At 68.6% G+C, this 54,280-nt stretch carries 48 protein-coding genes and 1 tRNA gene; 12 read left to right on the top strand and 37 right to left on the bottom strand.

The genetic code is table 11. From position 1 onward, the window contains the following. Window positions 1-111: 111 nt before the first annotated feature. From ACFFN1_RS16605 to mraZ, 16 genes are all read right to left on the bottom strand, one after another. Complete coding sequence (locus ACFFN1_RS16605; protein WP_376842015.1) at window positions 112-411, bottom strand: YggT family protein; 300 nt, start codon at window positions 409-411, stop codon at window positions 112-114. A gap of 111 nt (window positions 412-522) precedes the next feature. Continuing rightward, window positions 523-1,029 (bottom strand): cell division protein SepF, encoded by a 507-nt coding sequence (locus ACFFN1_RS16610; RefSeq protein WP_376842016.1) that lies wholly within the window; start codon window positions 1,027-1,029, stop codon window positions 523-525. A gap of 131 nt (window positions 1,030-1,160) precedes the next feature. Next, window positions 1,161-1,922 (bottom strand): peptidoglycan editing factor PgeF, encoded by a 762-nt coding sequence (gene pgeF, locus ACFFN1_RS16615; protein ID WP_376842017.1) that lies wholly within the window; start codon window positions 1,920-1,922, stop codon window positions 1,161-1,163. Between the two features lie 9 nt (window positions 1,923-1,931). Next, window positions 1,932-3,191, bottom strand: coding sequence for a cell division protein FtsZ (gene ftsZ / locus ACFFN1_RS16620; protein WP_376842018.1), 1,260 nt, complete (start codon window positions 3,189-3,191; stop codon window positions 1,932-1,934). A 174-nt stretch (window positions 3,192-3,365) separates the two neighbouring features. Then, a complete protein-coding gene (locus tag ACFFN1_RS16625) occupies window positions 3,366-4,124 on the bottom strand; it encodes a cell division protein FtsQ/DivIB (RefSeq protein ID WP_376842019.1) in 759 nt (252 codons plus the stop codon). A 10-nt stretch (window positions 4,125-4,134) separates the two neighbouring features. Beyond that, complete coding sequence (murC, locus tag ACFFN1_RS16630) at window positions 4,135-5,547, bottom strand: UDP-N-acetylmuramate--L-alanine ligase (protein WP_376842020.1); 1,413 nt, start codon at window positions 5,545-5,547, stop codon at window positions 4,135-4,137. A 3-nt stretch (window positions 5,548-5,550) separates the two neighbouring features. Continuing rightward, window positions 5,551-6,720 (bottom strand): UDP-N-acetylglucosamine--N-acetylmuramyl-(pentapeptide) pyrophosphoryl-undecaprenol N-acetylglucosamine transferase, encoded by a 1,170-nt coding sequence (locus ACFFN1_RS16635; protein ID WP_376842021.1) that lies wholly within the window; start codon window positions 6,718-6,720, stop codon window positions 5,551-5,553. Then, window positions 6,717-8,018, bottom strand: a complete 1,302-nt coding sequence (gene ftsW, locus ACFFN1_RS16640; protein WP_376842022.1) for a putative lipid II flippase FtsW — start codon at window positions 8,016-8,018, stop codon at window positions 6,717-6,719. Before ftsW ends, ACFFN1_RS16635 begins: the two co-directional genes overlap by 4 nt. 1 nt (window position 8,019) lies before the next feature. Continuing rightward, the gene (murD, locus tag ACFFN1_RS16645; RefSeq protein ID WP_376842023.1) at window positions 8,020-9,717 is read right to left on the bottom strand and encodes a UDP-N-acetylmuramoyl-L-alanine--D-glutamate ligase; all 1,698 of its coding nucleotides are present in this window, start codon (window positions 9,715-9,717) and stop codon (window positions 8,020-8,022) included. Beyond that, window positions 9,707-10,798 (bottom strand): phospho-N-acetylmuramoyl-pentapeptide-transferase, encoded by a 1,092-nt coding sequence (mraY, locus tag ACFFN1_RS16650; protein WP_376842024.1) that lies wholly within the window; start codon window positions 10,796-10,798, stop codon window positions 9,707-9,709. Before mraY ends, murD begins: the two co-directional genes overlap by 11 nt. Further along, entirely contained in the window at window positions 10,795-12,246 is a 1,452-nt protein-coding gene (locus ACFFN1_RS16655; RefSeq protein WP_376842025.1) for a UDP-N-acetylmuramoyl-tripeptide--D-alanyl-D-alanine ligase, read from the bottom strand. The genes mraY and ACFFN1_RS16655 overlap by 4 nt, the downstream gene beginning before the upstream one ends. A gap of 1 nt (window position 12,247) precedes the next feature. Further along, entirely contained in the window at window positions 12,248-13,783 is a 1,536-nt protein-coding gene (locus ACFFN1_RS16660) for a UDP-N-acetylmuramoyl-L-alanyl-D-glutamate--2,6-diaminopimelate ligase (RefSeq protein ID WP_376842026.1), read from the bottom strand. Further along, window positions 13,783-15,861 carry a peptidoglycan D,D-transpeptidase FtsI family protein gene (locus ACFFN1_RS16665; RefSeq protein ID WP_376842027.1) on the bottom strand — a complete coding sequence of 693 codons (2,079 nt, stop codon included), beginning with the start codon at window positions 15,859-15,861 and terminating at the stop codon, window positions 13,783-13,785. Before ACFFN1_RS16665 ends, ACFFN1_RS16660 begins: the two co-directional genes overlap by 1 nt. Before the next feature lie 78 nt (window positions 15,862-15,939). Next, window positions 15,940-16,506, bottom strand: a complete 567-nt coding sequence (gene ftsL, locus ACFFN1_RS16670) for a cell division protein FtsL (RefSeq protein WP_376842028.1) — start codon at window positions 16,504-16,506, stop codon at window positions 15,940-15,942. Then, window positions 16,503-17,540, bottom strand: a complete 1,038-nt coding sequence (rsmH, locus tag ACFFN1_RS16675; protein ID WP_376842029.1) for a 16S rRNA (cytosine(1402)-N(4))-methyltransferase RsmH — start codon at window positions 17,538-17,540, stop codon at window positions 16,503-16,505. Before rsmH ends, ftsL begins: the two co-directional genes overlap by 4 nt. Before the next feature lie 205 nt (window positions 17,541-17,745). Beyond that, complete coding sequence (gene mraZ, locus ACFFN1_RS16680; protein ID WP_376842030.1) at window positions 17,746-18,177, bottom strand: division/cell wall cluster transcriptional repressor MraZ; 432 nt, start codon at window positions 18,175-18,177, stop codon at window positions 17,746-17,748. Window positions 18,178-18,759: 582 nt separating this feature from the next. On the opposite strand from mraZ, the gene ACFFN1_RS16685 reads away from it, so the two are divergent. The 3 genes from ACFFN1_RS16685 to ACFFN1_RS16695 are packed head-to-tail and all read left to right on the top strand — an operon-like array spanning window position 18,760 to window position 23,005. Beyond that, on the top strand, window positions 18,760-19,647 hold the full coding sequence (locus tag ACFFN1_RS16685) for an AAA family ATPase (protein WP_376842062.1): 888 nt from the start codon (window positions 18,760-18,762) through the stop codon (window positions 19,645-19,647). After that, entirely contained in the window at window positions 19,644-20,792 is a 1,149-nt protein-coding gene (locus ACFFN1_RS16690; RefSeq protein WP_376842031.1) for a DUF58 domain-containing protein, read from the top strand. Before ACFFN1_RS16685 ends, ACFFN1_RS16690 begins: the two co-directional genes overlap by 4 nt. After that, window positions 20,789-23,005: a transglutaminase TgpA family protein gene (locus ACFFN1_RS16695; protein ID WP_376842032.1), complete on the top strand. Its 2,217-nt coding sequence runs from the start codon at window positions 20,789-20,791 to the stop codon at window positions 23,003-23,005. The genes ACFFN1_RS16690 and ACFFN1_RS16695 overlap by 4 nt, the downstream gene beginning before the upstream one ends. A 269-nt stretch (window positions 23,006-23,274) precedes the next feature. Here the strand turns inward: ACFFN1_RS16695 and ACFFN1_RS16700 are convergent, their stop codons facing one another. Both ACFFN1_RS16700 and dinB read right to left on the bottom strand, forming a co-directional pair. Then, window positions 23,275-23,685: an SCO2097 family morphological protein gene (locus ACFFN1_RS16700; protein ID WP_376842033.1), complete on the bottom strand. Its 411-nt coding sequence runs from the start codon at window positions 23,683-23,685 to the stop codon at window positions 23,275-23,277. Window positions 23,686-23,820: 135 nt separating this feature from the next. Then, entirely contained in the window at window positions 23,821-25,071 is a 1,251-nt protein-coding gene (gene dinB, locus ACFFN1_RS16705; protein WP_376842034.1) for a DNA polymerase IV, read from the bottom strand. 27 nt (window positions 25,072-25,098) lie between these two features. Between dinB and ACFFN1_RS16710 the strand changes: the two genes are divergently transcribed. Both ACFFN1_RS16710 and ACFFN1_RS16715 read left to right on the top strand, forming a co-directional pair. Next, window positions 25,099-25,722, top strand: a complete 624-nt coding sequence (locus tag ACFFN1_RS16710; protein ID WP_376842036.1) for a hypothetical protein — start codon at window positions 25,099-25,101, stop codon at window positions 25,720-25,722. Next, window positions 25,719-26,846, top strand: a complete 1,128-nt coding sequence (locus ACFFN1_RS16715) for a polyprenyl synthetase family protein (protein WP_376842037.1) — start codon at window positions 25,719-25,721, stop codon at window positions 26,844-26,846. Before ACFFN1_RS16710 ends, ACFFN1_RS16715 begins: the two co-directional genes overlap by 4 nt. An 11-nt stretch (window positions 26,847-26,857) precedes the next feature. Here the strand turns inward: ACFFN1_RS16715 and ACFFN1_RS16720 are convergent, their stop codons facing one another. Beyond that, window positions 26,858-27,199 (bottom strand): Rv2175c family DNA-binding protein, encoded by a 342-nt coding sequence (locus ACFFN1_RS16720; RefSeq protein ID WP_376842063.1) that lies wholly within the window; start codon window positions 27,197-27,199, stop codon window positions 26,858-26,860. Window positions 27,200-27,469: 270 nt separating this feature from the next. On the opposite strand from ACFFN1_RS16720, the gene ACFFN1_RS16725 reads away from it, so the two are divergent. Then, a complete protein-coding gene (locus ACFFN1_RS16725; RefSeq protein ID WP_376842038.1) occupies window positions 27,470-28,567 on the top strand; it encodes a lytic transglycosylase in 1,098 nt (365 codons plus the stop codon). Next, window positions 28,564-30,438 (top strand): Stk1 family PASTA domain-containing Ser/Thr kinase, encoded by a 1,875-nt coding sequence (gene pknB / locus ACFFN1_RS16730; RefSeq protein ID WP_376842039.1) that lies wholly within the window; start codon window positions 28,564-28,566, stop codon window positions 30,436-30,438. The genes ACFFN1_RS16725 and pknB overlap by 4 nt, the downstream gene beginning before the upstream one ends. 137 nt (window positions 30,439-30,575) lie before the next feature. Here the strand turns inward: pknB and ACFFN1_RS16735 are convergent, their stop codons facing one another. The 8 genes from ACFFN1_RS16735 to ACFFN1_RS16770 form a co-directional block, all read right to left on the bottom strand. Continuing rightward, a complete protein-coding gene (locus ACFFN1_RS16735) occupies window positions 30,576-31,601 on the bottom strand; it encodes a threonine aldolase family protein (protein WP_376842040.1) in 1,026 nt (341 codons plus the stop codon). Window positions 31,602-31,684: 83 nt separating this feature from the next. After that, entirely contained in the window at window positions 31,685-33,127 is a 1,443-nt protein-coding gene (locus ACFFN1_RS16740) for a class II 3-deoxy-7-phosphoheptulonate synthase (protein ID WP_376842041.1), read from the bottom strand. 65 nt (window positions 33,128-33,192) lie between these two features. Beyond that, window positions 33,193-33,669, bottom strand: a complete 477-nt coding sequence (locus ACFFN1_RS16745) for a bifunctional nuclease family protein (protein WP_376842042.1) — start codon at window positions 33,667-33,669, stop codon at window positions 33,193-33,195. Between the two features lie 5 nt (window positions 33,670-33,674). Then, window positions 33,675-34,541, bottom strand: a complete 867-nt coding sequence (locus ACFFN1_RS16750) for an FHA domain-containing protein (protein ID WP_376842043.1) — start codon at window positions 34,539-34,541, stop codon at window positions 33,675-33,677. Further along, a complete protein-coding gene (gcvH, locus tag ACFFN1_RS16755; protein ID WP_376842044.1) occupies window positions 34,541-34,945 on the bottom strand; it encodes a glycine cleavage system protein GcvH in 405 nt (134 codons plus the stop codon). The genes ACFFN1_RS16750 and gcvH overlap by 1 nt, the downstream gene beginning before the upstream one ends. 108 nt (window positions 34,946-35,053) lie before the next feature. Next, window positions 35,054-35,965, bottom strand: a complete 912-nt coding sequence (locus ACFFN1_RS16760) for a DUF881 domain-containing protein (protein ID WP_376842045.1) — start codon at window positions 35,963-35,965, stop codon at window positions 35,054-35,056. A gap of 30 nt (window positions 35,966-35,995) precedes the next feature. Beyond that, entirely contained in the window at window positions 35,996-36,328 is a 333-nt protein-coding gene (locus tag ACFFN1_RS16765) for a small basic family protein (protein ID WP_165882709.1), read from the bottom strand. Further along, window positions 36,325-37,230, bottom strand: coding sequence for a DUF881 domain-containing protein (locus tag ACFFN1_RS16770; RefSeq protein WP_376842046.1), 906 nt, complete (start codon window positions 37,228-37,230; stop codon window positions 36,325-36,327). The genes ACFFN1_RS16765 and ACFFN1_RS16770 overlap by 4 nt, the downstream gene beginning before the upstream one ends. Window positions 37,231-37,470: 240 nt before the next feature. On the opposite strand from ACFFN1_RS16770, the gene ACFFN1_RS16775 reads away from it, so the two are divergent. Next, window positions 37,471-37,547: transfer RNA gene (locus tag ACFFN1_RS16775), tRNA-Pro, on the top strand. Window positions 37,548-37,578: 31 nt separating this feature from the next. On the opposite strand, the gene ACFFN1_RS16780 is transcribed toward ACFFN1_RS16775, so the two are convergent. Continuing rightward, the gene (locus ACFFN1_RS16780) at window positions 37,579-38,082 is read right to left on the bottom strand and encodes a DedA family protein (protein ID WP_376842047.1); all 504 of its coding nucleotides are present in this window, start codon (window positions 38,080-38,082) and stop codon (window positions 37,579-37,581) included. Between the two features lie 167 nt (window positions 38,083-38,249). On the opposite strand from ACFFN1_RS16780, the gene ACFFN1_RS16785 reads away from it, so the two are divergent. After that, window positions 38,250-42,194, top strand: coding sequence for a Pls/PosA family non-ribosomal peptide synthetase (locus ACFFN1_RS16785; protein WP_376842064.1), 3,945 nt, complete (start codon window positions 38,250-38,252; stop codon window positions 42,192-42,194). Next, window positions 42,191-43,498, top strand: coding sequence for a M1 family metallopeptidase (locus ACFFN1_RS16790; RefSeq protein WP_376842048.1), 1,308 nt, complete (start codon window positions 42,191-42,193; stop codon window positions 43,496-43,498). Before ACFFN1_RS16785 ends, ACFFN1_RS16790 begins: the two co-directional genes overlap by 4 nt. Before the next feature lie 23 nt (window positions 43,499-43,521). Here ACFFN1_RS16790 and ACFFN1_RS16795 read toward each other — a convergent pair whose 3' ends face one another. The 6 genes from ACFFN1_RS16795 to ACFFN1_RS16820 all read right to left on the bottom strand — a co-directional run bounded on the left by ACFFN1_RS16795 (window position 43,522) and on the right by ACFFN1_RS16820 (window position 50,669). After that, window positions 43,522-44,013, bottom strand: a complete 492-nt coding sequence (locus tag ACFFN1_RS16795) for a GNAT family N-acetyltransferase (RefSeq protein ID WP_376842049.1) — start codon at window positions 44,011-44,013, stop codon at window positions 43,522-43,524. Between the two features lie 85 nt (window positions 44,014-44,098). After that, a complete protein-coding gene (locus tag ACFFN1_RS16800) occupies window positions 44,099-45,382 on the bottom strand; it encodes an MATE family efflux transporter (RefSeq protein ID WP_376842051.1) in 1,284 nt (427 codons plus the stop codon). Between the two features lie 170 nt (window positions 45,383-45,552). Next, window positions 45,553-47,226 (bottom strand): class I adenylate-forming enzyme family protein, encoded by a 1,674-nt coding sequence (locus ACFFN1_RS16805; protein ID WP_376842052.1) that lies wholly within the window; start codon window positions 47,224-47,226, stop codon window positions 45,553-45,555. Between the two features lie 100 nt (window positions 47,227-47,326). Then, entirely contained in the window at window positions 47,327-48,526 is a 1,200-nt protein-coding gene (locus tag ACFFN1_RS16810; protein WP_376842053.1) for an acetyl-CoA C-acyltransferase, read from the bottom strand. Window positions 48,527-48,585: 59 nt separating this feature from the next. Beyond that, window positions 48,586-49,740, bottom strand: a complete 1,155-nt coding sequence (locus ACFFN1_RS16815) for an acyl-CoA dehydrogenase family protein (RefSeq protein WP_376842054.1) — start codon at window positions 49,738-49,740, stop codon at window positions 48,586-48,588. Next, the gene (locus ACFFN1_RS16820; protein ID WP_376842065.1) at window positions 49,737-50,669 is read right to left on the bottom strand and encodes an acyl-CoA dehydrogenase family protein; all 933 of its coding nucleotides are present in this window, start codon (window positions 50,667-50,669) and stop codon (window positions 49,737-49,739) included. Before ACFFN1_RS16820 ends, ACFFN1_RS16815 begins: the two co-directional genes overlap by 4 nt. Here ACFFN1_RS16820 and ACFFN1_RS16825 point away from each other — a divergent pair. Next, window positions 50,580-50,960, top strand: a complete 381-nt coding sequence (locus tag ACFFN1_RS16825) for an LEPR-XLL domain-containing protein (RefSeq protein WP_376842066.1) — start codon at window positions 50,580-50,582, stop codon at window positions 50,958-50,960. The genes ACFFN1_RS16820 and ACFFN1_RS16825 overlap by 90 nt on opposite strands. Here ACFFN1_RS16825 and fabG read toward each other — a convergent pair. The 3 genes from fabG to ACFFN1_RS16840 form a co-directional block, all read right to left on the bottom strand. Beyond that, a complete protein-coding gene (gene fabG, locus ACFFN1_RS16830) occupies window positions 50,929-51,681 on the bottom strand; it encodes a 3-oxoacyl-ACP reductase FabG (RefSeq protein ID WP_376842055.1) in 753 nt (250 codons plus the stop codon). The two genes, ACFFN1_RS16825 and fabG, sit on opposite strands and share 32 nt — an antisense overlap. Window positions 51,682-51,746: 65 nt before the next feature. Then, a complete protein-coding gene (locus tag ACFFN1_RS16835) occupies window positions 51,747-52,952 on the bottom strand; it encodes an acyl-CoA dehydrogenase family protein (RefSeq protein ID WP_376842056.1) in 1,206 nt (401 codons plus the stop codon). A gap of 14 nt (window positions 52,953-52,966) precedes the next feature. After that, window positions 52,967-53,782, bottom strand: coding sequence for an SDR family oxidoreductase (locus ACFFN1_RS16840; protein WP_376842057.1), 816 nt, complete (start codon window positions 53,780-53,782; stop codon window positions 52,967-52,969). A gap of 126 nt (window positions 53,783-53,908) precedes the next feature. Here ACFFN1_RS16840 and ACFFN1_RS16845 point away from each other — a divergent pair, with 126 nt between their 5' ends. Continuing rightward, a complete protein-coding gene (locus tag ACFFN1_RS16845; protein ID WP_376842058.1) occupies window positions 53,909-54,232 on the top strand; it encodes an AMP-binding protein in 324 nt (107 codons plus the stop codon). Window positions 54,233-54,280: the final 48 nt, after the last annotated feature.

Consider the following 54,280-nt stretch of genomic DNA (forward strand, 5'->3'; position numbering starts at 1 on the left):
CATATTGCAGTTCTGTCATATTGGCCGCTTCACCGCATTCGCCGCCATCCGCCCGCTCATGCGCCTCGGCTATTGCCGCCGGTGCGGACACGGGCCCGCACATGGCCGTGCTCAGGCGGTCTGCGCGGCGAGGCTGAAGAACACACCGGCGAGGATCTGCACGGCGATGAAGACGAGGATGAAGCCCAGGTCGAGGGAGATCTGGCCCAGCCGCAGCGGCGGGATGAGCCGGCGGACGAGCTTCACCGGCGGATCGGTCAGCGTGTAGATGATCTCTGCCAGCACCAGGATGACACCGGTGGGACGCCAATCACGGGCGAAGACCTGAATGAGGTCGATGACGACCCGTGCGAGCAGCACGAAGACGTACAGGCTCAGCGCCTGACCGATGATCCAAAACACCAATGACACGAAAAGCTACTCCTATGAGAACGATGAGAACGCAGACGGCGGACCACGCTCTAGCGTAGTCCGCCGCTGCTCTGTATGCCGAACCGGAGACCGCAGATGCGGCCGGCTGAATCAGCTCTGGTTGAAGAAGCTCGCCTGGTGGTCGTCGGCTGCCTCTTCGGTGGAGACCTCGATGGACTCCGGAGTCAGCAGGAAGACGTTGTTGGTGACCTTCTCGATCGAGCCGCGCAGACCGAAGATGAGTCCGGCGGAGAAGTCGACGAGGCGCTTGGAGTTGGCCTCATCCATCGCCGAGAGGTTCATGATGACCGGCACGCCGTCGCGGAAGGCGGTGCCGATGGCCTTCGCATCGTTGTAGCTGCGGGGGTGGATCGTCTGGATGCGCTGCATAGCCGAGGCCGGTGCACTTTCGACAGGGCGGACAGAGGGACGGATCGGGGTGACGGCAGCGGCCGGCGGCTCGAAGGGCTCCGGCTCGGCATCGTATGCGTCGTCAGCGTAGTCGTCGTACTCGCTGTCGTAGGAACGGTGGTGCTCAGACGGCTGCTGCGGCTGGTCGTGCTCGTCGTACTCTTCGACGAATCCCAGGTAGCTGCCGATCTTCTTGAGAGCGGACATGGGGGGCGACTCCTCGTGATTGCGGGCGTCCTTCGCGGTTCGACATGCAAAGGCCTTAGTGTGAACGTACCGCACTCATCGGCCCTCATTCGTCATACGCGGCGGGCGTGTCGAAAGTTCGCCCCAACTTCTCACGGGGTGTCGGCCGGCTCCATCCAGATGACCCCGGCGAAGCGTCCGGTCACGCGGTCCCGACGGTATGAGAAGAGGTCGGGGCTGTCATAGGTGCAGGCGTTCACCCAGCGCTCCAGCCGCACGCCTTCGCGGCGCAGCTGCTCAGCGACGCCGGCGGCGACGTCGAGTGCCGGGGCGCCGGCTGCCGAGACCGAGGCGGTGACCGGTTCGCCTGCGGCGACCTCGGCGCGCATCTCGGCGGGCACCTCGTAGTTGCGCGGTGAGATCGACGGGCCGATGATCGCCGAGATCTGCTCGGCTCCCTGCCGGCGCATCTCGGCCACGGCCGCAGCTATAACGCCGCGGCTCATGCCGATCCGGCCGGCGTGCGCGCTGCCGATGACACCGGCCTCGGGGTCGGCGAGCAGCACGGGCGTGCAGTCGGCGACGAGCACCGCGAGCCCGAGGTGGTGGGAGCGGGTGACCTGGGCGTCGGCTTCGACGGCTGTCAGGGGGACGGAGGAGCTGAGTGCATCGAGGTCGACGGTGTGCACAGCGGTGCCGTGGACCTGGCTGGTGAAGCTCAGGCGGTCGCTCTGCAGCCCGAGCGCTTGGGCGAGCAGGCTGCGATTGGCGGCGACGGCTGCGTCGTCATCGCCGACACCGCGGCCCAGGTTGAGGGAGCTGTACGGCGGCAGCGAATAGCCGCCCCATCGATCCGAGAACGCTGCGTGGGCCACGCAGCGGGATCCCGGAACGACGAAGCGGCTGTGCAGCACGTGGAGTGCTTACTTGAGGAAGTCGGGGATGTCGAGGTCGTCGTCGAAGCTGTCGACCTTCTCATCCGGCAGTTCGCGCGGCACCGCGGGGCTCGACTCCTCGGCCTCGGCCGCTGCCGAGGTGTCCGCGCCGCTGGCGGCGGTGTCCTCGCTGCGCAGGCTGTACGGGCCGGCCTGGGTGCCCTCGGACTCGCCTGCGCTGCTCGCGGTGGCGGCTGCTGCGCCGACGGCCGCACCGGTCTCATGGCGACCGGAGTCGGCGGGGCGGCGCTCCTCGGCCGGCTTGGGCGCCGACAGCGACGGCGCGGCCTCGGCAGCGCCGACGGGGGTGTCGAAGCCGGCGGCGATGACGGTGACGCGGCATTCGTCGCCGAGGTTGTCGTCGATGACGGTGCCGAAGATGATGTTGGCCTCCGGGTGGGCGGCCTCCTGGACGAGGCGGGCGGCCTCGTTGATCTCGAACAGGCCGAGGTCGGATCCGCCCTGGATGCTCAGCAGCACGCCGTGGGCGCCTTCGATGCTGGCTTCCAGCAGCGGCGAGGCAATCGCAGCCTCGGCGGCCTGCACGGCGCGGTCATCGCCGACAGCCGAGCCGATGCCCATGAGGGCGGTGCCGGCATCCTGCATGACGGATTTGACGTCGGCGAAGTCGAGGTTGATCATGCCCGGCGTCGAGATGAGGTCGGTGATGCCCTGCACGCCCGAGCGCAGCACCTCGTCAGCGGACTGGAAGGCCTCCAGCACGGAGACATTGCGGTCGGAGATCGACAGCAGGCGATCGTTCGGGATGACGATGAGGGTGTCGACTTCCTCGCGGAGGTCGGCGATGCCCTTCTCTGCCTGCGCCGAGCGGCGGCGGCCTTCGAAGGTGAACGGGCGGGTGACGACGCCGATGGTGAGCGCGCCGAGGCCGCGGGCGATGCGGGCGACGACCGGTGCTGCACCGGTGCCGGTGCCACCGCCTTCGCCGGCGGTGACGAAGACCATATCGGCGCCTTCGAGCGCTTCGGTGATGGCCTCTTCGGAGTCCTCAGCAGCCTTGCGGCCGATCTCCGGGTCGGCTCCGGCGCCGAGCCCGCGGGTCAGATCGCGGCCGATCTCCAGCTTGAGGTCGGCTTCGGAGAGCAGCAGCGCCTGCGCGTCGGTGTTGATCGCGATGAACTCGACGCCTTTGAGGCCGACGTCGATCATCCGCTGGACAGCGTTGACACCGCCGCCGCCGGTGCCGGCAACCTTGATGTCCGCTCCGGATTGTGGGAATTCAGCCAAGTCGGTTTCCTCTTTCGACGCATCGGGCCCATGCGGGCGTGTGGGCCTATTTTGCCTTCACGTTGACGCTATGGCCCGCTCCCCCGCAACGCAACTCTCGCGCGCGGTGTGTCGAAAGCTTCTGCCGGCCGCACCGGTTTCTGTCCGCGGACATCTGCGGCTGGCACCTGCCGGCTACGAGGTGACCGGCACCTCGGGCACGGAGACGTCGATCGTGCGTGCACCGGTGTCGATGAGTGCGGTGGCGATCTCGAACTTGCGGGCTGCGTCCTCTGCGGTGCCGAAGCGGATCGTCACCGGCTCTGTGCCCTCCACGGCGGCGTATTCGATCTCCAGGGCGTCGGGATCGCTGGCCTTGATGACGCTGATCTGCTCCGGTGCCTCCTCCGGCAGCTCCTCGAGCAGCGCCAGCGCCGCGGTGACCGTCGCCTTGCGGTCGGCTCCGCCGCTGATCTCCAGGTGCGCGAGGTCCTCCGGCGCCTGCGCGCTGGAGTCGACCGTGGTGCCGGTGGCGTCGACGCGGTCCCAGCCGGAGCCTTCGTGCACGGCGATGAGGGGGACGCGGTCGGTGACGGTGACGGCCAGGGAGCGCGGGCCGGTCCAGCGGACCTGTGCGGAGGCGGCCTTGGGCAGCTGTGCGAGCGCGGAGTCGGCGACGCGTCCGGGGAAGGCGCACGGCAGCGGGGTGCCCTCCCAATCGGTCAGCACGGCCTGTTCGATCTCCTCAGCGCTGTAGAACTCGGTGCCCTCCGCCCTGACGGTGGTGATCGCGAGCACCGGGGAGAACCAGGCTGCCGCCAGCAGGCCGAGCACCGCAGCGGTCGCGCCCACGCCGACGAGGATGCGCCGCAGCCGGCTGCGGCGGCGGGCTGCCAGCCGGTCGGTCAGGCTCGCGGTCGTCTCGCTGCTGCGGGCCGATTCCGTCTTCGTCATCGGCCTAGGCTCACCATGCAGCTTCGATCGCGGCGAGGATCTCGGGGCCGAGGATCGTGACGTCTCCGGCGCCGATCGTGATGACGATATCGCCGGGCAGCACCCGGGAGACGACGGTCGGCACCGCATCGGAGAAGGCCGGCAGGAACGTCGCCTTCTGCGCAGGGATCGCATCGGCGATGATCGCCCCGGTGACGCCGGGGATCGGATCTTCGCGGGCGGGGAAGACATCGAGGACGATGACGTCATCGGCGATGTCGAGCGCCTGACCGAACTCGGCTCTGAAGTTCTGGGTGCGGCTGAACAGGTGCGGCTGGAACACCGCGTGCACGCGGCCGCCGGGGGCGACGACCGAGCGGGCGGCGGTGAGCACGGCGCTGACCTCGGTGGGGTGATGGGCGTAGTCGTCGTAGACGCGCACGCCGTGGGCGCTGCCGCGCAGTTCGAAGCGCCGGCGGGTGCCGCCGAATCCGGCCAGCCCTTCGACCGCTGCTGCGACATCGGCACCGAGGTGGTAGACGACGCACAGCGCGGCGGTCGCGTTGGCGGCGTTGTAGGCGCCCGGCTGCTGGAGCTCGACATCATAGGAGCGGCCGTCGAGGGTGACGGTGAAGGCGGTGCCGCCGTCGCTGGGGCGCAGATCCGTGATCGGCACATCGGCGGTCTCGGCGAAGCCGTAGGTGACGACGCGGGCGCCCTCGGCGGCGGCCTGGGCGGCGATCTCCCGGCTGCCGGCGTCATCGGCGCAGGCGATGAGCACACCGTCGCGGCTGCGCACATGGCTGGTGAAGTCGACGAAGGCCTGGCGCACGCCGGCCCAGTCGCCGTAGTGATCGAGGTGGTCGGCCTCGGCGTTCGTGATGACGGCCACGGCCGGTTCGTAGAGGAGGAAGGAGCCGTCGGACTCATCGGCTTCGGCGATGAACGCCTCGCCGGTGCCGTCGTGGGCGTTAGTGCCAGAGGCGGTCAGCACTCCCCCGATGACGAAGGACGGGTCCCCGCCGCCGGCCTGCAGGGCCACGGTCGTCATCGACGTCGTCGTCGTCTTGCCGTGGGTGCCGGCGATCGCGACGGTGGTGCGGCCGTGCATGAGCCCTGCCAGCGCTGCTGCACGATGGATGATGCGCAGCCCCTGTTCGCGTGCGGCGGCCAGCTCCGGGTTGTCGGGCCGGATCGCCGAGGACACGACGACGGTGTCGACATCGACGATGTTCTCCGCCCGTTGGCCGATCTCGATCCGGGCGCCGAGGGCGCGCAGCGCGGCGACGACGGAGGAGTCCTTCGCATCGGAGCCGGTGACGGTCATCCCGCGCATGAGCATGATCCGGGCGATGCCGGACATGCCGGCGCCGCCGATGCCGATGAAGTGGACGCGGCCGAGTTCGGCTGCGGGGATGATCGGCGTGTCAGGGGCTGCTGCCATCTGTCAGTCGTCCTTTGTGCGTTCTTTGCGGTTGAGCACGTCCGGCGGATACGGCCGGTGCGGGTGCTCCCGGCCGAGCGCCGCGTACATCTTATGCACCATCGTGCGGGCGGCCGCCATCGGGAAGTCGGTGGCGAGTACGTCATCGCTCATCGCCTGCAGCCGCTGCGCATCCTGCAGCAGCGGCAGCACCGTACCGGTGACGGAGGCGGCGTCGAAGTCGGCGTTGTCGATCATGAGGGCTGCGCCCGCTTCGACGAGTCCGGCGGCGTTGAGGCGCTGTTCGCCGTTGCCGATCGCCAGCGGCACGAACACGGTCGGCACTCCGGTGATCCACACCTCGGCGACGGTCCCCGCGCCGGCGCGGGCGAGCAGCAGGTCAGCGGCCAGATAGGCGTTGTGCATGCCGTCGACGTATTCGACGACGTGGTAGTCCGGCAGCTGCGCGGCTGCGGCGGCGAGCTCATCGGCTTTGCCGGCCCCGGCGATGTGCAGCACCTGCACCTCTGCCTCGGCGATCGCGTCCAGCGCCCCGACGAAGGCGTCGTTGAGGCGCTGGGCGCCGGAGGATCCGCCGGTCACTACGAGGCTCGGCAGGTCGGTGCGCAGGCCCAGGTGGGTGCGGGCGGCCTGCCGCTGGGCGGCATCGCGGTAGTCGATGATCTCGATCTGGGACCGGATCGGCATACCGACATGGCTGCCCTTGAAGGGGGTGCCGGCGAAGGTGTAGCCGATATTGGGGGCGGGGGTGAAACCGGCGCCGAGGCGGTTGGCCAGCCCCGGCCTGGCGTTGCCTTCGTGGATGATGACGGGCACGCCGGAGAGCTTCGCGGCCAGATAGGCCGGCGGGCAGACATAGCCGCCGACGCCGATGACGATGTCGACGCCGCGTTCGCGGATGAGACGGCGGACCTTCCGCACGGTGCCGGCGAGCCGGCCGGGGAAGCGCAGCAGGTTCCCGTCGAGGCGCCGGGGTGCGGGCACTTTGTCGATGGTGACGAGTTCGAATCCGGCCTCTGGCACCAGGCGGGTCTCCAGGCCGGTGGGCGTGCCGAGCATGATGATCTCGGCTTCGGGATCCTGGAAGCGCAGGTCTTCGGCGATGGCGAGCATCGGGGCGACGTGGCCGGTGGTGCCGCCGCCGGCGAACAGGGCTGTCAGCGGTCGGGTCATGTCCTCTTCTTCCGTAGGCGCAGCGGGGATGAGGCGAGCACGGCGAGGGATTCGCGCACGCGGGCGGATTGGGCGCGCATCGCCTCCTTCGCACCGGATTCGGCGCGGGCGAAGGCGAGGACGATGCCGGCGGCCATACAGGTCGCCAGCAGCGCTGAGCCGCCATAGGAGACGAAGGGCAGGGGAACGCCGATGACCGGCAGCACGCCTGACACGACGCCGATGTTGACGAGGGCCTGGCCGATGAACCACATGAAGATCCCGGCGACGGCGGCCTGGACCATCCGGTCCTCGGTGCGCAGCACGATGCGGATGAGGCCGAAGCCGAGCACGGAGAACAGCAGCAGCACGGCACCGGAGCCCAGCAGTCCGAGCTCTTCGCCGATGATCGCGAAGATGAAGTCGTTGTGCGCCTCCGGCAGCCACAGCCATTTCTCTCGGGAGGCGCCCAGGCCCACGCCGAACCAGCCGCCGGAGGCGAGGGCGAACAGGCCGTGGTTGGACTGCCAGTGCTGGCCGAGCGGATCCATCGCATCGGTGTCGTGGCCGGCGAACATCGCCCTGATGCGCGCCATCCGGTTCGCGCTCGTGAGCACGAGCGCGGCGACGACCGCGGCGATGCCGAGGAAGGCGGTGATGAGGTACTTCCACGGCAGGCCGGCGACGAACACGGTGCCCAGTGCGGTGGCCACGACGATGATTGCGGTGCCGAGGTCGCGGCCGGCGAGCACGAGGCCGAGCACCACGGTGAGGCCGATGAGGGCGGGCAGGATCTCGCGCAGGGAGCCGAGCTTGGCGGACTTGTAGGCGAAGAACGTCGCCAGCCACACGGCCAGGGCGATCTTGGTGAACTCTGCCGGCTGGCCCTGGAAGCCGCCGACCCTGATCCAGCCGGCGTTGCCCTGCACCTCGTGGCCGAGCCCGGGCACCAGCGGCAGGGTCTGCAGGACGACCGCGCCGAGGAAGACGATCGAAGCGGTCTTCTTGAACCAGGCGACCGGCACATAGGACAGCCCGATCATGAGGGCCACGCCGATGACGGCGTAGAGGCCCTGCCGGTAGAACACGGAGAACGAGGAGCCCTCCCCTGCCCGGTAGGCGGAGATCGAGGAGGCCGAGAGCACCATGATGAGTCCGAAGCCGATGAGGGCGAGCACGGAGATGAAGACGAGGTAGTAGCTCGTGACCGGCATGTCGAGCAGCCGGCGCAGACTGGCCCGCAGCCCGGTCTCACGCGCAAAATCGGCTGCGCGCGTCTGCCGGGTGTGTGCCTCGGAGGGGTGCCGCAGCGATGTCATCTCAGCTCACCAGGCCCTGCACGGCCTGGGCGAAGAGGCTGCCGCGGGTGCCGTAGTTGAGGAACTGGTCCATGCTCGCAGCGGCCGGGGCCAGCAGCACGGTGTCGCCGTCCTGGGCGAGTGCGGCGGCCTCCTGGACGGCGGCGGCCATGATCGCCGCGCCCTGCTGGCTCTCATCGGCCGGCCCCGAGGTGCTGGCCGGTCTCGAGGTGGCGGCCCCTCCCGAGGCGGCTTCCGCACCCGAGGTGCCGCTCACCTCGGCGGCGGGGTCGATGCGGATGATCGGCACGTCCGGGGCGTGGGCAGCCAGAGCGGTGGTGTAGGGTTCAGGATCCGTGCCGATGAGCACGACTGCGGCGAGACGGTGGGCGTGGGCGGCGATGAGCTCATGGAGGTCGGCGCCCTTCGTCAGCCCGCCGGCGATCCACACGATCCGCTCGGCTGAGCGCAGAGCGGCGTCGGCGGCGTGTGGGTTCGTGGCCTTCGAATCGTTGATCCAGCGCACTCCGCCGGATGCGGCGACGACCGCCATCCGGTGATCGGCCGGCCGGTGGGCGCGCAGACCATCGCGCACCGCTGCCGGCGGGATGTCGATGCTGCGCGCCAGAGCGGCGGCGGCCAGGGCATTGGCGATCTGGTGCGGGGCCGCTGGAGCGCCGGGGCTGCCGGCGGCGATCGCGACATCCTCGAGTGTTCCGAGCTCAGCGGCGGTCGACTGCCGGTTGTGCAGATAGGCGCGGTCGACGAGCACGCCGTCGACGACGCCGAAGGAGCCGGGTGCCGGCATGCCGGTGGTGAAGCCGATCGCCCGCGCCCCTTCGATGACCTCGGCCTCTTCGACGAGGGTGCGGGTGGCCGGGTCGTCGACGTTGTAGACGCAGGCGGCGACGACATTGGCATAGGCGCGGGCCTTGGCGGCCTGGTAGGCGTCGTAGCCGCCGTGCCAGTCGACGTGGTCGGGTGCGAGGTTGAGCACGGCGGCGGCATGGGCGCTCATGGAGTACTGCCAGTGCAGCTGGAAGCTCGACAGCTCGACTGCCAGCACCTCGGCTGCCGGGTCGAGGACGGCTTCGATGAGCGGCTGGCCGATGTTTCCGCAGGCTTTGGCTTTGAGACCTGCGGCTGTCAGCATCGCCTCGAGCATCGAGGTGGTCGTGGTCTTGCCGTTCGTGCCGGTGACGACGAGCCATGGGGCGGTGTTGTGTCCGCGCACCCGCCAGGCGAGTTCGACTTCGCCGATGACGGGGATGCCGCGGGTGTGCGCGGCGGTGAAGATCGGGTGGTCGGGCCGCCAGCCCGGTGAGGTGACGACGAGGTCGGGGGTCTTTCCGGAGGCGCTGAGCGGCAGGTCCGTGACATGTTCGGGTCCGCGCCGGATGTCAACGTCGAAGACCCCGAGGATCGTCTCCCATTCGCTCAGATCGCGTTCGGCATCGCCGTCGACGACGATGACTTCGGCATGCCGTTCGGCCAGGTGAACGGCCATCGGGAAGCCGGAGACGCCCAGCCCGGTGACGACGATCGTGAGCCCGTGCAGGCTCTGGGTGGGTCCGTGCAGGGCGGCGGGGATCGCCTCGGCGTGGGGGTAGTCGACGGGCACCCAACCGTCCGGATGCAGCGGGAGCTCTGCTGCCGGCGGGGGTGAGAAGGACAGCCCGGCCAGCGGGTGCTCGGGATTGCCGGGTGTGTCAGCTGGCAAGGTGGGACACCCATTCGGCGTAGAAGAGGGCGATCGCGCCGACGACGAAGAGCACGGCGATGATCCAGAAACGCACGACGATCGTCACCTCGCCCCAGCCCTTGAGTTCGAAGTGGTGCTGCAGGGGCGCCATCCGGAAGACACGCTTGCCGGTGAGCTTGTAGGAGGCGACCTGGATGATGACGCTGAGGGTGATGATGACGAACAGGCCGCCCATGACGATGAGCAGCAGCTCGGTGCGCGACATGATCGCCAGACCGCCGATCGCACCGCCGATCGCGAGTGAGCCGGTGTCGCCCATGAAGATCTTCGCCGGTGAGGTGTTCCACCACAGGAAGCCGATGCAGGCGGCGGCCAGCGCAGCGGCGACGATCGTGAGATCGCGGGGGTCGCGCACCGCATAGCAGCCCTCGCGCATCTCGGACATGAGCGAGCAGTTCTGCGTCGACTGCCAGGTGTTGATCATGACGTAGCCGAGGAATACGACGGCCGAGGCGCCGGCGGCGAGTCCGTCGAGGCCGTCGGTGAGGTTCACCGCATTCGATACGGCGGTGACCATGAGATTTGCCCACAGCACGAACAGCACGATGCCCACGAGCGCGCCGGCGAAGGCGAGATCGATGGGGGTGTCGCGGATGAAGGAGATCGCCGAGGAGGCCGGGGTCTCGCCGTAGTCATTGGGGAACTGCAGAGCGAGGACGGCGAAGGTCGTGCCGACGAAGCCCTGCCCGATGATCTTGCCGCGCGGGCGCAGTCCGAGCGAGCGCTGCTTAGAGACCTTGATGTAGTCGTCAAGGAAGCCGATCGCGCCGAGCCCGGCAGCCAGCCACAGCACGAGCAGACCGGAGACGGTCGGCCAGGAGCCGGAGACGAGGTGGGCGATGAGATAGGAGGCGATCGTCGCCGAGACGATGACGACACCGCCCATCGTCGGGGTGCCGCGCTTGGTAGCGTGCGATGCGGGTCCGTCATCGCGGATGAACTGACCGTAGCCGCGCTTGACGAGCTGGCGGATGTAGACCGGGGTGCCGACGAGTGTGAAGAGCAGGCTCAGGCAGCCGGCGAGGACGACGGCGATCATTGGGCCCCCGAGATTCCGGCGATCTCGTCTCCGAGATAGCGCAATCCGGCGTCGCGAGAGGACTTGAACAGCACGATGTCGCCGGGCTGGAGCTCGGCGTTGAGCAGATCGCGGGCCTCGGCGACCGTGGCGACCCAGGCGGCCTCATTTCCCCACGAGCCTTCGAGATGGGCGGCCTGGTAGATGGGCCGGGCGCCTTCGCCGACGGCGATCGTGCGGTTGATGTTGAGACGGACGGCCTGGCGGCCGACGGTGTCGTGGGCGGTGATGGAGTCCTCGCCGAGTTCGAGCATCTCGCCGAGCACCGCGATGGTCCGCCGCGGCGGGGTGTCATCGTCGCCGCGACCCATCGCAGCGAGGGTCTTGAGCGCTGCGGCCATCGAGTCCGGATTGGCGTTGTAGGCGTCGTTGAGGACGCTGATGCCCGACGGGGAGTCGATGAGCTCCATCCGCCAGCGGCTGGCCGCTCCCGAGGTGCCGAGCGTCGTGGCGATGGTGCGCGATTCGACGCCGCACAGGTGGGCGACGGCGGCCGCGGCGAGGGCATTGGCGACATGGTGTTCGCCCAGCAGGGCGAGTTCGACCAGCTGCGGGTCCTCATCGGGCAGCTGCAGCTGGAAGGAGGTGCGGCCGGAGGCGTGCGAGGTGATGTCGCTGCCGCGCACCACCGGTTCGTATGCGCTGCTGGGGCTGGAGGAGAACCACATCGTGTTGACGCCGGGGGCCAGCACATCGTGCATGGCGCGCACCCGGGAGTCATCGGCGTTGAGCACCGCCCAGCCGCCGCTGGTGAGCGATTCGACGAGCTCGGCCTTCGCCCGTGCGGTGTTCGCCACGGAGCCGAACACGCCGGAGTGGGCGCTGCCGACATTGAGCTCGACGGCGATGTCGGGGCGGATGAGCGAGGTGAGGTAGGCGAGGTTGCCGATCGTGCGCGCGCCCATCTCGAGGACGAGGAAGCGCGTCGTGTCCCCGGCCTGCAGGGCGGTGAGCGGCACACCGACTTCGTTGTTGTAGGAGTTCGGCGGCCAGACGGTCTCCCCCACCGAGAGGAGCAGGTCGGAGATGAGGTCCTTGGCGGTGGTCTTGCCGGCCGAACCGGTGATCGCGATGACGGTCAGCTCACCGGATTCGCGCAGGGCGGAGACGTTGAGGGAGGCGAGCTGGCCGAGTGCCGCAGTGGCATCGGTGACATGCAGTGTCGGCAGGTGCTCGCCGTCGACAGCGGGTACGGCCTCAGCGATGACGAGCGCGGCACCGGCTTCCACAGCGGCCGGAGCGAAGGTGATCCCGTCGACGTGCTCGCCGCGCCGGGCGACGTAGATGTCGCCGGGGCTGACGTCTCGGGAATCGGTGACGACACCGCCGGTGAGGACGGTGTCTGCGGACACGCCGTAGAGGCTGCCCTTGAGGGCAGCGGCGACTTCTCCTGCGGAAAATCTCTTCATATCAATCCTGAACTCTACCTGCTGGCGTCTCCGAACTGCGTGAAGCGCAGGCCCGGCGAGTGTGTTCTCGGTCATCGAACGGATGGACGACTCCGGCGATCTCCTGCCCGGTCTCATGGCCCTTGCCGGCCACCAGCAGGGTGCCGCTGTCCCCTGCTGCGGCCACGCCGGCGATGATCGCCTCGGAGCGGGCCGGGATCTCCTCGATGCGGGTGGCGCGGGCCGTTCCCGAGGCGCGGGCCGCCTCGGCGCCGGCGCGCACCGCCGCCCGGATCGCGGCAGGGTCCTCGGAGCGGGGGTTGTCGTCGGTGACGATGACGACATCGGCACCGCGGGCTGCGGCGGCACCCATCTCCGGGCGCTTGCCGGGATCGCGGTCGCCGCCGGCCCCGCAGACGATGACGAGCGGGCGGCCGGCCGCCGCCAGACCGCCGAGCACCTGGGCGATGGCGTCCGGGGTGTGGGAGTAGTCGACGACGGCTAGCGGGCCGGCGTCATGGACCTGCTCCATGCGGCCGGGCACGGTGACCTCGAAGGAGCGTGCGATCGCGGCCAGCTGCTCGAGTTCGGTGCCGGCTTCGAGCAGCATCGCGAGTGCCAGGGCGGTGTTGGCGACGTTGAAGCTGCCCGGCAGCGGAGCGTGGGCCGGCAGCGGGCCGGCCGGGGTGTGCAGCGTGAAGTCGGGGCCGGACTCCTCGGCGATGAGGTAGGCGGGCGCATCGGCCCGGTCGCGGGAGAGCGCGGCGACCGGCACCTCGGCGGTGGCAGCGAGCCGGCGGCTGTAGTCATCAGCGAGCATGACGACGCCGCGGGCGGAGAACTCCGGGGCGAAGAGGGAGGCCTTGGCCCGGAAGTACTCCTCCATATCGGCGTGGAAGTCGAGGTGGTCCTGGCTGAGGTTGGTAAATCCGGCCACCGCGAAGCGCGCGCCGTCGACGCGGTGCTGGGCCAGGGCGTGGGAGGAGACCTCCATCGCACACGTGTCGACGCCGGCTGCGCGCATCCGGGCGAAGAGGGCGTGCAGCTCCGGAGCCTCCGGGGTGGTGCGCACGGCCGGCTGGGTCTGGCCGGCGATCGTCGTGGCGACGGTGCCGAGGACGCCGGTGGTGCGGCCGAGGGCGGTGAGCAGGCCGTTGAGCAGATAGGTGGTGGTGGTCTTGCCGTTCGTGCCGGTGACGCCGAGAAGCACCGGGTCTGCCGGATCGGTGCCGTAGATCTGGGCGGCGATCGCGCCGAGGCGGGCGCGCGGGGTCTCGGTGATGAGGAGGGTGAGCGCGGACAGCGGCGGGGCGGCAGGATCGGCTGCGAGCGCCTCGGCGATGTGCTGGCGGCCGGCAGGATCGGTGAGGATCGCGCGCACGCCGCTGCCGATGAGCGCGGGGGCGAACTGCGCGCCGTGCACATTGGCGCCGGGCAGTGCGGCGTAGAGCCAGCCGGGCTGGGTCTGCCGGGAGTCGTGGCTGACGCCGGACACCTCGGTGTCGGCTGGGCCGCTGACGGCGATATCGGCAGGCAGCGCCAAGTGGTCGATCCGCATTACTTCCATTCCCCTGGGTAGAGATCAGGTTCCTCGGTTGATGGTGGCACACCCATGTGGCGCAGGGTGAATCCTGCAACATCGGAGAACACCGGGGCCGCGGCGGTGCCGCCGTAGTAGCCCTTGCGCGGGCGCTGCAGCGTGACCGAGACGGCGATCTTGGGGTCCTCGGCCGGTGCCGCGCCGTCGAACGATGCAGTATAGCCGTCATAGCCGCCGTCTTCGCTGGGCGCCTGTGCGGTGCCGGTCTTGCCGGCGGCCCGGTAGCCGGGGATCTGCGCGGACTGGCCGGTGCCTTCGACGACGACGCCTTCGAGCATCCGCATGAGCTCGTCGGCAGCCTGCTCGCTGATGATGCGTTCGGGTTCGGCCGGGGCGATCTCGGTGACCCGGCCGGAGTCGTCGACGGTGCCGGTGATGAGCTGCGGGGTGACCTTCTTCCCGCCGTTGGCGATCGTCGCCATCGCGGCAGTGGTCTGCAGGGAGGTCGCGGCGACACCCTGTCCGAACATGACGGTGTACTTGGTGCGGCCGTCCCATTCATCAGGCGGGTGGAGCATGCCGCGGGTGGAGGCGGGGAAGTCGATGCCGGAGGACTGACCGAAGCCGAACCGGGAGAAGTAGTCGTAGCGCTCCTCCAGGCTCAGCTTGTCCCCGGAGAGGATCGTGCCGGTGTTGGAGGACTGCATGAGGATGCCGGCGACGGTGAGCTTCTGGTCCGGGTGGTTGCTGGAGTCGCGGAACTTTTCGCCGTTGGGCGCGGTCCACGTGTCCGGCACGACGAACTCATCGGTCGGGGTAGCCTTGCCGGTGTCGAGCAGCGCGGCGGCGGTGATCATCTTCGAGGTGGAGCCGGGTTCGAAGAACCCGGAGAAGATCCGCGAGCCGCGGTCCTCGGCATCGACCTTGCTCGGGTTGTTGGGATCGACGCTCGGAGCTTCGGCGGCAGCGATGATGCGGCCGGTCTCGACGTCGAAGATCGTCACCGATCCCCAGTCGGCCTCATGCTTCTTGACCTGGTCGGCGATCGCCTGCTGGGCGTAGTACTGCACATCGGAGTCAAGACTGAGCTGCAGGCCCTGGCCGTTCTGCGCCGGGGTGATGTTCGAGTCGCCGAGTGGGATGATGTCGCCGGACAGGCCGCGCTCGTACTGCTGTTCGCCGTCGGTGCCGCGCAGGGTGTCGTCGTGCTGGAGTTCGAGGCCTGCCAGCGCCTGGCCATCGGAGCCGACGAAGCCGAGCAGATTGCCGCCGACGGCTCCGGCCGGATAGGAGCGGATCGCGTACTCATCGGCGGTGATGCCCGGGATGTCGCGGGCCTTGATCGCCTGCCACACCTCCGAGGTGATGCCGTCGGCGACGACGGACCACTGCCGGTCGCCGTGCAGCGTCGGGTAGAGCAGGCCCGGATCGGTGTCGAGCTCTTCGGCCAGCTCCTCGGCAGCGCCCCAGGCGCCGATGACGACCCCCTCGTCGTTCTTGTACTTGCCGACGTTCTGCTGATCGGCGACCAGCCGGTAGCGCATCGCATTGTCGGCCAGCACCGTGCCGTCGGCGGCGAGGATGACGCCGCGGGAGGCCGGCAGGGTCAGTGTCACGAGCCGCGAGTCGAGAGCCCGTTCGGCCAACTGCCGCGGATCCATGCCCTGGATGTAGAACAGCTTGCCGGTGATGACGACGATGAGGAGCACTGCCAGGACCGCAAGGACCTTCATCCGCTTGCGCGGGTCCGCCACCCGCACTGCGCCGGTCGCAGTCATATGGCGTTTCGTCGACGCTGTCGGCTTCGTCTGCCGCTTCTTCGCGGTCGTCGGGCGGGCAGCCTGAGCGGTCTTCGTCTGCTTCTGGGCCGAGGTGCGGCGCGTCGTCGATGTCGTAGCGGCGCCTCCCCGCCGGGCGCGGGGGCTGGAGGACGCGCTGCTCGGACGCGTGGCGCTGCTGCGCTTGGCGGCAGTCGGGGTGCGCTTGCCGGTTGCGGCGGACCGCCGTCTGTTCGAGCCCGTGCGCTGCGCCGGGGCGGGTCGACGATGGGAGGTGCCGCTGCACGTGGAGGTCTTCCGCTGCTGTGGCTTTCCCATTGCGTCTGCTCCCCTGGTGTCCGGTGGTGTGCTGCTCGGCCTGCTGTGCGGCGGCCTCACCGATCACCGGTTCCGGTGTCAGCGGGGGACGGTGAGCTGCGGTGGGCTGAGTTCCTCTGAGCCGGAGTCTCCGACTGCTGGAAGCTTCTCCTCCGATCGTAGGTTCGGGCGGACGGCATCACGGGTATCGGCACGCGGGCCCGGCACCTTTTCTGCTGAGCCTTCCCTGAGAGCCGGCACTTCACCGGATTCGATGATGCTGCCGTCGGACAGCCGCAGGTACTTCACCTGGGCAGGCTGCTTCATGCCCATCTCCTCGGCCGCGGAGGTGATCGCCTGCGGGCTTCCCCGGTAGGAGATGTCCTCGGTCAGCCGGTCGCGTTCGCTGTGCAGCTGCCGCTGTTCGGCGGTGAGCTTCTCCACCTGGAAGGAGCTGTGGGAGATGAAGATGTTGAGCAGCAGCACGGCGACCACCCCAAGCAGCAGCACGCCGAGGAAGGCGAGACTGAGCGGCGTGCGGCGGGCGGCCAGGCCCGGCACGATGAGTTTGAGCCGAGCGGCCTCACCGCGGGTCAGCGGGGCGCTCAGCGAGCGTGAAGCACGGGATGCGGCGGACGATGTGACGGCGCGGGCTGCGGAGCTCATGCGGAACGGTCACCTTTCATCTGCGATGCGGCTGTCGGCTTGTGGTCGTGTTCATGTGTGCGGCTGCAGGGCTGCCGGGTCTTCTGCACGGCCCGCAGACGCACGGAGGCGGCGCGCGGATTGCGTTCGATCTCTGCTGCAGGGGCCTTCTCGGCTCCGCGGGTCAGCGGCGCGAGCCAGGGCTGAAGCTCCGGCGGGACGATGGGCAGGTCGGCTGGGGCCTGGCTTTCGAGACCAGCTCGGAAGGCCCGCTTGACGATCGAGTCCTCCAGCGACTGATAGGACTCGACGGCTACGACCCCGCCGGTGTGCACAGCGGTGAGCGCCTGGTCGAGGGCCGAGCGGAGGATGTCGAGTTCGGCGTTGACCTCGATGCGCAGCGCCTGGAAGGTGCGCTTGGCCGGGTGTGAGCGCTGGCGCTGGCCGGCCGGCTGCGGGATGACGCGCTGGAGCATCGCCACGAGCTGATCCGAGGTCTCCCACGGGGTCTGCTCGCGGTCGGCGACGATGACGCGGGCGATCTTGCGGGCGTAGCGCTCCTCGCCGTAGTCGCGCAGGATGCGGGTGAGCTCGGCCTCGGAATAGGTGTTGAGCACCTCGGCGGCGGTGAGCGCATCGCCGGGGTCCATCCGCATGTCCAGCGGTGCGGAGCGGGCGTAGCTGAAGCCGCGGACATCCTCATCGAGGTGCATCGAGGAGACACCGAGGTCGAAGAGCACGCCGGAGACGGACTCGCAGCCGGCGCGGTCGAGGACGGCGGCCATCTCATCGTCGGTGGCGTGGAAGGACTGGAAGCGCTCACCGTATCCGGCCAGTCGTTCGCCGGCGATCTCCAGCGCGTTCGGATCGCGGTCGATGCCGATGAGCCGCACGGTGGGAAACGCCTCCAGGATGCCTGCGCTGTGCCCACCGGCACCGAGGGTGGCGTCGACGATGACGGGAGCGGTGCCCTCCGCCTCGGCTGCGGCGACTCCATGACCGAGGAGTTCGACGCAGCGTTCGAGCAGGACGGGGGTGTGCGGTGCCTGTGCCATGTCTCCTCCTCTCGTCTGACTGCCGAATGCTGGAAGCCGGAATCTGCTGCCGGTCGTGTGCATGATGCGGGCGGCGGGTGCCGCTGGAACCAGAACCTCGACCGCCTGTGCCCTGCCACCGGGGAAGTGCGTCAGGACCGGAGGGCTTTGAAACCGGGGAAGTATCTCAAAACCACCAGGCGGGCGAGGATCTGAAGCCCAGCGACTAGATCACACCGGGAATCACCTCGTCGGACCGATCGGCGAAGCCCTGCTCGGTCTCCTCCAGGTAGGTCTCCCATGTCGGTGCATCCCAGATCTCTGCACGGTTGCCCATGCCGATGACCGCGATGTCGCGGCCGAGGCCGGCATAGCGCCGCAGGATCTGCGGAACGGTGATGCGCCCCTGCTTATCCGGTTGTTCTGCGGAGGCTCCGGAGAGGAAGACGCGCAGGTAGTCCCGCGCTTCCTTGCTCGTCATCGGCGCCGCTCGCATCTGCTCGTGGACGGTCTCGAACTCCCGCGTGGAGAACAGGGTGAGGCAGCGTTCCTGGCCGCGGGTGAGAACGAGACCGTTCTCAAGCTCATTGCGAAACTTCGCAGGCAGGATGAGTCGACCTTTGTCGTCGAGGCGCAGATAGTGCGTCCCCAAGAACATGTCGCCCACCCCTTTCGAAACCACCCGGTTCCGATAGCCACCACTGTACTCCACTTCCCCCCACCTTTTCCATAGATTTGACTGCAGTTCACGAGTTTTCTGACGTTTTCGCAGGTCAGATAGGTGGTGGAAAGTGGGGTTTTTGGGCACGAATCGGGGTTATGCAGGTCGTTTCAGGCCTGCTGAGCCGGGTTATCGGCCGCTGCCGAGGCGGTTGTCGCCGGGTTTCGGGCCGAAACGGGGGCGCAGTGGCGGGAAGTGGGGTGACCGGTGGTGGGAAGTGGTGGAGACCGGTGGACAGGCCGGTGAAGTGGAGACGAGCCGCCTCCTTGGGAGAGAATGGAGCCTATGAGCAATCCAAGCGATCCACAGCAGCCGCTCACCCGCCGCCAAGCGCGCGAGGCCGGCTACCCGAGCCCACAGCCGCAGCAGTCCTCCCACACCGCACCGCTGATCGGCTCGCAGCAGAGCCATGCCCAGGCGGCATTCGCCGGCGGTCGGCAGGCTGAGCCGGCGGCCGCACAGGGTGTGGATCCGCGCATCCAGCATGTGCAGCGGATCGCTGAGAACGCCCGCCATGCGATGAATGCGGTGCTCGACGGCAAGGACCGCGTCGTGCAGATCGCGCTCATCACGCTGCTGGCCGGCGGCCATCTGCTGCTCGAAGATGTGCCCGGCGTGGGCAAGACGCTGCTGGCGAAGTCACTCGGCCGGGTGGTCGACGGCTCGGTCAAGCGCATCCAGTTCACCCCGGACCTGCTGCCCAGCGATGTCCTCGGCGTCAACCTGTTCAATCAGGAGTCCCGCCACTTCGAGTTCCGGCCCGGCCCGGTGTTCGCCAATATCGTCATCGCTGACGAGATCAACCGCGCCTCGCCCAAGACCCAGTCGGCGATGCTGGAGTGCATGGCCGAATCGCAGACGAGCATCGACGGCACCACCTACTCGCTGCCGGCGCCGTTCATGGTCGTCGCCACGCAGAACCCCATCGACATGGAGGGCACCTACTCACTGCCGGAGGCCCAGCGCGACCGCTTCACCGCCCGCGTCTCGATCGGCTACCCGGATCAGCGCTCGGAGATCGAGATGCTCGATCATCACGTCGACCACGACCCGCTCGCAAAGCTGCCGGCGGTCACCTCGCTCGATGAGATCTTGCAGGCCCGCGAGATCGTCCGCCACATCCCGGCCACCCACGAGCTGCGCACCTATATCGTCGCGCTGCTCGAAGCCACCCGCCGCGACCCGGCCGTTGCGCTCGGCGCCTCCCCGCGCGGCGGTGTGCAGCTGCTGCGAGCGGCCAAGGCCCACGCGGTGCTGCACGGCCGCGGCTACGTCACTCCGGCCGATGTGCAGGCACTGGCCGTCGACGTGCTCGCCCACCGGATCATCACCCATGAGGGCGAGGACCATGAGCATGCAGCGGAGATCATCCGGGCGACGCTGAGCCGTACGCCCGTGCGCTCATGAGGCTCACCACCTCCGGGTTCGTCTTCCTCGTCGCCGGCATCGCGCTCATCATCGCCGCCTACCGGTTCTCCCTGCCAGGACTGCTGCCGGCCGGGATCCTGCTCATCGGCCTCGTCGCCCTCAGCCTGCTGCTGGCGATCATCACGAGCCGGCGGATGGATGTGCGGATGTCCGCTGCCGTGCGCAGCGTCGATTCCACCCCCGTCGCCGAGCTGGGCCGCCCGCTGCTGCTGCGCGCCGCCCTCCGCAACCGCACGCCGCTGCCGATCGGTCCCTTCAGCGTCGACATCACCTTCCGGCCGGGGCTCGGCGAGGAACAGGGCGTGCGTGTGCCGGGCATCGGCGCCCTGGCGGCGGTCACAGTCGAAGCCGAATGCGTTCCCACCCACCGCGGCATGAGCGGCGTCAACACCGTGGCCGTGTCCTTCGAAGGTCCCTTCTCACTGACTGCGGTCTCCCATACAGTGCTGCGCGGCTATGAGATCGCCGTCGCTCCGCGCCTGGAGCAGATGCCGCGTCCGCCCAAGGCCGGGCTCGCCCAGCCGATGGCCGACACCTCGCGTTCGATGCGCGGCGGCACGAGCCGCGACTTCGACACCCGCGAATACGTCCCCGGCGACGATCTGCGCCATATCCATTGGACCTCAACGGCCCGCCACGATGAGCTCATGGTCCGGCACGAAGCCGAGGAGGAGCACCCCTTCGCGGTGTTGCTGCTCGATACCGCCGGTGCCGGTGCGCATCCCGATCCGGCCGCCGAGGTGCTCATCTCGACGGTCCAGTCCCTGGCTGCGGTGTATCTGAGTTCCGGCTATGAGGTGCTGTGCGCCGTCGACGGCCAGCTGCACCCGGTGCGCGATTCCCGCGCGGCCGAACGGCTGCGGCTGCTGCTGGCCGGCTATGAGACCGGCGGCACGACCCTGCCGACCTCACTGCGCGGTGTCTCCGGCGCCGCGGACATCGCCGTCTGCGCGATGACCGCGGAGCGGGCAGCGGAGCTGGAGGCGGCGCTGCCCCGCGGGACTCGCAGGCGCCGGCTCATCGCTGCTGATCTCGACCTCTCCGGCGAGGGCGTCGACGGTGTCTTCGCAGCAGACCAGCAGATCCCGCAGCAATGGAAGCGACTGGGAAGGAGGCGCCGATGAGTTCGCGTCTGTGGATCAGCACCCTGGCCGTCATCGTCTCGATGTCGCTGCTCGCCGTGGCGATGTCGAGCATCTTCAGCGACGTCCAGTGGCTGCCTCCGGTCCTCTTCACTGTCGTCGTCGTTGCGCTCTCCGGTGCGCTGCTGCGTCTGAGCGCCCGCATCCAGGCATCTGGCCTGACGGTTCTGCTGCAGCTGGTCATCGGCATCATCACCGTGCTGATTCTGTGCGTGCCGGAGACCCTGGCCTTCGGGATCGTCCCGACGCCGGACTCTGTGCTGCAGATGTTCTCCCAGCTCAGCAGCGGCATCGACGATATGTACAAGGTCATCCCGCCGGCGGAGTCGACCCGCGGCTTCACCACCATCCTCGTGGTGGGCTTCGGCCTCATCACAATGCTCATCGACGGGCTGGTGCAGGACCTGAATGTGCCCAAGATCGCCGGAGTGCTGCTGCTGCTCGTCTACTGCATTCCGGTGTTCCTGGCTCCCAGTGAGCTGCGCTGGTGGCACTTCGCCGCCGTCGGCGGTGCCTTCATCGTGCTCATGCTCACCCCCTACTTCCAGCAGGCGGAGTCTCTCGGTCCGCTGCCGCCGCTGCTGGCCGGCGGCCTGGCCCTGCTGTTGGGCGTCGGCCTCCCGGTGCTGCTGCCCGATGTCTCCGTCCGCCCGCCGCGCCAGCCCCAGCAGGCCGACATCACCGTCGTCAACCCGTTCCTCGATCTGCGCAGCAACCTCGAAGAGCAGAGCGACGACCCGGTGTTCGCCTACAGCAGCACCGACCCGCTGCAGCCGCCCATCCGGCTGACCTCGGTCTCGGAGTTCGACGGGCAGACGTGGCAGCCGGCGGAGTTCGACATCGATCCCTTCGCCATCGCCGTCGACGGACTGCCGAACCCGCCGGGGGTGAGCACCGATACGACGACCACCGAGCAGACGATGAGCGTCAACGTGGGCGGTTTCGACCAGGCCTATCTGCCGGCGCCCTACGCCCCTTCGCAGATCGACGGGGTCTCCCGCCGCTGGATCTACGACTCCGCCACGCTCACGATCGTCGGCAATGGCGAGATCGCAGCTGAACAGGAGTACACCGCCACCTACACCTCGGTCGAGCCGACCGCCGAGGAGCTCTCAGCCGCACGCCCGGTCTCCGCTGGGCAGTTCGCTGACACTCTCGCGCTGCCCGAGGACATGCCGGCCGTCGTCAGCGACACCGCCGATGAGGTCACCTCTGGAGCACAGAACCCCTGGGAGCAGGCGGTCATGCTGCAGGAGTACTTCCACTCCGACGCCTTCGAGTACTCCCTCGACGCTCCCGAGGAGGCCTCCAGCGATGCGATCGCCGACTTCCTCGATGAGAAGTCCGGCTACTGTGTGCAGTTCTCCGGTGCGATGACCGCGATGTCGCGCTCGCTCGGCATCCCCGCCCGCATCGCCGTCGGCTTCGCCCCAGGTGAGGAGACCGGCGAGAACGCCTATGAGGTGGCGATGTCGGATGCCCATGCCTGGCCGGAGCTGTACTTCGACGGCGTCGGCTGGGTGCGCTTCGAACCGACGCCGGGAGGCCCCGCCGGCGCTCCCCCGCCGTGGTCGCAGACCGGTGGCGCCGAGCCGGAGGGCGAGCCGACCGAGGAGCCGACGGAGGAGGCCAGCGCTGAACCCAGCGAGGAGCCCACAGGCGAGGACGCCGCACCGGAGGAGGAAGAGGACGAGGACACCACAGCCGCCGACACCGAGGCGGAGTCCGCTCCCCGGTGGTGGATTCCGGTGGCCGTGCTCGCAGTGCTGCTGCTTGCTGCAGCTCCTGCGCTCGTGCGCATCGTCCAGCGCCGCAAGCGGATGCGCGAACCGATCGAGCCCGAGGCGGTGTGGGAGGAGATCTTCGCCCTCGGCATCGACTACGGGCAGGCTCCGGCCGCCTCGGTGCCGGCACGCCAGCACCTTGATGAGCTGCGGGATGCCATCACCGCCGAGGTCTCAGGCACCGACGCCGATTACCTGCCGGGTGTCTTCGACGACCTCGGCGAGGCGATCGACCAAGCGCGGTATCTCGACCGCTCGCGCAGCGATCTGCAGCACGCTGCTCCCCTGGTCGACAAGACCGGTGTCGATGAGGCGGTCGAAGCGCTGCGCAAGCACTATGACGGCGCGGGCTCCCGCGGCGCGTCACTGCGCGCACGGCTGTGGCCGGCCAGCGTGTTCCGCCGTCGCTGAGGCATCCAGGGCTCAGCCGTGCCAGCCGCTGCGAATGCGCTGCGCTGGCACGGCTGATGTCGCTCAGGACTGCCATCGGCCAGAGCCGCACCGGCCGGAGCCCCACCAGCCGGAGCGGTGCGCAGGGTGGCTGCCGGATAGGAACAGCGCGCATGCGACCGCCGGATGGGGAAGAGCGCGCATACGGCCGCCGGATGAATGGGAAGATCCCGCCGGCGCAGTGCCGAACGGGATCTGATGTCTGCTGAGTCTGTGCAGGTGGGGTGCGGTCATTCGCCGCGGCGGCGCTTCTCCCAGCGGTCTTCGAGCCGATCCATGAAGCCGCTCGAGGACGATGCGCTGCCGGCTGCGGCTTTGGCAGTGGGGGCCTTCGTGCCGCTCGTGGCCGGTGCGCTCTCCGAGCTGCCGTTGATCGCCCAGTATCCGCCGGCCACCATGACCGCGAATCCGATGACGCCGCCGATGGCGCCGAAGGGCATACCGAAGAAGTAGATGGAGGCGATGGTGATGGCAATGCCTGCCAGCAGGCCGAGCACGCCGATGACGAACCGCTTGGCCGACAGGGAGCCGCCGCCGGTCTGACGCGGCTGCGAGATGTTCTGGGCAAAGCGGGGATCTTCACTGCGCAGCTGCTGCTCAAGCTGATCCAGTAGCTGCTGTTCGTGTTCTGAGAGTGGCATATGTGCCCCCTTCACCTGCGCGCTCGAAAAGACGTATCTCAATGATAGTCTGCCCGGGCGGTTTCAGCATCTCGATTCTGGGGCTGCGCCGAGACTCTGACCAGGTTCACAGCCCGTACGAGGCTCCGCTTCCGATTATGAACGATCCTGGCCCGAGGTGCGCCGCGGTTCCAGCAAGGACGCCTGTCCGATGACGGCGTTGCCGAACTTCCGGCGGACTTCGTCGAGGGCCACCTCGGCGTCACGCGGCGACCGCTCCGGCTCGTCGAGTGTGGCCTGGCGCCCGGCAGCATCGCGGTCGACGACATCGGCGGCCCGCAGCCCGAGCAGGCGCACCGGTTCGCGGTGTTCGGCCATCAGCCGCCGCAGCAGCGGCAGCAGCGCCGCATGGATCTCCGCTGCCACATCGGTGGGCGCCGGCAGCGTCGTCTGCCGGCTGAAGGTGCGGAAGTCGTGCAGCCGGAACTTCAGCCCGACCGTCCCGGCGACGATCTCCTCGCTGCGCAGTCGGGCAGCGACCGCATTGGCCAGCCGCAGCAGTTCGCGCTCCAGCTGGCCGGGATCGGCGATGTCCGCAGGGAAGGTGTTCTCCGCGCTGACGGTGTGCTCCTTGGCGGTGTCATGGATCGTGCGGGTGTCGATGCCGCGGGCGAAGCCGTGGACCGTCGTCCCGAAGGAGCCGAGCGTGTGGGCCGCCCAGTCAGCGTCCGCCTCAGCGAGCTGTCCGATGGTCGTGATGCCGTAGCGGCGCAGCGTCTCCTGCAGCTTCGCCCCGACCCCCGGCAGCGCCTCGATGGGCATCGGCGACAGAAACTCCTGGGTGCGGGCCACCGGCACGACGAGGAGCCCATCGGGTTTGGCGCGCGCGGAGGCGAGCTTGGCGACCACCATCGTGGAAGCCACACCGATCGAGGCCGTCAGCCCGGTCCGCTCGGTGATGGCCGCCCGCAGACCGGCGGCGATCTCCGCGGGCCGGCCCAGGCGCCGGAGGGCTGAAGTGACATCGACATAGCCTTCATCGACGCTGACCTTGCTGAAGTCCTCGGTGACCTCGGCGATGATGTCGAAGACCTGACGGGAGTAGTGCGAATAGGCACCCCGCGATGGCGGGATGACGGTGGCCTGCGGGCACAGCTGGATCGCCCGCGACATCGGCATCGCCGCATGGACGCCGTATTCGCGTGCCTCATAGCTGGCCGAGACGCACACTCCGCGTCCGGCGCGCCCGCCGACGATGACCGGGGTGCCGCGCAGCTCCGGGCGGGTGAGCAGCTCAACGGAGACGAAGAACGCATCCATGTCCAGGTGTAGCATCGTGCAGCCGGTGTCGTCGGTGCCGAGCGCGGACAGGTCGCCGCCGGAGCGGGCAAGCTGCTTTCGACTCATCTCTCTCCCGGGCGCTAGTCTTGAAGCATGATACATCGCACTGCTCTGACGACTTCGGCGCTGGCCGTCTCCGCTGCGCTCATCCTGTCCGGCTGCACCGGGGACGATGCTCCCGAATCCGAGGAGTCGACGGCTGCCGAAACCGCCGCTGCCGAGGACGAGGAGACCCAGGACGCTGACGGCGCCGATCAGACCGCTTATGGCGAGCTCGTCGAGGGCTTCCCTGAGGTCATCAAGCCGCTGGAGGAAGGCGAGATCGTGTCGTCGACCTTCTCCCCTGCCGCCGACACGGCTGCGGACGAGGAGAAGCCGGACGAGGAGAACCCTGACGAGCAGTCTGAGGCAGCCGCTGATGAGGAGGCCGAGGGCGATGAGAAGTCTGAGGACGATGGCGCCGCCGGTGAACGGGTGAGCGTCTCGCTCGTGCAGCAGAGCCCGCAGTCGGCCGAGGACATCCTGAAGTTCTACACCGATTCGCTCAAGGACGCGGGCTTCGAGACCGTCGGCGATGCGGAGAAGCACGAGGACACCGTCACCCAGGCCTTCCACAACACGGACAACGACCAGACCCTCTCGCTCACCGTCGGCCCGAGCCCGGATGGCGAAGGCGACACTCAGCAGGTCACCCTCGGCGGTGTCGTCGCCCGATGACGACTACCGCTTCCACCGTCGCCGCACTCACGCCGGCTGAGGAGGTCATCGCCGCAGTCGATCGCGTCATCGACGCGCACCTGCAGGCCACGGCCGAGCGCATGGCCGAGACCTCCCCTGTCACCAGCGAGCTCATCGAGCCGATCCGCACCTTCAGCGCCAAGGGCAAGCGGGTGCGCGCGCTCATCGCCTGGTGGGGCTATGAACTGGCCGGCGGCACCGATGCCGCCGCTTCCGGCATCGCCCAGACTGCCGCCGGGGTCGAGATGCTGCACGCCGCAGCGCTCATCCACGACGACATCATCGACGCTTCGGAGACCCGCCGCGGCCAGCCGGCGGTGCACACCGCCTTCCGCGCGATGCACCGTGACCGCAGCTGGTCCGGTGATGCGAAGCTCTTCGGCGATGGTGCGGCGATCATCGCCGGCGACCTGTGCCTGAGCCTGAGCGAGGAGCTCTTCAGCGCCTCAGCTCTGGCGGCCTCGGCCACCGCCGAGGCGGTGCGCCGCCACGACGACTTCCGGCGCGATGTCATGGTCGGCCAGTACCTCGACATCCGGCTGCAGGCCGCACCGGTCACCGGCGCGGAGCTGCTGCCGCGCGCAGAGGAGGTGCTGACCTACAAGTCGGCGAAGTACTCGGTTGAGCAGCCGCTGCTGCTCGGAGCCGCACTCGCTGGTGCCGGGCCTGAGCTGCTGGAGGCGCTCTCGGACTTCGGGCTGCCGCTGGGCCGGGCGTTCCAGCTGCGCGATGATGAGCTCGGCGTCTTCGGTGATCCGGCGCTGACCGGCAAACCGGCCGGCGATGATCTGCGGCAGGGCAAGAAGACCGTGCTCATCGGTCTGACGCTGGCAGCGCTGGCAGACGGCGACGCGCAGGCCGCTGAACAGGCTTCATGGCTCATGCGCCGGCTCGGTCAGCCGGACCTCAGCCTCGAAGAGCTGCAGCAGATGAACGACCTCATCCGCTCCTGCGGTGCACTCCAGCAGTTCGAAGCGGAGATCGACGCACAACTCGACGCCACCCACCGGGGACTCGATGCCCTGGCAGCGCACGGGATCGGCGATGCCGCCCGTCAGCAGCTGGCGCAGTATGCGCTGATGCTCACCCGCCGCTCAGCCTGAGCTGGCCGCGGTCACACCGCAAGGGCCTGGGCGCGGCGCCGGACTTCCTTCTTCGATCCGCTGCGCAACACGTCGATCGGCCGGCCGGGCAGCGTGTCATCGGCGGTGAACAGCCAGGCGATCGCCTCGGCATCGCCGAAGCCGGCATCGGCCAGCAGCACGAGGGTACCGTGCAGATTCTTCACCGGCGCGTCCCCGTCGATGAAGAGCGCTGGAACCTGGAAGACCTTGGGGCTGCCGTGCTTGAATCCGATGAGCGCACGATCCTCGACGAGGCGGCGCACTTTGGAGATGCCCAGCCCGGTCTGCTCGGCGACATCGGGCAGCGGAAGCCACTCCTCGACGAGCGCCAGTGCCTGTGCTTCGTGATCAGGGGCTGCTGTCGGGGACGAGCCGGAATCGGTGTTTGAATCAGTCACATTCCACAGACTAGTACCGACACGCCGTGTCCGCATGCTCACACATCTGCGGCTGTGCAGTCGTTAAGCTGGCATCAGTTGTATCCGCAGCTTGTCTTCCCCCACCAGAACTGCAGGTCGCACATGAACAGGGCATCGCATCGCCCGCCGCACGGACGGGCGCGACAGACCGCGGCTCGGGCTGCCGTCCCGTCGCCGCTGACCGTGGCATCCCACTTCGCATCCCAGCAGGCCGTACAGTACGACCCTGCTGCAGATGAGCGCGCCCGCACCGAGGCAGAGCAGCCCACTCCCAGCGACCCGCAGCTGCAGCCGGGCTTCCGCCCGGCTTTCACCCCGCGTGCCACTCCCCGCCCCCACGGCCGGGCGAGGGTCGATGACCAGCCGGGATTCACCTCGGGAACGGTGAGCGACGCAATTCCCGTCACCCACGGCGGACGCACGTACAAGGTGCGCACCGGCGACACCCTGCTGTCGATCGCCAAACGCCACGGTGTCTCCGCTCCGGCGATCGTCGAGCTCAACGATCTGCGCGGCCGCAGCACGGTGCGCCCGGGCCAGATCCTCTCGCTGCCGGCGAAGAACATCCATCAGCAGCGCACCGCCGGGCACCGCGTGAGCGCTGGGGAGACGCTCGAGGCGATCGCTGAGCGCTATCAGATCTCGGTGCCGGCGCTGCAGGCGGCCAATGCGATGGGCACCTCGACGGTCATCCGCGAAGGCGAGCTGCTGTCGCTGTCCGGTTCGGGAGCGACGTCGAGCCGTGCGCGCTGCAGCGTGCCGGAAGCCGAGCTGCCGCAGTTGCCGGCCGACCACCAGGGCACTCCGTACCCGGCCGAGGTGCTCGCTGCCGCCCGCCACAACAAGTGGCTGCTGCAGCAGCGTCCGGCACTCTCCCGCAGCGACATCACCGCGATGGTCCGCGGCATCGCCGACTACCTCGGCGTCGACGAGGATCTCGCCGCTGCCCTGGCCCAGCAGGAGTCGGGGATGCGCCAGCAGGTCGTCTCGCCGGTCAACGCGATCGGCGTCATGCAGGTGACCCCGCGCGCTGGCGCGTGGGCTGCGGAGCTGCTCGGCGAGCCGATCGACGTCCTCGACACCGCCCAGAACATCCGCGCCGGGCTGGCGATTCTGCGCTGGCTGCTGGCCCACACGGATTCCGAAGCCGAGGCGCTGGCCGGCTACTACCAGGGCCTCGCCTCGGTCTCGGCGCACGGAGCGCACAGTGACACCCGCCGATTCGTCCACAACGTCCAGGTGACCGCCGCACGATTCCGCCGCCAGGAGAACCCATCATGAAGACCCTGCACGATCCGCTGCTCGGCGTCGTCCTCAACGAACGCTACCGCGTCGATTCCGTCGTCGCCCGCGGCGGCATGGCGATGGTCTATCGCGGCACTGACCTGCGGCTCGACCGCGAAGTCGCGCTCAAGGTCATGCATCAGCATCTGCTCGACGACGAGACCTTCGTCGAGCGCTTCCGCCGCGAGGCCATCCACGCCGCACGCCTGAGCCACCCCAACCTCATCGCCGTGCACGACCAGGGCTCCGACGGCCAAGCCGTCTACCTCGTCATGGACTATCTGGAGTCGGTGACGCTGCGCAAGGAGCTCAAGCACCGCGGCAGCCTCACCCCGCGCCAGGCGATCGTCGTCGCCGATGCGATCCTGGCTGCGCTCGAAGCCGTCCACGGCTCCGGCATCATCCACCGCGATCTCAAGCCCGACAATGTGCTGCTGGGCACCGATGGGCAGATCAAGCTCGCCGATTTCGGGCTCGCCCGCGCCGTCAGCACCTCGACGACGACGAAGACCCTCATCGGCACCGTCGGCTATGTCGCCCCTGAGCTCGTCACCCGCGCCGGCGCTGATGAGCGCACCGATCTGTACACGGTCGGCATCATGCTCTACGAGATGCTCACCGGCAGCCAGCCCTACACCGATGATGTGCCGATCCAGGTCGCCTACCGGCATGTCCACGACACCGTGCCCGCACCCTCCGAAGCGGTCCCCGGGATCAGCCCGACCCTCGATGCGATCGTGCTGTGGGCGACGTCCCGCAAGCCCGAGGACCGGCCTGCCGATGCCGCTGAGCTGCGCCTGGCGCTGGCTGAGGCCCGCACCCAGCTGAGCGAGGCCGAGCTCGACCTGGCTGAGGGCAGCGGCGCCGCCGCACCGGATGCTCCTGTGCTCACCGCCACCATCACGATCGACGACGGTGATCCCGCCGAGCCCCGCATCAAGGAACCCAAGGCGCGTACCGATGAGATCCCGTACCTGGCCGATGATGAGGATGACGCCTCCGCGCCAGCCTCCGCACCGCTGGCCCCGGCCGCGCTGGCCGCTGCCGGTGCCTCTGGAGCTGCATCGGCACCGCAGTCGTCCCGCCGCCGGCGCCGCCGCACCCGCACGGTGCTCGGACTCACGGCGGCAGCCGCGATCATCGCGCTCACCAGCTGGGGTGCGGTCGCTGCGTTCGACACCACCACCGAGGTGCCGGCTGCCGTGGCAGGTCAGGAGCAGGCCGATGTGGTGTCGGCGCTCAAGACCGCCGGCCTGGCTCCGGCAACCCGCGAGGAGTTCAGCACGAGCGTGCCGGCCGGCAAGGTGATCGGCACCGATCCGGCTGCTGGCACCGAGCTGGACAAGGATTCCGTCGTCACCGTCATCGTGTCGAAGGGCGAGGAGCTCTTCGCCGCTCCCGATGTCTCGAAGATGACCGAGAGCGAAGCCCGCTCAGCGATCGAAGGCGCCTCCCTGCAGGTGGGCTCGGTCGACCGTGAGTACTCCGATTCCGTGCCGGACGGCACCGTCATCTCGCAGTCCCTGCAGGAGGGCGAAGAGGTCTCGAAGGGCACCGAAGTGGATCTCGTCGTCTCCAAGGGCGTCGAACCGCTCGTCATCCCGGATCTCACCGGCGTGTCCTATGAGGCCGCCTACGGCCGTCTGGCGCGGATGGGTCTGCGGATCGCCCGCGATGACGTCTACAGCGAGAACACCCCCAAGGGCAAGGTGGTCGCACACTATCCGAAGGCCGCCGAGCAGAAGGAGGCCGGCTCCCTCGTCATCCTCAAAGTGTCGAAGGGCAAGGAGCCCAAGGACGAGAAGAAGGATGATGAGAAGTCCGAGGAGAAGAAGGACGACAACAAGGACGAGAACAAGGACGACTGAGCAGACACACAGAGAGCGCCGGGGCTGCTGCACGATCAGCAGCCCCGGCGCTCTCAGCGTCTGTACGGGCTTCTCCCCTGCTCCGGTGCGGGCTTCTGCCGCCGGTCACGCAGCCGGGCGGCTGGTGCGGCGCCCGCTCACAGCAGGCTGACGAGCACCTCGGCGGCGGTGTCGACATCGGCAGGTGAGACATCGCGGTGGGTGACGAGCCGGACGCTGCGCTCATCCATGACGGACACGCGCACCCCCTTCTCAGCGGCCTTGGCGGCGAACGCCTCACCGTCATCGGCTATCCCGCTCAGGTCGAGGAACACGATGTTCGTCTCTACCAACTCGGGGTCGACGATGCCCGGGCGGGTTGCTGCCAGCGCATCGGCCAGCTGCCGGGCGTGGGCGTTGTCAGCGGCGAGTCCGGCGAGATTGTGGTCGAGGGCGTGCAGTCCTCCAGCGGCGAGGATGCCGGCCTGGCGCATGCCGCCGCCATAGCGTTTGCGCAGTAGGCGGGCCTTCTCGATGATCTCAGCGCTGCCGGCGAGCACGCTGCCGACCGGTGCGCCGAGGCCCTTCGACAGGCACAGCGAGACGGTGTCGGCCTGGCGGCCGTACTCCTCAGCGGAGATGCCGGTGGCGGCACAGGCGTTGAGCAGCCGGGCACCGTCCATGTGCACGGCCACGCCTGCGGCGGCAGTCTCCCGGCGCAGGGTGCGCAGCTCATCGATGTCGGCGATGCGTCCACCGCCGAAGTTGTGGGTGTTCTCCACGGCGATCGCAGCGGTGCCGACCTGATGGTAGCCGCGCGGACGGCTCATGAGGGCCAGCGCGTCAGCGGCAGTGAAGGTGCCGTCAGGCGATACCCAGGTGCGAGAGGTGACCCCGGCCAGTGCGGCATGGCCGCCAGCTTCGGCACGCAGCACATGGGCTCGCGATTCGGCGATGAGCTCCCAGCCGGGGGCGACGAGTGCAGCGACGCCGAGCATGTTCGTCATCGATCCCGACGGGCAGAAGATCGCGTCCTCATGGCCGAGCAGAGCGGCGCAGCGGGATTCGAGTTCGTTGATCGTCGGGTCCTCGCCGTAGACGTCGTCGCCGACCTCGGCGTTGAGCATCGCCTCGCGCATCGCGGCATCGGGGCGGGTGACGGTATCAGAGCGCAGATCGATCATGATGAGAACTCCTCAGCTCGTGATGGGTGTGCAGCCCTCGGGCGGCTGCCCAGCTGTGGGGCGGCAGGTGCCGCCGTGATGGCTCAGCCGTGCTCCAGCTGGTGCTTGGTGAGGTATTCGGCGACCTGGAATGCCATCTCCAGCGACTGGTCGTGGTTGAGGCGCGGGTCGACGAGCGTCTCATAGCGGCGGCGCAGACCCTCGTCGTCGATCTCGCTGGCACCGCCGAGCACCTCAGTGACATCGTCGCCGGTCAGCTCGATGTGCAGTCCGCCGGGAATGGTGCCGGCGTCGTAGTGGGCGTCGAAGAAGCCGGCGACCTCAGCCATGACATCCTCGAAGCGGCGAGTCTTGTAGCCGGTGTTCGAGGTGATGGTGTTGCCGTGCATCGGATCGCACACCCACGTGAGGTGCGGCAGCTGATCGCCGATCTGGTCGAGCAGCTTGGGCAGGCGCTCGCGGATCTTCTCCGCGCCCATCCGGGTGATGAAGGTCAGACGGCCGGGCTCAGCCTGCGGGTCGAGCTTCTCAGCCAGACCCATGGCCTCATCGTAGGTGGCGTTGGGCCCGAGCTTGACACCGATCGGATTCCGCACCCGGGAGAGGAAGTCGACGTGGGCTGAGTCGAGCTGCCGGGTCCGCTCCCCGATCCACAGGAAGTGCGCTGAGACGTCGTAGGGATCGCCAGTGCGGGAGTCGATGCGGGTCAGCGCCCGCTCGTACTCGAGCAGCAGCGCCTCGTGGGCGGAGAAGAACTCAACGGACTTGAGGCTGTCGAAGTCCGCACCGCAGGCGGCCATGAACTTCAGCGCCCGGTCGATCTCGCGCGCCATCTGCTCGTAGCGGTGGTAGTTGGGGTTCGAGCCGAGGAAGCCGCGGTTCCAGTCGTGGACCAGGCGCAGATCGGCGAAGCCGCCGGTGGTGAACGCCCGAATGAGGTTGAGCGTCGACGAGGAGACATTGTAGGCCTGCAGCAGACGGTTGGGGTCGTGGTGGCGGGCTTCGGGGGTGAACTCGAAGCTGTTGACGATATCGCCGCGGTAGCTCGGCAGCTCCACGCCCTCACGCGCCTCGGTGTCGGAGGAGCGCGGCTTGGCGAACTGACCGGCCATCCGGCCGATCTTCACCACCGGCAGGGAGCCGCCGTAGGTGAGCACGGCAGCCATCTGCAGCACCGTCTGCACGCGGCGGCGGATCCGGTCGGCGTCAGCATCAGCGAAGGATTCGGCGCAGTCGCCGCCGGCCAGCACGAACGCTTCACCGCGGCTGGCCGCGGCGATGCGGTCGGTGAGCTTGTCCGCCTCGCCGGCGAAGATGAGGGGCGGCACCGAACGCAGCCGGTCGAGAACGGCAGCGAGTTCCTCTGCGTCCTCATAGGTCGGCTGCTGAAGAGGCGACATCGAACGCCATGCGTCGAGGCCCTTGATGGTCTCTTCGCTGGCTTCTGCCTGTCCGGCGGCCTGGTAGACACGGCTGATGTTCACAGTGCTGGTTCCTTCAGTCGATGGGAATGCCGACGCGCACATGTTCTCATGCCCGCGGCGACACAGGGCACAGGTGTCCGGTGACCGAACGGTGAGGTGAGCGCGGCTCAGCTCTCGCCTTCGAAGTCCTCCGGCGAGACATGGTCGAGGAAGTCCCGAAACTGTGCGACTTCCTCTTCGTCCGCCTCGGGGGCTTCGATGCCGTTCTCCTCGATGAGCTGCTCATCGGCAAGCACCGGGCATTCGGCGATGAGCGCCATCGCAACAGCGTCCGAGGGCCGGGCGGAGATGGTCTTGCCGTCCGAGGTGTGCAGTTCGGCCAGGAAGGTGTGGTTCTCCTTGCCGGTGATGACGACCTCGGTCAGTTCGGCTCCATAGGCTTCGAGGATGTCGAGCATGAGGTGGTGGCTCAGCGGCCGCGGCGGTGTCAGACCGCGCTGGGCGATCCCGATCGCATTGGCCTCCGCCGTGCCGATCCAGATCGGCAGATAGCGCGGCTGGTAGAGCGCCTTGAGCAGCAGAATCGGCTGATTGGCGGGCAACTCGATCCGCACCCCGACGACTTCGACTCTGACGTAGGCCATCGAGCTCAGCTGCTGCGAGGACGCTGCTGGAAGATCATCCGGAACTTCCCGATCTGCACGTCTGCGCCGTTCTGCAGTTCGATCGAATCGATGAGCTGGCGACCGACATAGGTGCCGTTGAGCGAGCCCGTGTCACGCAGCGTGAATCCGCTGGGTGTGCGCACGAACTCCGCGTGCTTGCGGGACACGGTCACATCGTCGAGGAAGATGTCGGCGTTCGGGCTGCGGCCGACGGTCACGACATCGGTGTCGAGCAGGATCTGCGCGCCGGCATCCGGGCCGGAGACGACGATGAGCAGCGCATCGGTGTCATGCAGCTGGTTGAGGTCGGCCACCGGGTGGATCTCACCGGTGCGCGGATCGAGGATCGTGGGAACCGGCTGGTCCTGGCCGCTGCCGGGCTGGCTGCCGTAGGCGTTCGGCGAACCCTGCGTGCCGGCTTCCGGCTGTCCCTGCTGCTTCGAGCCGTAACCCTGAGGCTGGGATCCGAACTGCTGCTGGGGCTGAGAGCCGTACTGCTGGGCGTCATAGCCCTGCGGCTGGGAGCCGTACTGCGGCTGCGAACCGTACTGCTGGGCGTCGTAGCCCTGCGGCTGCGAACCGTACTGCGGCTGCTGCGGCTGACCGTAGCTCTGCGGCTGAGCGTACTGCTGCGCGCCGCTCGGACCGCTGCCGTACTGCTTCTGCCTGTCGTAGCCGGGCGCCGGCGCTGCGGGATCGGTCTGTTGGTGTCCGGCGGCGGGCGCGCCAGCGCCGGATTCAGGGGTCTCGCCGGTGTGATAAGGGAACACACGCGCTTCGCGGAAGGACTCGTTGCCGCCGTCGTGCGGCGTCTGGCCCGCTCCGTCTTGCGGGTAGTTCTGCTGGGACATCAGGCTCCCTCGCTTTCCACTGCTGCAGCATACGCGTCTGCATCCATGAGCGTATCAATCTCACTCGGGTCACTCAGCTCCACATCGAGCAGCCACCCCTCACCGTACGGATCGGAGTTGATGACCTCTGGCGCATCTTCCAGAGACTCGTTGACGGCGATGACCTCACCGCTGACCGGAGAGATGATATCGGAAACGCTCTTGGTGCTCTCGACCTCGCCGCACATCTCGCCGGCCGTGACCGTGTCGCCCACCGCAGGAAGGTCGACGAACACAACATCGCCGAGCTGATCCTGCGCGAAGTCGGAGACACCCACACGCACGACGGCGCCCTCACGCGCCTCCGTGACCCATTCGTGGTCACTCGAATACCGCAGTGAGGCTGGGAAGGTCAGGTCGGGCATAGTGTCTCCTGCTCATCGTTGTGGTCTTCCCAGCATAACGGGTCGACGGAATGAAGATAACACTGATGCAGCGGCATTGACATCCGGCTCCGCGAACTGTGCCCGAACTCAGCCGCTGCCCAGCTGCGGAACGACGCTGTCGATGTCGAGGCTGGTCTTCTGGTCGATGAGCATGGAGCCGCCGCGCTTGTCGATCGTGTCGTAGATTCCGCCGGGAATCCGCAGCGCTGTGTCGATCGTGTCCGGCTGGCCGATCGCCCGCACCTGAATCGGCAGATCGATGGCCACGCCTTCGATCTCCAGCCCTCCGGTGGGGGTGTCGGTGAAGTATGTGGAGACGACCACCCGGTGCCCGTTGATCTCGATCGCCTCGGCGCCGGCATCGCGCAGCTCCTGGACGAGGGTGACGAGATTGGACGCCTTCAGCTGGCCGGGCTCTGCGGTGATCGTCGCCTCAACGCCCGGACCGGTGACCGGAACCGTGCCGGTGATGATCTGCATCGACCGGGCCCGCTCGTCCGCCTGCTTCTGCGCAGCCTCCTGCTGGTTGGTCGACGAGCGCAGCTCCTCCTCATCGTCCCGCAGCGAAGCGGACTCCTGCTCCAGACGCTGATTGCGGGAGTCGACATCACCGAGGATGCGGATGAGCTCAGGTTCGGACAGCTGCGAGAACCCGGCGTCGTCGGTCTGCTGCAGCTGGGCGACGAAGGCGAACCCAAGCAGCGCGCACAGCGCACCGGCCAGCAGCTGCGAGCGGCTGGCCCGGAACTGCAGTGCGCGGCGCAGCCGGCTGAGGGAATCGCGCCGGGAGCCCGCCTGCTCCGGCTCGGGATTCGGTCCGGGCAGCTGCGGACCGGATTCGGTGCCCTGCGCGCCCTCGTCCGCCGCTCCCGAGGTGTCCACCCTCGCCGAGGCGTCGCCCGCCTCGGGACCGGTGCTCTCCGCCTCGGGACCGGTGCCGGCCCGCTGCTCACGAGCCAGGGCTTCCCGGCGGGTCATCGGCTGGTCGTCAGAGCTCATGCTCACCTCCTCGCTGCGATCACTCATCGTCTACGCCTTGAACAACTGGCGGCGGATGGCCGCAGCGTTGGTGAAGATGCGGATGCCGAGGACGACGACAACGCCGGTCGACAGCTGCGAGCCGACGCCGAGCTTGTCGCCGAGGAAGACGATGAGCGCGGCGACGAGCGAGTTGGAGAAGAACGAGATGACGAAGACGCGGTCGTCGAAGTTGCCCGAGAGCACAGCCCGCAGACCGCCGGCGAGCGCATCGAGGGCTGCGACCACAGCTATCGGCAGGTACGGCTGGATGACGGCGGGCACTTCGGGATCGAGGACGATCCCGAGGATGATGCCGATGATGAGGCCGATGATCGCGATCACTGTGTCTCCTGAATGTCTGCTGGCTCGTCGCTCTGCAGCTGAGCGTACTGGGATTGTGCCAGTTCGGCGGCGGGGATGGTCAGCTCTGCGGATGTGGCGGCGCTGTAGCCGATGCCGTATTCGCGGCTGATCGTCGCCAGGTAGCTGGCGGCGTCGGTGCGTTCGAGTCGGTCGATGAGATCCTCGGGCCCGGTGGCGGTGATCTCGTACGGCGGGCTGAGCGGATCGTAGTTGACGAGGATCGCACCGCCGGCGCTGCGCACCGCGGTCAGCGTCGTGAGCCGCCGGTCGTTGACGGCCACCGCATACGCACCCGAGGCGAACAGCGCGTTGACGACGATCTGGATGTCCTCGTCGTGGACCTTGTTGCCGGCCTGCTGCCCGGAGCGCGGATCGCCGTCGAACGCCGAGGTGTCCTGGTCGGTGAGCGTCAGCGTCACACCCGGGCCGGTCACCTCGGTCAGAGAGGCCATCTCCGCCAGCCGGTCGAGTTCGCCGCTGCGGTCCGCACCGAGGGCGCTCGTCTGGGCATCGGCCAGGCGCTTCGCGCGGGCCTCATTGGAGGAGGCGAGATCCTCGTTCTCCGCTGAGCGCTCCTCGATCTCCTCGATGAGGTAGTCGGCGGTGCTGCGCTCTCCCCCGCTGCCGCCGGTGAGCTGGACGACAGCGATCGAACCGCTCAGGCCGAGGAACACTGCCACAACACCGGCGATCACCTTGGCGCCCGGGCGCTTCGGGGCACCGGATCGCGCGGCGAGCTCGTAGTCGGGTTCCGGGGTGCGCATCCACAGCGATTCGAGCAGCGAGGAGGAATAGGATTCCCGCTCCGGCCGGGCGCTGCGGGAGTGCAGGCGGCGCTCGGCGAATCTGCGGGCACGCTGAAAGCGTCGCGTCTCAGTCATTCGGCGGCCTCCTTTCGCCTGCGCGCACCGCCGCAGGCGGCCGCGAGAAGATGGTGCACCGGCCCGCGAGCGACTGGGGATGCGGTGCGCGATGTTGGCACCGATCATCTCATGCGCCGGGCGGCTGGCCGTTCAGGTGTGAGGTGTGGCGCAGGAATGCGGGAGTTTTTGCACCCGCCGGGCCGCCGATATACAGTTAGACGAGCCGAATCGGCAGGTGACGCCTGCTTATCGCGGCATCGGGCTATGGCGCAGCTTGGTAGCGCGCTGCACTGGGGGTGCAGAGGTCGTGGGTTCGAATCCCGCTAGCCCGACCATTCTTCCCTCGACCATCTCTTGCCTCGCACATCATTCCTGTGCTGGCAGCACATCCCCGCCCTCTTCGTCCGTCCGGTCGCGCAGTCCGATCGTCAGTCCGATGATCGCAGCGATGAACACCGCCGTCAGACCCAAGGTGACGGCAGGGTTCTGACGGTAGGCCTGCAGCAGTGCGCTGATGCCCACGAGACCGACCGTCGAATAGATGAGCGCCCACACAGCCCCGCCCAGGCCCAGTGCCGGCAGGTAGCGGCGCAGGCTCATCCCGATCGACCCGGCAGCGAGGTTGACGACGGTCTGCACACCGATGAGCAGGAAGCTCACGGCCACCGCCGACGCCCCGTAGCGGCGCAGAATGCGTTCGGCGCGCTGATAGCGCTGGGAGCTGAGGATGCGGTTGATCCGACCGATGCGGCTCACCCCGCGCCGAGCGAGCCGGCCGAGCAGGAAGGTGCCGCCGGCCCGGAAGATGATGACCGCGTACATGATGAGCCACACGACGTACAGCGGCAGGGGCCAGTCAGCAGGGTTCATCTGGCCATCGTAGACCGTTCCCGCGCACACGAGACCTGCCGCAGCCCTGTGATCTCCGCCTCCACCCTGCCGGCCGCGTGATCGGCGGGCCGGTGCGGCGAAGCGACTACGATGCTCACCAAAGGGCTACGATTCACACCAGACCCGCCCGACATCGGAGGAACCCCATCACTGTGCATGCACCGCAGTTCCCGGCAGCGCACCGCGCCGCCCCAGAACGCACGCTCATCGACATCCTCATCGCTGTCGCCACCGACCACCCCGAGGCCCCGGCCCTCGATGACGGAGTCCGCTCCATCACCTATTCGCAGCTGCTGGAGGCCATGCGCGACTTCGGCCATGAGCTCCACGCCGCCGGCGTCGCACCCGGCGACAAGGTCGGCGTGCGGGTGCCCTCAGGCACCCTCGACCTCTACATCGCGATCCTGTCGACCCTCATGATCGGCGCCGCCTATGTGCCCGTCGACGTCGACGACCCGGATGAGCGCGCGGCCACGGTGTTCTCCGAGGCCGCGGTCACCGCTGTCGTCACCGCCGGGATGCAGATCGAGTCGCGGCGCGATCCCGCGACCGAGGCGGTGGCTCCGCTGCGCGCCCCGCAGCCGGATGATGACTGCTGGGTGATCTTCACCTCCGGTTCGACCGGCAAGCCCAAGGGCGTGGCCGTCACCCACCGCTCCGCTGCCGCCTTCGTCGATGCCGAGTCGCGGATCTTCTGCCAGGATGAGCCGATCGGCCCCGGCGACCGGGTGCTCGCAGGACTCTCAGTGGCCTTCGACGCCAGCTGTGAGGAGATGTGGCTGGCGTGGGCGCACGGGGCCTGCCTGGTGCCCGCCCCGCGCGCACTCGTGAAGTCCGGCATGGACCTGGGCCCGTGGCTGGCCGGCCGGCGCATCAGCATCGTCTCGACAGTGCCGACGCTGGCCGCGCTGTGGCCGGCGGAGACGCTCGAAAGTGTGCGGCTGCTGATCTTCGGCGGCGAGGCCTGCCCACCGGAGCTCGCCCAGCGGCTCTCCGACGGCACCCGCGAGGTGTGGAACACCTACGGCCCGACCGAGGCGACCGTCGTCGCCTGCGCAGCCCCGCTCGGCGGGCCCGGCCCGGTGCGCATCGGCCTGCCGCTCGACGGCTGGGATCTGGCGATCGTCGACGCTGCGGGGATCCCGGTCGCCGAAGGCGAGACCGGTGAGCTCATCATCGGCGGAGTCGGCCTGGCCCGCTACCTCGACCCGGCCAAGGATGCCGAGAAGTACGCGCCGATGCCCACGCTCGGCTGGCAGCGCGCCTACCGCTCCGGCGACCTCGTCGTCAACGATCCGGCCGGTCTGCTGTTCGTCGGCCGCGCCGATGAGCAGATCAAGCTCGGCGGCCGGCGCATCGAACTCGGTGAGATCGACGCGGCCCTCCAGGCCCTGCCCGGTGTGGCCGGCGGTGCAGCCGCCGTCAAGGACACCCCAGCCGGCACCCAGCTGCTCATCGGCTATCTCGCCCCGGCCGACACCTCGGCGCCGGCGCCCCTGGCCGACTGGGAGGCCCAGCTGCGCGAGGTGCTCCCGCCTGCCCTCGTCCCCCGCCTGGCGATCGTCGACTCCCTGCCGACGAAGACCTCCGGCAAGGTCGACCGCAATGCCCTGCCGTGGCCGCTGGAGGAGATCCTCGACGATGACTCCGGCGAAGCTGTGCCGGAATCAGCGGCCTGGATCGCCGAGCAGTGGCAGGCCGTGCTCGGCGGCCGGCCGAGCATGGACACCGACTTCTTCACCGCCGGCGGCGGTTCCCTGGCCGCCGCCCAGCTCGTCTCCCGACTGCGCGCCCGCCATTCGACGATCACCGTCGGCGATGTCTACTCCCATCCGCGCTTCGGGGCCCTGGCCGAGCTGTGCCTGGCCGAGGAGGGCGCAGCCAGCACGGCAGCGGGCCGGCACCGCACCGTCGCACGCACCCGCCGGTCGATGCAGTGGCTGCAGACGCTGCTCGGGCTGGTGCTCCACATCCTCTCCGGCATGCGCTGGGTGGTCCTCCTCATGGCCGGGGCGAATCTCGCCGCCTGGCAGGGCGCACCGCTCATCACGACGCCGTGGTGGCTCATCATCGCCCTGTGGGCGGTGTTCGTCTCCGGCTGGGGCAAGATGCTCGTCTCCGCGCTGGCCGCCCGCGCCCTCATGGCCGGTGTGGGTCCGGGCGTGTATCCGCGCTCCGGCAGCGTGCACCTGCGGCTGTGGCTGGCTGAGCACATCCAGGATCTCGCCGGCGCAGTGTCGGTCGCCAACGCCCCGTGGGTGACGTGGTATGCCCGCCTGCTCGGCAACCGGATCGGCCGCGATGTCGACATGCACACGATCCCGCCGGTCACCGGCCTGCTGACGATCGACCGCGGTGCCGCCGTCGAACCGGAGGTCGATCTCAAGGGCTGGTGGGTCGACGGCGATCTGCTGCGCATCGGCACCGTCGACATCGGCCGCGATGCCACCGTCGGAGCCCGTTCGACGCTCATGCCCGGCACCCGCATCGGCCCGGATGCCCACATCGAACCCGGTTCGGCAGTCACCGGCCGGGTGCGTAAGAACCAGGTGTTCTCCGGCTCCCCGGCGGTGCGGATCGGCAAGAAGAAGCGCACCTGGCCGGATCCGCCGGACAAGCGGGCACGCACCCCGTTCCTGCTCTATGCGCTCGGCTCCCAGCTGCATGCGCTCATCCCCTATATCGCGCTCGTCCCCGGGGTGGCGCTGATGCTCGCAGTGGCCGGGCCCGAGGTGTTCGCCCAGCCGCTGACGTTGCTCGCCTGGGCACCGGTGCAGGCTCTCATCTGGTTCCTCACCACCGCGGTGCTCGTGGTGCTGGCGGTGCGCGGCCTGGCGATCGGGATGCGCGAGGGCCTGTTCCCTGTCCGGTCGATGATGGGCTTCCGGCTGTGGGCCACCGAACGCATCCTCGATATGGCCCGCGAACTGCTCTTCCCGCTCTATGCGAGCCTCTTCACCCCGATCTGGCTGCGGATCCTCGGCGCGAAGGTCGGCCGCAATGTCGAGGTCTCCACGGTGCTGCTCGTGCCGTCGATGACGCAGATCGCCTCCGGGGCGTTCCTCGCCGATGACACGATGGTCGCCTCCTACGATCTGGGCCACGGCTGGATGCGCATCGGCCGGGCGAAGGTCGGCAAGCGCGCCTTCCTCGGCAACTCCGGCATCGCCGCGGCCGGGCGCCGGGTGCCGAAGAACGCACTCGTCGCCGTGCTCTCAGCGGCTCCTGCCAAGGCGAAGAAGGGCAGTTCGTGGATCGGCACCCCGCCGGTCGAGCTGCGCCGCAGCGAGGTCGACGCCGATGACTCGCTGACCTACAACCCGCCGCAGCGGCTGAAGTTCGCCCGCGGCTGCTGGGAGGTGCTGCGCAGCCTGTCCGTCATGACCGCCGGGCTGCTCATCACCGGGCTGCTCATCGCCCTCTACGGGCTGCTCTCGTCAGGTGAAGCGCTCGCACAGGCGACCGGCGCCTCGGGGGCGGTGCTCGCCCCGCTGACCCTCATCGCCGGCTCCGGTGCCGTCATGATGGCTGCCGGCGCAGTCGCTGCCGGCATCGCCGTCATCGCCAAGTGGGTGTTCGTCGGCCGTACGAAGCCCAGCGAGCATCCGCTGTGGTCGAGCTTCATCTGGCGCAATGAGGTCGCCGACTGCTTTGTTGAGCTCATCGCCGCGCCTTGGTTCGCCCGCACCGCCGTCGGCACGCCCGCACTCGTGTGGTTCCTGCGCGCGCTCGGCGCGAAGATCGGCCACGGCGTGTGGTGCGAGACCTACTGGCTGCCGGAAGCCGATCTCGTGACCCTGGCCGACAATGCGACCGTCAACCGCGGCTGCGTTGTGCAGACCCACCTGTTCCACGACCGGGTGATGTCGCTCGACACCGTCACCCTCGATCCGGGCGCCACGCTCGGACCCAACAGCGTCATCCTGCCGGCGGCCACGATCGGCCAGGCCGCAACGGTCGGGCCGACCTCGCTCGTCATGCGCGGCGAGTTCGTGCCCCCGCACGCCTACTTCTCCGGCAACCCCGTCGTGCCCTGGATCGATGCACCCGCCCTGCCGCAGAACCCGACCACCTCCGAGGACCATCGTTGACCCCTGCTGACTCCTACACTCCCGACTCCGGCACATCCGAACTGAGCGTCGAACACTACGATCTGACGCTCGACTATCGGATCGTGCCCAACCGGCTGGCCGGTCACGCCCAGCTGCGGGTGCGGCTGCGGGCGCAGACCTCTGAGCTCGCGCTCGATCTGGCCGGGCTGCGGGTGACGAAAGCGACGATCGACGGCGCCCGGGTGCGCTGGCGTCAGCACGGCCGCAAGCTCACCCTGCACGCCCGCCGGGAGTATCCGCGTGATGCCCTGCTCAACGTCGAGATCGCCTACAGCGGCAATCCGGAGCCGGCGATGGGCATGTGGGGCGACGTGGGTTGGGAGGAGCTCGAAGACGGGGTGCTCGTCGCCGGCCAGCCCAACGGCGCAGCCACCTGGTTCCCGTGCAATGACCATCCTTCGAACAAGGCGAGCTACCGGATCTCCGTGCTCGTCGAATCGCCCTACACCGTCATCTCCAACGGCCGGCTCGTGACGACCTCCCGGAAGGCCGGGCGCACCCGCTGGGTGTGGGAGTCGAAGGCGCCGCTGGCCCCGTACCTGGCGACGGTGCAGATCGGGCAGTACGAGCGCACCGAGCTCGCCCCGCTCGGGCGTCCCGGACCGGTGCCGCTGACGGTGGCCTGCTCACGCAGTATGCGGCAGAAGGCCCACCGGGCGCTGGCCAAGCAGCATAACATGATGCAGGTGTTCAGCGACTGGTTCGGCCCCTATCCCTTCGACCACTACGGCGTCGTCGTCACCGATGATGTGCTTGAGATTCCGCTGGAGTCCCAGCCGCTGTCGATCCTGGGGCCCAACCATCTCGAGGCCACCTGGGAGGCTGAGCGGCTCGTCGCCCATGAGCTCGCCCACCAGTGGTTCGGCAACTCGCTGACGCTGGGCCAGTGGTCTGATATCTGGCTGAATGAGGGCTTCGCCTGCTATGCCGAATGGCTGTGGGCTGAGGCCGCTGAGCGCGGCACCGCCGATGAGCTGGCCCGGGTGCACTGGAACCTGCTCGACAGCCAGCCGCAGAACCTCGTGCTCGCCGATCCGGGACCGGCCGATATGTTCGATGACCGGATCTACAAGCGCGGTGCGCTCACCCTGCATGCCCTGCGCAGGCGGATCGGCGATGAGAGCTTCCGCCGGCTGCTGCAGGCGTGGACGCAGCAATATCAGCATGGCCATGTCTCCACTGAGGACTTTCTGCGCCTGGCAGCCGAGATCACCGGCGAGTCGATCTCCCCGATCGTCGATCCGTGGCTGTATGAGGAGAAGCTGCCGCGCCTGCCCCACTGAGCCGGCGGCAGGCGGCTGCCGGTTCAGACCCGGCGGAGCATGATATCAGCTTCGCCGGAGCGGCCGACGTCGAAGAAGCCGAGCTGGCTGAAGAGGTGCTTGGACATGTTCCCATCGGCCACCGACAGGCTGAGCGCCGGATAGCCCGACACGGCGGCCAGTCGGCACAGGGTGTGCAGCAGCTGGCGACCGGCACCTCGGCCCTGGGCCTCTGCTGCCACGGCGATCGCCACCTCGGGAATGTCATCAGCGACCCAGCCGTAGCCGGGCGGGTCGCTCAGCAGCCGGCACCAGGCCGCCCCGACCGGCTGCTCCTCATCCCATGCGATGACGGCGATATCACCTGCACGGCCCCAGCCGTCGAGATAGGCGGCGAGCTGGTCATCAGCGTCGATGGCGGAGCGGTCGAGCTCCGGGGCGCCGGGCGACCAGTTGATGCACTGCAGCAGGAACGGAGTGAGCAGCTCGCGGACCTCGGCAGCGGTGCGGTCTGCCGGCAGTGGTGTGATGTGCATGGGGTTCCTCTCCATTCAGGGCGTGCACCAGCATAGTCGCTGCTCGGCGTGGCGAAAGCCCAGGACACACGCGGCGCGTCACGGTTCAGGAGCGGTCGGCGACCGCCTCGGCGCGGCGGATCCAGCCGTCGTTGCGGACCCGCCAGCCCAGGCCGAGTGCGCGCATCGCGACGAAGCCGAGACCGAAGCAGGCCCACAGCACGGTAACGGTCGGCCACTGGGTGTAGATGAGCGCGAGGATGCCGCAGTAGAGCAGGAAGGCGCTCAGCTGGGCGAAGGCGAGATAGCGGGCGTCCTCGGCGCCCATGAGCACCCCGTCGAGGGTGAAGACATAGCCGGCGACCGGCATGCCGATCGCAAGCACGATGATGAGCGGCATGAGCAGGCTGCGCACCGCCGGGTCCGAGGTGAAGACATAGCCGATGAGCGGTGAGAGGACGGCGAGGACGATGCCGACGAGCACGCCGAAGCCGATGCCCCACTGGATGAGCCGCCGGTTGATCGCCGCGACCCGCTGCCGGTTGCGGTGGCCCAACTGCAGGCCGATCATCGCCTGCCCGGCGATGGCGAGCGCGTCGAGGACGAGGGCGAGGGAGTTGAACAGCGTCTGGATGATCTGGACGGCCGCCAGCTGCACGGTGCCCAGGCCCGTGGCGAGCACGATGAGCACGATCATGGCTGCGCGCAGCGACATATTGCGCACCAGCAGCCATCCGGAGGTCCGCGCAGAGGCGAGCACCCCGGACCAGTCCGGGCGCACCGGCGCCCGGTGCCGCCGGGCCGCACGCACCGCGATGACGAGGTAGATCGCGCACATGCCGACATGCGCCAGCACCGAGCCGAGGGCGGAGCCGGCGACCCCCATGCCGAAGCCGTAGATGAACACGGCGTTGAGCGCGATGTTGGCGAGGAATCCGCCGACGGCCACCCGCAGCGGGGTCTTCGTGTCCTGCAGACCGCGCAGCAGTCCGGTGGCGGCGATGACGGTGAGCATGAACGGCAGTCCCCACCAGGAGATGGCGAGGTAGGAGTGGGCGCCGGCGGCCACCTCGGGCGTGGGATGGAACCAGGAGATCGGCACATCCAGCAGCGGCAGTCCGAGGGCCAACAGCACAAGCGAGGTCAGCAGCGCCAGCCAGATGCCGTCGAAGCCGGCTCCGATCGCTGCCGGGACATCGCCTTCGCCCAGCTTGCGCGCCACCCGCGGGGTGGTGGCGTAGGCGAGGAAGATCATGAGGCCGAGGACCGTATGCAGGATCGTCGCCGCGATCGCCAGGGCGCCGAGCGCATCCGGTCCCACATGCCCGATCATCGCCGTGTCGGCGAGCAGGAAGACCGGTTCGGCGGCAAGCGCGCCGAGAGCTGGCACAGCCAGGGCGAGGATCTCCTTGTCGAGGACGCGCGTGCGGGAGGTGATCGGGACGGCCTTTCAGTCGACGGGCGGCTGCGATGCGCCGCGGACGGACAGAGCGAGAGGCGGGCGCCGGGTGGCGTCCGCCTCTCAATCATATTCCCCGCTGTCGCCGGGGTGCGGCCGTCTCAGCTCGCCTGCTCGGCAGCCTGTTCGGCGCCCATCCGGCGCATCTCGCGGCGCAGGATCTTGCCCGAGGCGGTCTTGGGCAGCGCTTCGATGAAGCTGATCGTGCGCGGGGCCTTGTAGGAGGCCAGGTGTTCGCGGCAGTAGGCGATGAGGTCCTCGCCGGTGACCTCGGCGCCCGGCTGCAGGCTGACGAAGGCGGTGACCGATTCGCCGCGGTACTCATCGGGCACGCCGACGACGGCGGCTTCGAGCACGGCCGGGTGGTTGTAGAGGACGTCTTCGATCTCGCGCGGCCACACTTTGAAGCCGGAGGCGTTGATCATGTCCTTCTTGCGGTCGACGATGAACACCCAGCCGTCGGCGTCGATGAAGCCGACGTCACCGGTCCTGAGCTCGCCGTCGGGGATCTCCGAGGCGGTGGCTGACGGGTTGTTGATGTATTCGCCGACGACCATCGGGCCGCGCACGCAGATCTCGCCGATCTCGCCCGGGCCGAGCTCAGCGCCGAGGTCGTCGAGGATCCGCACGACGACGCCGGGCACCGGCAGGCCGCAGGACAGGTTGCCGCTGTCCGGGTCGACGGGGGCGCGCATGCCCGGTGGGACGACGACGCACTGGGCGGTCGTCTCGGTCAGCCCGTAGCCCTGGCCGATGTAGTGGCCGGTGCGCTCTTCGAACTTCCGCACGATCGCATCCGGCAGCGGCGCGCCGCCGGACATGAGCGATTTGAAGGAGTCGAAGGCATCGGTGTCGAAGGTCGGGTGGGCGAGCAGCGCCATATAGGCGGTGGCCGGTCCGGCCATGTACTGCGGCTTCTCGCGGCGGAAGATCTCCAGGGTGCTGGCCGGTTCGAAGCGGTAGTTCATCGCCAGGGCCGCGCCGATGGCGGCTGAGGCGATGAACTGGCAGACGAAGCCGGTGATGTGGAAGACCGGCGCGAGGGTGAAGATGACGTCGTTCTCGTCCAGCCCCTGGTGGATGCCGAGGGCCAGGGAGTTGACGGTGACGCCGCGGTGGGTGACGGCTGCGCCCTTCGACCGTCCCGAGGTACCGGAGGTGTAGCCGATGATCGCGGTGTCGTCCGGGGTCAGCTCCGGCGCCGGGACGGTGCGGCCGTCATTGGCCTTCACAACGTCGAGAAGCTCTGCGCAGCCGGTGTCGTAGTGGTCGGCGAAGATGCCGAAGATGCGCTCGTCGTTCGTCGTCTGGAAGTCGGTGTCCTTGCAGGTGAGCACCCATTCGAGGCCCTGGCAGTAGTCCTTGACGCGGTCGAGGTAGGCGGCAGCGGAGACGACGAGGCCGCGGATGCCGGAGTCGGCGAAGATGTGTGCGAGCTCATCGCGGTACATCGGGTTGAGCGGCACCGGGATCGCGCCGATCTTCCACGCACCGAACACGGCGATGTGGTAGTGCGGGGTGTTCTGCAGGTAGACGCCGATCCGGTCGCCGGCGCCGATGCCCTCATCGGTGAGCCAGGCGCCGAAGGCCTCGGCCTGCCGATCGATCTCAGCCCAGGTGGGTTCGTATCCGAAGTAGGTGATGGCGCGGCGGTCGGGGAACCGCTCGACGGTGTCGCGCAGCAGCTGGTCACCGGTGCTGTGGGGCACAGGTTCGGACAGCTGCGGCAGATGGGCGTAGGTCTTGAGCCAGGGCTGGGTCTCCGAAATGCTCATCATCTCTCCTCGGATCGTCATTTTCGGAAGGGTTGAGGGTGCTCCCGGCGGCTCATGGGCGGCCGCCGGGAACAGCTCTGCGCACAGGCAGAGCAGGGGGTCAGCAGACTTCGAACAGCCCGGCAGCGCCCATGCCGCCGCCGATGCACATGGTGACGACGACGTACTTAGCGCCGCGTCGCCTGCCCTCGATGAGGGCGTGGCCGGTGAGCCGGGAACCGGTCATCCCGTAGGGGTGGCCGACAGAGATGCCGCCGCCGTCGACGTTGTAGCGCTCCGGGTCGATGCCGAGCCGGTCGCGGCAGTACAGCGCCTGCACGGCGAAGGCCTCATTCAGCTCCCACAGGTCGATGTCGTCGACGGTGAGGCCGTGCTGGTCGAGCAGCTTCGGCACCGCGAACACCGGGCCGATGCCCATCTCATCCGGCTCGCAGCCTGCGACGGCCATGCCGCGGTAGATGCCCAGCGGCTCCAGCCCGCGGCGGGAGGCCTCGTCATCGGACATGAGCACCGCCGCCGAGGCGCCGTCGGAGAGCTGCGAGGCATTGCCGGCGGTGATCGACGGGTGAGCGGAGGCGACACCGGGTTCGAGCACCGGGTTGAGGCCGGCCAGCCCCTCCAGGGTGGTCTGCGGGCGGTTGCCCTCGTCCTTCGTCAGCGTGACGGTCTGCTCCGAGATCTCCTTCGTCTCCTTGTCCTGGATCAGCTGCACCGACTCCAGCGGCACGATCTCGGCATCGAGGCGGCCGGCCTCCTGGGCGGCGGCAGTGCGCATCTGGGATTCATAGGCGTAGGCGTCCTGGTCCTCGCGGGAGACCCCGTAGCGCTCGGCGACGACCTCGGCGGTGTGGAGCATCGGCAGGTACAGGCCCGGGATGTTCTCGACCAGCCACGGATCCCTGGCGCGGAAGGTGTTCATCTTGTCGTTCTGCACCAGTGAGATCGATTCGACACCGCCGCCGACGGCGATCTTCATCCCATCGTGGATGATCTGCTTGGCAGCCGTGGCGATCGCCATGAGGCCGGAGGAGCACTGCCGGTCGATCGTCATGCCGGAGACGGTGACGGGCAGGCCGGCGCGCAGGGCCGACTGGCGGGCGACATTGCCGCTCTGGGAGCCCTGCTGCAGCGCCGCACCGAGGATCACGTCGTCGACTTCAGCACCCTCGATGCCGGCGCGTTCGACAGCATGGCGGATGGCGTGGCCGGCGAGTTCCTGCGGCTGGGTGTTGTTGAAGGCGCCGCGATAGGCCTTGCCGATCGGGGTGCGGGCGGTGGAGACGATGACTGCGTCTGTCATGGGTGTCCTTTCTGGATGACGAGGGGCGCCTCGTTGAGTCTATGTCGTCAGCGTGACCTTCAGCACACGGGCAGGTCGATGAGTGCGGCCAGCGCCGCGCGGTTGGCCGCTGGGTGCCCGAGGATGAGCTCGCCGGCCTTGGCCCGTTTGAGCAGCAGGTGGATGGGATACTCCCAGGTCATGCCGTTGCCGCCGTGCAGCTGCACGGCTTCCTCCGTGGCCTGCACTGCGACCGGGGCGGCGTAGGCGAGCGCGGTGAGTGCGCAGATCTGCGCTTCGTGCAGATCCTCCTCCCCGCGCTGCCAGTTCGCTGCCGTCTGAGCGGCGTAGGTGGCCGCCGCATCGGCCTGGCGGACGGCCAGCCACAGCTCGGCCAGCCGGTGCTTGATCGCCTGATAGGAGCCGATCGCGCGCCCGAACTGCACGCGGGTGCGCACGTAGTCCAGGGTGGTGGAGAACGCCTGGGCTGCGGTGCCGGCGAGTTCGGCGGCCAGCGCCACCTGCCCAGCGAGCGTCGCAGCCTCCACCGCGGCCACCGCCTCGGCGCCGGTGGCGATGACGCGTGCCGGCGCGCTGTCGACGGTGACGTCGGCGAGTCTGCGGGTCTCGTCCAGGCTGAGGAATGGTGCGATGTGCGCGTCTGCCGGGTCGATGACGACGATCGTCGTGTCCTCCCCGCTGCCGAGCACGGCGATGAGATCATCAGCGCCTGCTGCCTCCATGACGCCTGCGATGGTGCCGCTGACGTGCACGGTCGCCGGATCCGGCACGGCTCGCGCAGTATCCGCGCCCGAGGCGGTGGCCGCCGTCAGTCCGCTGGCCAGGGTGGGGCTGGTGGCGGGGAAGGCGACGGCGGCATACCGCTCGCCTGCCGCCAGCGCGGCTGCCAATTCACGGTCCCCGGCGTGGGCTGCCAGCGTGGTGGCGATGACGCCGGAGCTGAGGAAGCGCAGCGGGGCGGCATGCCGGCCGATCGCGTGGGCGACGACGGCGGCTTCGGCGAGGCTGGCGCCGGCTCCGCCGTCTGCTTCGGGGACGAGCAGTCCGGCGAGCCCGAGTTCGCGGGCCCACCCGTCGTTGAGTTCACGGGAGGCGATGGCAGGGTCGTCGTACACCTCGGCGACGGTGCCGGGATCGCAGCGTTCGGTGAGGAAAGCGCGCACGGTGCGCCTGAGGTCGGCGGCCAGCTCGGTGTCGAGCATCTCGATGGTCATCTGGGCAGGTCCTTGAACGGCAGGTCTTTGTCGGTGCGGTGTTCGCCGGGCAGTCCGAGGACGCGTTCGGCGATGATGTTGCGGATGATCTCGCTGGTGCCGCCTTCGATCGAGTTGCCCTTCGCGCGCAGGTACCGGTAGACCGGCGTGCGGCCGGTCATCGAATAGTGCGCGGGCCGGCGCATCTCGTAGCTGTCATGCCGCAGCCCGTCGATCCCGCGCATCCGCACGTCGAGGGCGGAGAGCTGCTGGGCGTTGCGCGCAAACGACAGCTTCGCGCCGGATCCTTCGGGTCCGGGCTGACCGGCGGCGACCTGCTGGGCGGTGCGCTCTCCGAGCATCCGTGCGGCTTCGGATTCGACCCACAGCCGCATGAGCTCATCGTGCAGCAGCGTATCGCGCACCTCCGGCTGCTTGCGCCAGGCCTCGGTGACGACACCGAGCATGCCGCCTTCGCGCGGTGCTCCCCCGCCGATCGCCACCCGTTCGTTGTTCAGCGTCGTGTTCGCGATCTTCCAGCCCTCACCGGGCGCACCGAGGCGCATGGATGCAGGCACCGGCACATCGGTGAGGAACACTTCGTTGAATTCGGCCTCGCCGGTGATCTGGCGCAGCCCGCGGGTTTCGACGCCGGGGGCGTGCATGTCAAGCAGGAAGTAGCTCATTCCGCGGTGCTTGGGCACACTCGGGTCGGTGCGGGCGATGAGAATCGCCAGGTCGGCATTGTGTGCTCCGGACGTCCACACCTTCTGCCCGGTCACCCGGTAGGTGTCCCCGTCGAGCACGGCCTTCGTTGCGACGGCGGCGAGGTCGGAACCGGCGCCGGGTTCGCTGAAGAGCTGGCAGACGATCGTCTCAAGCGTGTAGATGCGCTTGAGCCACGTCTTCTGCTCAGCGCTGCCGTAGGCGGCGATGGTAGGGGCGGCCATGCCGAAGCCGATCGCGTTGTCGTGCGGGTCCGGCCGGTGCAGCCCGGCGGCGTCGACGGCGGCATCGGCGTAGTCCTGCAGGCTCGCCGAGACGCCCAGGCCGCCAGCACCCTGCGGGAAGTTCACCCAGGCCAGGCCGTGGTCGTAGAGCAGCCCGGCGTGCGCGGCCGGCGCTGCCGCCTCGGGTCCGGTGAGCCCGGCGGCCGCGGCTGCGGCTGCCGCGACCGCCTCGTCAATGCGTGCGTGTGCGCTCACCGGATCAGTCCTTGGGTCCGCCGGCGACGTAGATGACCTGGCCGGAGACGAAGCCGGCTCCTTCGCTGGCGAGGAACGAGGCGGTGTGGGCGATGTCCTCGGGCTTGCCGGAGCGGGCCACCGGGATCTGGCTGACGGCCATGGCGACGAAGTCGTCGAACTCGACGCCGACGCGCTCGGCAGTCGCCTTCGTCATATCGGTTTCGATGAAGCCCGGGGCGATCGCGTTGGCGGTGACGCCGAACTTGCCGAGCTCGATCGCGTACGTCTTCGTCATCCCCTGGATGCCGGCCTTGGCAGCCGAGTAGTTCGTCTGCCCGCGGTTGCCGAGCGCTGAGGTCGAGGACATCGAGATGATGCGGCCGAACTTCTGCTCGACCATGTGGGACTGGCAGGCCCTGGTCATGAGGAAGTTGCCGGTCAGGTGGACGTCGAGGACCTTCGTGAAGTCAGCCGGGGTCATCTTGAACAGCAGGTTGTCCTTGATGATGCCGGCGTTGTTGACGAGCACGGTCGGGGCGCCGAGCTCCTCAGCGGTGCGCTGAACGGCGGCGTCGGCTTGGTCCTCATCGGTGATGTCGGCGCCGATGCCGATGGACTGTCCGCCGGCTGCGCCGATGCGGGCGACGACGTCCTGGCAGGCGTCTTCGCTCAGGTCGACGACGGCGACCTTCATGCCGTCGGCGGCCAGCCGCTCGGCGATCGCGGCGCCGATTCCGCGGGCGCCTCCGGTGACGATAGCGGTGCGCTGGGTCATGGATTCTCCTTCAGGTTCGGGGTGTGTGCGGTCAGGTGGTTCTGCGAGTCAGGTGGTTCTGCAGGTCAGGATGCGTACTTGCGCAGCTCACGGCGGGCGATGGTCATCTTGTGGACCTCATCGGCGCCGTCGACGATGCGCAGGGTGCGGGCATGGGAGTACATCTCGGCCAGTGGGAAGTCATCGGTCACACCGGCGCCGCCGTGGACCTGGATGGCCCGGTCGATGACGCTCAGGGCGGCCTTCGGGGCGGCGACCTTGATCTCGGAGATGAGGTTGCGGGCCTCCTTGTTGCCGACCTTATCCATCATGTCAGCGGCATGCAGGGTCAGCAGGCGGGCCTGGTCGATGTCGACGCGGGATTCGGCGATCCAGTCCTGGATGTTGGCCTTGGCTGCCAGCGGCTGACCGAACACGACGCGCTCATGTGCACGGCGGCACATGAACTCCAGGGCGCGCTCGGCCATGCCGATGGCGCGCATGCAGTGGTGGATGCGGCCGGGCCCGAGGCGGGCCTGGGAGATCGCGAATCCCTCGCCTTCGCCCTTGAGCACGTCCTTGGCTTCGACCCGCACATCGGTGAAGGTCACCTCGGCGTGGCTTTCGCGGTCGAGGTAGCCGAAGACCGGCAGGGAGCGGACGATCTCGACACCGGGGGCGTCGGTGGGCACGACCATCATCGACTGCTGGCGGTGATTCTCGGCGTTCGGGTCGGTCTTGCCCATGACGATGAGGACCTTGCAGTCCGGGCGGGCACCATTGGAAGTGAACCATTTCCGGCCGTTGAGGATGTAGCCGTCGCCGTCCTTCTCCATGCTCATCTCGATATTGGTGGCATCCGAGCTGGCCACGGCCGGTTCGGTCATCGCGAACCCGGAGGCGATCTCACCGTCGAGCAGCGGGCGCAGGTACTTCTCCTTGTGCTCATCGGTGCCGAAGAGCGTAAAGACCTCCATGTTGCCGGTGTCCGGGGCGTTGCAGTTCGTCGCCTCGGGCGCCAGGTTTGGGGAACGGCCCATGATCTCGGCCAGTGGGGCGTATTCGAGGTTCGTCAGGCCCGGGCCCCATTCCTCGTGCGGGTGGAAGAGGTTCCACAGTCCCCTGGACCGGGCTTCGCCCTTGAGCTCCTGGAGGATCGGCGGGACGGCATGCGGGTCGTCCTGGGCTGCCATCTGCTCGCGGTAGACGGGTTCGGCTGGATAGATGTGGGAGTCCATGAAGGACTCCAGCTTCTCGCGCAGCTCCTTGGCGCGGTCGGTCTCGTCAAACATCGCTGGCCTTTCTCTCAGGTGTTGTCGTGTGTGCCGGCCTCGGCTCTGAGCCAGGCCTGGTAGCGGCGCATACCGCGCAGCCATCGGTCGTAGTCGGAGCCCTTCATCTGGAACATCTCGGCGACTTCCGGGTGGGGCAGGATGAGGAACGTGCCGTCGTCGATCGCGTCCATGACGCAGGCGGCGACGTATTCGGGGCTGAGCAGCTCACCGGCTTCGGCGACCGAACGGCTGGCAACGCGTTCGGCGGGGTCCGCGCTGTCGAGCCCGGCCATGAGCAGTTCGGTGCGCACGCCCATCGGGCACAGGCAGGCGACCTGGATGCCGTCCTCGCCGTAGGTGATGGACAGCCATTCGGCGAAGGCGAGCGCGGCGTGCTTGGACACGGCGTAGCCGGCCTGCCCGATCTGGGTCAGCAGGCCCGCCGCCGAGGCAGTGGAGACGAAGCAGCCTGCTCCCCTGGCCTGCCAGGTGGGGATGAGCGCCTGGGCGGCGCGGATGTGGGCGCACAGGTTGATGTCGAGGACCGCGTCCCAGTCGGCGTCGGATGCGCCGAGCCCGCGCGCACCGGCAATGCCGGCATTGGCGACGTAGAGGTCGATCTCACCGAGTTCGGCGCGGGTGCGGGCGAGGAGTTCGGTGATGCCGTCTTCGGATGCGCAGTCGCCCTGCCAGGCACGGCAGCCGAGTTCAGAGGCGACCACGGAGACCGTGTCGGCGACGTCGGCGAGCATCACGAAGGCGCCGCGCTCGATGAGCTGTGCGGCGATGGCCCGGCCGATGCCGCCGGCGCCGCCGGTGACGACGGCGACTGCGCCTGAGACGTCCATGGGTACCCCTTCTGAAGAATTCTCCTGCTGCGTCTGTGATGCAGGTGACATCTCAACTTATAGTTGACGTGAGCGTCAATTTCAAGAACTAACGAACGAACGTTTACCTCCTGGAAGGAGATCCTCATGTCGCAGGTGTCGCTTCTCGACCCGCTGCTGGAGCACGCGCGCACCAGGCCGGAGCACATCGCGGTGCGCGGCCCGCGCGCCGCGCAGCGCATATCCCTGACCTACCGGCAGTTCGTCGATGCGATCGCTGCTCGCGCACGCGAGCTGCAGGCCGCCGGACTCCAACCAGGTGAACGCGTCGGCCTCATCGCCCCGACCTGCCCGGAGTTCCTCATCGAGTTCTTCGCAGTCGAGGCCTGCGGGGCGATCACCGTGTGCCTCAATCCGGCTCTTCGGACATCCGGTGGGGGTGAGGTTCGTCGGGTGCTGGTTGGCGGGTAGGGGTCGAGGTCCCCGAGGATCAGAAGCGCTAACCACCTGATCTACCAC

The sequence above is a fragment of the Brevibacterium otitidis genome, assembly GCF_042429315.1.
Taxonomy (GTDB): Bacteria; Actinomycetota; Actinomycetes; order Actinomycetales; family Brevibacteriaceae; genus Brevibacterium; species Brevibacterium otitidis.

Bases quoted from the DNA above. Each gene is read 5' to 3' on its own strand.
- ftsL (WP_376842028.1), bottom strand. From the start codon at position 16,506: ATGAGCTCCGCAGCCCGCGCCGTCACATCGTCCGCCGCATCCCGTGCT.
- ACFFN1_RS16715 (WP_376842037.1), top strand. From the start codon at position 25,719: ATGACGACTACCGCTTCCACCGTCGCCGCACTCACGCCGGCTGAGGAG.
- ACFFN1_RS16780 (WP_376842047.1), bottom strand. From the start codon at position 38,082: ATGAACCCTGCTGACTGGCCCCTGCCGCTGTACGTCGTGTGGCTCATC.
- ACFFN1_RS16845 (WP_376842058.1), top strand. From the start codon at position 53,909: ATGTCGCAGGTGTCGCTTCTCGACCCGCTGCTGGAGCACGCGCGCACC.
- ACFFN1_RS16625 (WP_376842019.1), bottom strand. From the start codon at position 4,124: ATGACGAAGACGGAATCGGCCCGCAGCAGCGAGACGACCGCGAGCCTG.
- ACFFN1_RS16835 (WP_376842056.1), bottom strand. From the start codon at position 52,952: ATGTTTGACGAGACCGACCGCGCCAAGGAGCTGCGCGAGAAGCTGGAG.
- ACFFN1_RS16710 (WP_376842036.1), top strand. From the start codon at position 25,099: ATGATACATCGCACTGCTCTGACGACTTCGGCGCTGGCCGTCTCCGCT.
- dinB (WP_376842034.1), bottom strand. From the start codon at position 25,071: ATGAGTCGAAAGCAGCTTGCCCGCTCCGGCGGCGACCTGTCCGCGCTC.
- ACFFN1_RS16795 (WP_376842049.1), bottom strand. From the start codon at position 44,013: ATGCACATCACACCACTGCCGGCAGACCGCACCGCTGCCGAGGTCCGC.
- ACFFN1_RS16810 (WP_376842053.1), bottom strand. From the start codon at position 48,526: ATGACAGACGCAGTCATCGTCTCCACCGCCCGCACCCCGATCGGCAAG.
- ACFFN1_RS16735 (WP_376842040.1), bottom strand. From the start codon at position 31,601: ATGATCGATCTGCGCTCTGATACCGTCACCCGCCCCGATGCCGCGATG.
- ACFFN1_RS16820 (WP_376842065.1), bottom strand. From the start codon at position 50,669: ATGGCCGCCCCTACCATCGCCGCCTACGGCAGCGCTGAGCAGAAGACG.
- ACFFN1_RS16695 (WP_376842032.1), top strand. From the start codon at position 20,789: ATGAGTTCGCGTCTGTGGATCAGCACCCTGGCCGTCATCGTCTCGATG.
- ACFFN1_RS16770 (WP_376842046.1), bottom strand. From the start codon at position 37,230: ATGACTGAGACGCGACGCTTTCAGCGTGCCCGCAGATTCGCCGAGCGC.
- ACFFN1_RS16635 (WP_376842021.1), bottom strand. From the start codon at position 6,720: ATGACCCGACCGCTGACAGCCCTGTTCGCCGGCGGCGGCACCACCGGC.
- mraZ (WP_376842030.1), bottom strand. From the start codon at position 18,177: ATGTTCTTGGGGACGCACTATCTGCGCCTCGACGACAAAGGTCGACTC.
- ACFFN1_RS16685 (WP_376842062.1), top strand. From the start codon at position 18,760: ATGAATGCGGTGCTCGACGGCAAGGACCGCGTCGTGCAGATCGCGCTC.
- ACFFN1_RS16655 (WP_376842025.1), bottom strand. From the start codon at position 12,246: ATGAAGAGATTTTCCGCAGGAGAAGTCGCCGCTGCCCTCAAGGGCAGC.
- ACFFN1_RS16750 (WP_376842043.1), bottom strand. From the start codon at position 34,541: ATGTCCCAGCAGAACTACCCGCAAGACGGAGCGGGCCAGACGCCGCAC.
- ACFFN1_RS16815 (WP_376842054.1), bottom strand. From the start codon at position 49,740: ATGACCATCGAGATGCTCGACACCGAGCTGGCCGCCGACCTCAGGCGC.
- fabG (WP_376842055.1), bottom strand. From the start codon at position 51,681: ATGACCCAGCGCACCGCTATCGTCACCGGAGGCGCCCGCGGAATCGGC.
- ACFFN1_RS16660 (WP_376842026.1), bottom strand. From the start codon at position 13,783: ATGCGGATCGACCACTTGGCGCTGCCTGCCGATATCGCCGTCAGCGGC.
- ACFFN1_RS16840 (WP_376842057.1), bottom strand. From the start codon at position 53,782: ATGGACGTCTCAGGCGCAGTCGCCGTCGTCACCGGCGGCGCCGGCGGC.
- gcvH (WP_376842044.1), bottom strand. From the start codon at position 34,945: ATGCCCGACCTGACCTTCCCAGCCTCACTGCGGTATTCGAGTGACCAC.
- ACFFN1_RS16700 (WP_376842033.1), bottom strand. From the start codon at position 23,685: ATGCCACTCTCAGAACACGAACAGCAGCTACTGGATCAGCTTGAGCAG.
- mraY (WP_376842024.1), bottom strand. From the start codon at position 10,798: ATGATCGCCGTCGTCCTCGCCGGCTGCCTGAGCCTGCTCTTCACACTC.
- rsmH (WP_376842029.1), bottom strand. From the start codon at position 17,540: ATGGCACAGGCACCGCACACCCCCGTCCTGCTCGAACGCTGCGTCGAA.
- ACFFN1_RS16805 (WP_376842052.1), bottom strand. From the start codon at position 47,226: ATGAGCATTTCGGAGACCCAGCCCTGGCTCAAGACCTACGCCCATCTG.
- ACFFN1_RS16610 (WP_376842016.1), bottom strand. From the start codon at position 1,029: ATGTCCGCTCTCAAGAAGATCGGCAGCTACCTGGGATTCGTCGAAGAG.
- ACFFN1_RS16665 (WP_376842027.1), bottom strand. From the start codon at position 15,861: ATGGGAAAGCCACAGCAGCGGAAGACCTCCACGTGCAGCGGCACCTCC.
- ftsW (WP_376842022.1), bottom strand. From the start codon at position 8,018: ATGACATCGCTGCGGCACCCCTCCGAGGCACACACCCGGCAGACGCGC.
- pknB (WP_376842039.1), top strand. From the start codon at position 28,564: ATGAAGACCCTGCACGATCCGCTGCTCGGCGTCGTCCTCAACGAACGC.
- ACFFN1_RS16740 (WP_376842041.1), bottom strand. From the start codon at position 33,127: ATGTGCGCGTCGGCATTCCCATCGACTGAAGGAACCAGCACTGTGAAC.
- ACFFN1_RS16745 (WP_376842042.1), bottom strand. From the start codon at position 33,669: ATGGCCTACGTCAGAGTCGAAGTCGTCGGGGTGCGGATCGAGTTGCCC.
- ACFFN1_RS16690 (WP_376842031.1), top strand. From the start codon at position 19,644: ATGAGGCTCACCACCTCCGGGTTCGTCTTCCTCGTCGCCGGCATCGCG.
- murC (WP_376842020.1), bottom strand. From the start codon at position 5,547: ATGGCAGCAGCCCCTGACACGCCGATCATCCCCGCAGCCGAACTCGGC.
- ACFFN1_RS16760 (WP_376842045.1), bottom strand. From the start codon at position 35,965: ATGAGCTCTGACGACCAGCCGATGACCCGCCGGGAAGCCCTGGCTCGT.